This is a genomic window from Vibrio ziniensis (assembly GCF_011064285.1).
In the GTDB taxonomy this organism is placed as follows: Bacteria; Pseudomonadota; Gammaproteobacteria; order Enterobacterales; family Vibrionaceae; genus Vibrio; species Vibrio ziniensis.
In genome coordinates, this window is record NZ_CP049332.1 from 749,067 (window position 1) to 806,737 (window position 57,671).

The window sequence follows — 57,671 nt, forward strand, 5'->3', positions numbered from 1 at the left end:
TTCGGTGACAACTATCAGCACCCCAAAAGATATAAGGATAAAAATGATTTTTGGAAGGCTGTTATGTAAGCGCATCTAAAATTTCCGTTCTTTTTCTTATTCTATAAAGATAGACAGTTATCAAGATGTTGCTTGTATGAAGTACGGTTAATTTGAACTCGCGTTATTTAATCTTCGTCGAATAACTCATACTTATGCAAAAAATAGGTTAGCCAAGGTGTATAAATATGCCGTAGATTCCACTTTCATTTAGTAGCGCTACTGCATTACACAAAGCCTGTAGTTAACTAATAGTTAACCTAACACACATCTCATCTTTTTATTAGCGATGTCTAAATCGGCTGAAGTAGACGTACAAGCATCAAAGTTTCACTGGAGAGGGTAATGAAGTTAAAGCCTCAGTTTATGATAGTTACTGCTCTGGTGTTTATTGTCACTGCGGGGGCGGTATCTTGGTCCGTAAGAACACTGGCTGAAGGTATCATTGAACAATGGGCTCCGCGATTTATTACCAAACAGGCTCTCTACGATAAAAGCCGTACGCTTCAACCTATTCTTCGTGAACTTGCGCTTTCTCGTCAACTCGCCACTTCCAACGTTATTAAGCAGTGGGCACATCATCCTCATAATGAAGTACTGAAAGATGTTGCGCTCGATGAACTTGAGAGTTATCGCCAGAATTTCCAAAATAAGAGCTACTTTGTTGCGTTATTAAGCAATGGTCACTATTACCATAACAATGCCCAAGATGAATTTAAAGGCAAAGAGTTTCGTTATGTTTTGGACCCTAGTAAGCAAGAAGATAGTTGGTTTTACAGTATAATTGATCAGAACAGGAATATTCATATCAACGTCAATCCAGATGTTGAGTTAGGGTTAACTAAGCTTTGGATTGATGTACTTATTAAAGATGGAGACAAGACCCTTGGTATGGTCGGTACCGGTCTAGATTTGACGACTTTTTTAAAAACCGTTGTTGAAGAGGATGAACCAGGTATACACAGTTTGTTTGTGGATCACTCGGGAGCGATTCAACTTCATCGTGATAAAGCAATGATCGACTTCGGATCCGTGACAAAAGCAGAGGGTTCTCATAAGTCTATCGATTTGATTTTCGAAAAACGAAGCGAGTTAGAAGCCATTTATCAATTGATGCGAGAACTTGAAGCTGGAGAAAAACAAGTTGCAACGACATTCGTAGATATACGAGGCAGTCGACAACTGGTTGGTTTAGTTTATTTACCTGAAATTGATTGGTACGAAATCACTCTGATCGATTTGAATCTTTTTCTTCCAGTTTCACATTTCACCAAGATTGTCGTCGTGTTCATCGTCACTTTATTGATTGCGTTGATGATGATGAATTTAGTGTTAAACCGCCTGGTATTAAACCCAATCAGTGAATTAGATAAGGCTTTAGTTTTATTTGAAAAGGGAAAGAATCCTAGTTCTGAAATCACTACCCGAAGACGGGGAGAGTTGGGAAGAGTGATTAATCATTTTATTCAAATGGCTGAAACCGTATTGCAGTCAAAGCGCGAATTGGAACGTAAAGTTTTAGAAAGGACTGCGGAGTTAGAGCGGCTTACTCAAATAGATCCTTTAACCGAGCTTTATAACCGACGTGGTATGACTGAACGCATAGAAAGTAGTATCAATCTTGCTGATCGTAAAGGCATTCAACTCGGTTTGTTGTGGATTGATATTGACTGGTTCAAAGAGATTAATGATACCTATGGTCATGCCGCTGGTGATGAATCATTGAGAGCAATGGCAAAGATCATAAAAGAAACCATTCGTTCTTATGACATGGCAGCACGTTGGGGGGGAGATGAATTTCTTGTTCTATTAGTGAACGTCGACGAGCGCGATCTGGTCCAGATGGCACATCGCTTATGTGCTCAAATATCCAAACATAAGTTTTCTGAGTGCTTCTCAATTACTGTGAGTGTAGGCGGAGCTATGTATGTTCGAGGGCAATATATAGACACCTTATTGCAAAATGCTGACACTGCACTCTATAAAGCGAAAGAAAATGGAAGAAATGGATATTTTATATCAATAAAATAAAATCACTTAATGGCGAGAGTGATGAAGCTTAAATCGTTCCATTATTTAACTGTTCAGCTTCATTCTTAGTTTAAAATCAAGCCAATTAAGGCCACACTCGTTTCTTTCCAGCGCCATTGGCTTTAATCATATCCATGGTTTTTTTCGATTGTTCTTCAATCGACTTCAAACTTTTCGTCACGGAATTTTGAAATTCTGCTTTTAATGGGTCGATCTGTTCTGCTGGAGCAGGGGAAGGCGATTTCATTTGGTGTACAAGCTGTACGAGTAGTTTGTTTTGCCCTTCGAGAACTTTAACCTGAGCGGTGAGATCTTTCAGCAATCCACTTTGTTCACGGATCTTAGATTCGATGCTGTTAAAAGCCTGAAGAATCTGCCCAATATTTTGTTCTGCCATCAAGATATCCATATTCGATGTACTAATATAGCTAAAGTATAGGCAAAGCTTTTGGATTTATGAGCTAATTATCTGCGTATGTTAACAACTTTATTATTAACTTAATGAAGGTGAAGTTAAACTCTCTACCAACGAAAGATCAGTCGTTAAAGTGAACTATTAGTTACCCATACGCACCTAAGAAACTTATATATCTCTATATTCTACGTTAGTAATGCTCGGTTTTACTTTTCTGTAGGAGGTAATCTTCAAGTTCTTTTATTGTATCTGGGCGATTGATGTATTTGCCGATAAAGTAGGGCGGTATAAAGAAAAATAAAAGGTAGAAGGAGTCATGTATAAAGAGTCCTGCAATAATATCCTCATGATTAATATAGGCAAATAGCGCCAATATATCTAACAATATATATAGTCCAGCGAGCACTGCAGACATGATAAGTAATAGTCCTAAAACGTTCCTTAAGAATACTTTAGACGTTGTCATTTTTAATCCCTCAAAAATTTGAACAGATCAAACGTACTCCTATTTGCTATGACACTTTATTGATATAAATCAAGTTTGTATTTTTGTTCATGGAAATTAAGTTTTCCTATCTGGTTGTTAAACTTAAATAGCTAGATGTGTTGAACGAAACTCTCAGCAGCTACTCTAAGCTAACTAGCTATTTCTATGAAGCGTCATCGCCTTTCTTTTTCCACTGTTTTTAGTGATACTCATGCACATTATTGTTTAGTTGGAAAACCTCATGCCTCAAGCAAATTCTGTGGTAGTTCTCGACTTTGAAACTACAGGTCTTTCTCCTAACCTTGGTGATCGAGCAATTGAAATAGGTGCGGTTAAATTAGTTGATGGGGAAATTGTTGATAGTTTTCAGCAGCTAATGAATCCAGGCTTCAGAGTCAGTTCATTCATTGAAAACTATACTGGTATCACTAATAACATGTTACGTATGGCTCCGAGCTGTGACGAGGTAATGGCATCATTTAGTGACTTCATTTCTGATGAGAACTTGATAGCTCATAACGCTTCGTTTGATAAGCGATTTCTAGACGCAGAGCTTGAGAGAATCAACCGCAGCTATTCAGGAGAGTTCGCTTGTTCTTTGCTGGTGGCAAGAAGGCTGATTCAAGATGCGCCTTCACACAAACTTGGTGAGCTTGTACGCTACAAAAACATCGAAAACAACGGAGTTTTTCACCGGGCGTTAGCCGATGCACAAATGACCGCCAGACTTTGGCTACAAATGATCGCCGATATAGAGCACTTTGGAATCATCAAACCAAGTTTTGAGCTTATGCAGACCATAAGTAAGACGGCTAAAGGGCAAGTGAATCAGTTACTCGCGAAAAGTCGCGGTTAAACTTGAATGAAATGGCTTTGTGCAAAAGTGAGCCATTTACTAAATAAACAATTTAATGAATGATTTTAGGTATTGCCGGTTGCGATAGGCACAAAGCAATATCAATCAACTTGGATTGTACTCTACTAATAACCGCAGAAATGAAAAAGGCGCTAGCAGACTCGACTCTGCTAACGCCTTACATACAAGATCATCATTTTATATTTGATGAATGTGTTTAACTTAATGATTACGCTTAGTTTGACTATTCATCAATGTCGCAATCAGTACAACTTTGTAATGCGATTTCGTGTTCAAAGACGACTGTATCGTTACTTTCTGCTAGTAGATCTGCTATTTCATCTGCTACTTCTTGTTCATCTTCCGCCTCAACTTGATTCGCCAGCTCTTCTTCTGAGTAACCGTAGAAATTCAGCAACAAGTAATCACGGGCTTCATCCTTCGTACAGGTTACGTTCACCATAAGATCCGGTTCAACGTCGCCTTGTGCGATTATTGCAGCCACTTGAGTTAAAACATCATCTTTCATTGCAGCGGTTAACCAACCAAGATCTGTACTTACTTTGGTTTTTTTACAGTTAAAACAAGGGAGTTGATGGAAGTAGTATTGAAAATCAGCCATAGGTCATTTCTTCTTAGAGTGTTGTATAGCGAGATTATGCGCGATTTCTAGCAAAATACTATCTTAGAAGAGGTTGAAACGTGATTTGCGTTAATCATTCTAGGCAAGACACAGAAGAAGGAAAAGTGAATACTCAGTTAATATTATAAATATGGATGATAGGCTCCCCACTTCTTAACTCTTCAATGCTTAAATCAAGGTAAAGTTGAAGAGGTGTTTAGTCATGTATTACAATGAAAACATAAAAATTATCAATAATTATTCGGATTAATATCGCTTTGTTATGTACGTTAAATTGAAATATCTGTTGGTTTTTGAATGAACCTATGCATCATGCAATAAAAAATCCTAGAGGAACTTGTGGTTAACAAAAATATTCATAGCTTTGTAGCAGATAGACTATCTGAAGTGGTGCTAACTAAACATCATCGACAACAAACAATGATTTCTGCTTTAACCGTGTTTGGTATCGTCTTTTTAGGAATATTTTCTGCTTTTTGTTTTTATAAAGGTGAAACGCTTCTATCCATAACTTTAGCCTTATACACTGGTTTTAGTTGTTTAACGATTTGGCTACTGCCACGCTGGAAAGAGTTGGGTTTGATTTGCCTAACGATAATAATATATTCGTTAAGCCTATTCTTAGTGTTAACTGGTGGCTACGAAGGCACCGGAGCTTTGTGGGTATATCCTCTTGCTGCTATTGGTATTTTCATTAATCAGTTTAAACAAGGCTTGGTTCTTTCATTCTTATTCATTACAAGCATTGCAGTTGTATTGGCGTTAAATGTACCAGTTTATCAATACTCTACCATTACCAGTATCCGCTTTTTAATTACCATGATAGCGTTAAGTGGAATGTGCCACATTTTGATTTACTTCCAGATGCAAATGGATGAATACATAATGAAAATGCATGATGAGGGAATAAGTGAGCTTGCTTATATTGATTCTCTTACTACGTTGGCCAACCGCTCTAGTTTTAACTCCATTCTCTACCACTCGATGCAATTATCCCATCAACCTATGAAAGCACTAATCTATATTGATTTGGATAACTTTAAGTCTATCAACGATAACCATGGTCATACCTATGGTGACCTTGTTCTTTCAGAGTTTGGAATAAGTCTAAAACAATTAGTTGCTCAGGCATTTAAAGACACAATAGGACCTTATGACGTTGCTCGTGTTGGTGGGGATGAATTTGCTCTGCTTATTAAAGAATACAGTGATGAGTGCCAAGTGTTAAATGTTGCAGAGAAAGTGATAGAGCTATTTTCTGAAGTTAAACTCCCTTCGCTGCATGGGCTAAATGCGAACGTTAGCGCTAGTATTGGGGTCGTTTTTGTTGATACTCAAAAACTGAATTTAAATGACTGCCTTCACTTAGCAGATAAAGCTATGTATCAGGCAAAAATCGCAGGTAAGGGGAGATATAAAGTTATCACTCCTCAAGAGATTAGCGGCTAACATATCAATTCCAACGTTATTTTTAGTGGTATTTACTCAAGATGAATCACACGCGTTTCCCGTCCTATAAGCTATGTTAAATCAAAACTTAGAAAGTCGAAAGTGCCATTAAAAATAACAACTGTGCAAGAATTTGCCTAACTAAAAGGTGTCTATCATTTCAGTGGTTATGCAGTTCTTCTAATTAATTTTTCGCGATGGCACATTCTAATTGGCGTTCGCAGTATAGGCTTTAGACTTACGAATATTCCAATAAATTACATCTTTTTCAATGGTTTAATAACGCTATCTAATCCTTCAATTTTTAAAGCAAGGCAGAGCTGAAGGAGTGCTCCTAACTCACCGTTAGGCCAGCCGGATTTTTCAAACCACAGCAGGTACTCTTCAGGTAAATCAATCAGAACGCGGCCAGCGTATTTCCCAAAAGGCATTTGTATGCGAGCAAGTTTTATGAGGTTTTCTTTTTCTAACATGAGTGGATTGCCAATCTATTATTGTCATTTCAGAGTATTGTGCCACCTATCGATAGCGCAATACTCATGCTCTTATCTGTTATTAAAGCCGCAAAAAAGTTGCGGCTTTAAAGTGTTAAAGTTTAGCTAGGGCGGTTGGTTTGTCTTTACGACGTTTTATTTGTTGCTTCTGAATCTGTTCGATTAACGATTCTAGATCTTGTGTTTTCAACTCTTGAGGTGTCGATGAGTAAAGCGCCTGATTGATCTCGCTCAGCGCTTTATTGATAGCAACGGACTCTCCAGCTTCAAGTTCTACCGTATCGAGCCATGCTTTCACTGATGCTGTAATAGTAATACCATCAAGATTGCCAGATAAAGCACTCTTGGCTGCTTGGTACTCATTTGTTGTTACTTTGTCTACTGTTGCTTTGTTTGATACGGAAGACGACTTTAAACGCCACGCGAATACACTAGTGATAGCCCAAAGAATCGCGAACAATGCTGTTATGTATGGCCATAAACCCGCATCTTTAACCCTGATGGTTTCTACCTGTGCAGATGGTTGAATCGGTGTAGGTGCGGCAACGAGGGGGGTATCGTTTGGCTTCACATGTAAGGTGAGTCCTGAAACCACACTTGCTTGCTGCTGTTTAGTAGCACTGTTCCACCAATCTACAGATATTGCGGGTAACACAACATCACCACTTTGGCGTGGGATCAGTACTTGTTTTACTGTCATTACCACATCTCCGTTTTTTAGAGTTGTGAACTGGGGTTTTTCATCGTAAATACTTAACGAGTTAGGGTAGTTAACCTTAATGTTTGGTAATTGATCTTGCGTCAGTCCAGAAACTTGCAGGTTTACTTCTCGAGTAATGGATTCTCCAACTTGTGTGTTGTAACTGTTACCTGAAATAGTACTCCCCTGACTGTCGCTCCATTTTTGTGTCAGATTTAATTCGTTGGTGGGTAGCCAAATGCCGCGATAGTTAGCAGGCTGCGGATTGACGGTAATTAAGTATGTTTTTGCTTTGGTTTCTATAGGAACTAAACGTGTTCCTCCATTGTAGCTATTACCATAGACAAGTGTGCCTTTAAAGACTGGCTCACTAAGTTGGTAGTTTCCTGCTTCTTTTGCTGTGATACGAAAGTCTTGGTCAACGACGGTGACTTCGACACCATCGAGAATGGTTTGATATTGGTTCGTTTCACTTGCAGCGTTGAGTTCAAGCCCCTCAACGGCAGGTGGTGACACAGTTGGGTTTTGCAGACGACGCGGATCCGCTTTAATAATCAAGCGGGCTTTCAAAATGGCGCTTTCACTAGGATAGAGCTCCGATGTTGAAAGCTGAGTCTGTACTTCAACCAGATCTTTGACGTCAGGAGCCTGCTCATCTTGTGTTACCTGAATTGCAATGGGTTGAGTTTTTTGCCCTTTCAATTCAAAGCTTGGGATTGTGATAATACCCATACGAGTAGCCGCGATTGATATAGTCCACTCGCTTTTGTTGCTGCGAGAGCCGTTAACGATATTAATCGACGAGCCAAAACTTGGTCGACCTAATAAGAAATCAGGGTTTAATACGGTGAAATCAATATCGTCAGATGAGGCTTTTTCGTCACTAACCAAGCGTAGCTGGAATACTTCATTTTTGACGACTTTGTTTTTACTGACACTAGCGTAAAAGGATGCTGCTTCAACGGAAAAGCTATACAGACTACAAGCTGCAAGAACGAAGCAGAAAGCGGCTCGTCCAAACCGAGAAAGGTAAGTCATTCGAGGAATGTTAGCGAATGGAGAATGTAATGCGTTCATCGTTACCACTTTTTACCATTAGATTGTGGAGGCTGTTTGCCCTGAGCTTGAAGAAACAATTGGGAGCGCAATAACAGGCTTGGATCACGGGTGCTCTCAACTTGTTCAAGCTTTCTTAATTCTGGGTCTATGTCTTCGGTCGTTGTTGAAGTTACAGCGCTAGGCTCTTCACTAGGTTGTGAATTCTGATCTGTTTGCTCATTTTGTTTGCTCTGCGTTTGTGTTTGACTAGCAGTTTGTTGTTCCGATTCATTATGCTTGTTCTGTTGCTGAGAGCTTTCACTTTGTTGATCTTGTGAATTTTGGTTTTGCTGATTAGGCTCTTGGGATTGCTCCTCATCCTTTGGTTGCGAAGAGGGCGAGTCAGATTGTTGTGATGAATCGTTTTGTGATTGTTCAGAGTCCGATCGAGATTGAGACTTCTGTTGCTGTTGCTGTTGCTGTTGCTGTTGCTGTTGCTGTTGCTGTTGCTGAGCTTGTTCGATGACTTCAAGATTGTGTTTTGCATCTTGGTTGCTTGGATCTTGCTGCAAAACCTGCTGGTACATTTCTTTGGCTTTGTCTAAGTCACCATTTTGAGCATAAGCATTGGCAAGGTTGTATTGTGTTCTTGCAGACGGCTTGTCTACTTTGGAAAAGCTTTCAATTGCGCCTTTAAAATCGTTGTTCTTATAACGAGCTACGCCCTGCCACTCATAGTTGGTAAACTTCTCACTGGCGCTTTGATAGTCTTTGGCGAGAAAAGATTCCATTGCTTGTTGATTGCGGTTTTTCCATGGAGAACCTGTGTCGAATCGAGAAGCCGCACTCGCGTTGGGTGACATAAAACTAAACCCGGTGGTTAGGAGTAAGACAAAAATCATCCCTCTGCGAAACAGTAACAACGCTGGAACGATTAGAAGAGGTAGTAGCCAATAGCCATTATTAACATTCTCGGTCAGAGTTTCTTTAATGTCTTTCTTGCTGGCGTCATGCTGCAAACCTTGTTCGGATAAGATGCGTTCTACGTCTTGACCACTGGCCTGATAGGGAGTGAATACACCATTGACACTTCTCGCTAAAGATTGCATCGCTTCAAAGTTGGTTTTAGCAACAACAGTTTGACCATTATCTGTTTTTAGTAAAGAGCCATCGCTGAGTGTAATAGGAGCACCAGCCGCACTGCCAATACCCAATATTACCAACTTGAAATGACTTCCTGACAACTCGTTTTCGATGTCTGATTGCTCCCGCTCATCAAGATCATCGGCAAGTAAAATGAGATCTCCGTGCGCAAGACCTGCGTTCTTAAGCATCTCAATAGCCTGCTTGATACCCGATGCGGCATTGGCTCCCTGATAAGGCATGATATCGGGGGACAAATTAGGAAGTAGATTCGCAATAGTAGCACTATCACTCGTTAACGGACTGACAGTGTACGCATCACCCGCATAAGCGACTAAACCTGTGCTGCCTTCACTCCAACCTTTGAGTAAGTCGAGCGCTTTGTAGCGAGCTTGAGTTAAGCGATTAGGTTTAATATCCGTCGCGTAGAGTGACAACGACATATCCATAATAAGAATACGCGCGTTGCTATTGGTATAGCTTGGGCGCGTTTGTTTCTCAAAACTCGGCCCTGATAATGCAATCACCGCCACCAACCAGCTTAGTGCTATTAGTGAAATAACGGATTGAGTTCGATGTCGATTTTCGATACCCAGAGCTTTAGCTATGTGATTTGCAATAAGCCCTTGGTTTTGCTTACGTCTTGAGAGCCAAAACACTATTGCAGCTAATGGAATAAGTGCCAACAGCCAAAAAGGTGTAAGGAGTGTGAAATCAGACATGGTTTCTCCTTACGACAAACAAAGTTACAGACAGAAGTAAAGCAAGCGCTAATGGATAACCAAACCACTCACTTTGCGGACGCCATGTTTGAGTTGCTTGGCTAATTGGTTCCAGTACATTGATAGTGTCATAAATTGTTGAGAGTTCCTTCGCATCACGAGCGCGGAAATATTGACCACCAGTTATCTTAGCGATCTCCATTAAGCTCTTTTCATCTAAGTCTTGAGCGGTATTGACTTTACGAGTGATGAAAAACTCTTTAACCATCATTTCACCTGCACCTACGCCGACAGTGTAGATAGTGGAGTTGTATTTCTTTGCGATTTTGGCAGCTTCGATTGGGTCAAGAACACCAGATGTATTGCTACCATCACTGAGCAAGATCATGACACGCTGTGGTGCGTCGCTATCAATAAAAGTTTTGGTTGCCAGACCTATACCTTCACCGATGGCGGTTTTGGTACCAATCAGGCGGAGTACCGCTTGGTTGAGCTGTTGACTGATCGTTTGGCGATCCAAAGTAAGTGGTGTCTGTAAGTATGCGTGGTCAGCAAAGAAGATTAAACCCAAACGATCGCCTTCACGCTTGCTGATGAAATCACTGAGGACATTCTTAACCGCTGTTAGCCTGTCAATGTAATTGCCATTGTATTCCATATCCTCTTGGCTCATTGAGTAAGAGAGATCGACAACCAGCATCAGATCGCGATGCTTTGGAGACGTTGTTATAGGGTCACCATACCAGACGGGGCGACAAACAGCAGTGAGCAGACACAGCCAGGTTAGTAGCGCCAATAGCTTGCCCAACCATTGTTTTGGTTTTGCTATTGAGTTTTGTGGCGGTAAATAGGGCAACTGTATGGCTGCCCTTTCCTTTACAGGAGGTAAAAATCGATTAATAACGAATGGTAGAGGCAGTAATACAGCTAGCCACCACCATACAAATTCAATGTTTGCCAACGCTCAAATTTCTCCTTTTTTGCGGCGGCAACGCTGTGTTTACCCATTGATAGCAATCTGCGACCAATTCTTGTGCATTTTCAACTTTTTGTTTCTGATACAAAGCCTTTTGCCAAGTTTCCTCATTCTTCATGAAAAGAGGTGTATCCACTTGGGAATCTAAAAATGCGTACCAATCTGGACCAGTTAAATGAGCGACTTGCTCACGTGGGTAGTAACATAACGCTGCTTGACGAACTAACTCAATCGCTGATGATGGAGTCTGATGTCCTAGTGCTGGGTTTAGTAAACGTAAAGCGGTTTTTTTGGGCGCCATACGTTTCTTCTTAGCACGGACAATTAATGCGATGCTGACCAGTACTACGACTATGGCCAATAGACTTGCCCACCATCCCCAAGAAAGTGGTAGCCAAGAAGGTACTTCAGGTAAATGCAAATCGCTAAGATTGAGTAGATTTGATGATTCTTGCATATCTTTTAAATTATCCAGAAAGTTGTTGTAGCAAAGATATATCGCTAGAAAGAGATCGGTAGTCCATTTCCATAGATTGGCACAATGATTCTAATTCTAATTTCTGAGAATCAAAGGCATTTTTGATGCTTAGGCGATCAGATTTAGACGAAAAGTTAAGCCAGCACGCATTTTTGCCATTACTTACTCGTTCAATTCCTCTAAATTTAGTCTCACCTTGCTCTAATGGATCAAAAATATGGACTAATCTCACGCGGTTATGCTTACGTAACTGGTTGAATAATGGTTTAAAAGAATCCTCATAATTAACAAAATCACTGATCATTATTACCTCACTGCCTTTAGGACAGAGACGGTTTAATGTCATCAAAACGGTTTGCATTGAACTGGGTACCGATGCTTGAGTGAGAGCTTGATGCTGACACTCAACCAGTTGAGCAATGATATGCAGTGGACCCTTATTTCTGCGAGTTGGTTTTATCTCAACGAGGCTTGAACCTGTATCAATAACGGCACCAATACGGTCTTTTTCTGCAACTGATAACCAACTGAGTAAGCTCGCCATATGAGCGGCTTGCACGGACTTCAGTAGCAGTGAGGAGCCAAATTGCATAGTGGCACTTAGATCCACGTACAGAATTACGGGCTTTTCCCGTTCTTCTGAAAACAATTTGGTGTGTGGTTTTCCTGTGCGAGCGGTAACGCGCCAGTCAATTGCACGAATATCATCGCCCGGTTGATATTGCCGAACCTCCGCGAAATCCATACCGCGCCCCAGTTGTTTGCTCTGGTGCTGACCTAACAGTTGCGACCATAAACTTTTGGCAGGTGGTAGCCATTTCACCGTATGTTGTTTGTAAGGCAGTAGCTCTTCCAAGCACAGGTGAACGCCATCTGAATTTGCAGGTAACAACTGTTTTAATGACTGAGACATCATGCTGCCTTACGCACTGCCAACCAGAGCAAGTAAGTGGGTAATCACTTGGTTAGGGTGTACGCCTTCGGCTTGTGCTTGATAGGTGAGCAATAAGCGATGTCGAAGCACAGGAAACGCCATTGCTTGTAAGTCTTCTGGGCTTACATAGTCACGGCCTTGCAGCCAAGCTCGAGCACGAGCACATCTATCAAGCGCAATTGTGGCACGAGGGCTCACTCCCAGTTCTAGCCATTGTGCCAGTTTGGCGTCGTATTGCTCAGGTTTACGTGTTGCCATAACCAAACGTACCAAGTATTTCTCGATGGTTTCAGCCATATGAATATTCAGTACTTCTTGGCGCGCAGCAAATATCTGCTCTTGAGAAATTTTTGGCAGAGTCTGCGAGGCTTCACCTTTAGCTTCACCACGGTTAAGACGAAGGATTTCTAGCTCATGCTCGGCATCAGGGTAATCCACATTGAGATGCAGCAAAAATCGGTCAAGTTGAGCTTCTGGTAGCGGATACGTACCTTCTTGCTCAATCGGGTTTTGCGTTGCCATGACTAGAAATAGCTCTGGTAAACGATACGTTTTTCTACCAGCGGTAATTTGTTTTTCCGCCATTGCCTCAAGCATCGCGGCCTGAACTTTTGCTGGTGCGCGGTTGATTTCATCTGCAAGAACGAGGGAGTTAAAAATCGGTCCTGCTTGGAATGTAAACTCACCGGTCTCAGGACGGAAGATGTCAGTGCCCGTCAGGTCAGCTGGCAGTAAATCAGGAGTGAACTGAATACGGTGGAAATCCCCTTCAATACAGTCTGCCAACGATTTAACCGCACGAGTTTTTGCTAGCCCTGGAGGCCCTTCTACCAGAATGTGACCATCGGCCAAGAGGGCGACTAGAAGTTGTTCAACTAAAGCGGATTGACCAATGACCTGTTGGTTTAAATGCTGCTGTAGCGAATGAAAGGTTTCTGACTGCATGAAATCCTACTCTCCTTGATAATCTTGTTCTTAGTGAGCCTGTAACCGAAAAAGTTCCTTATTCGATGAGATATTTGTTCGTTTGATTGTTTATTGAGCAAATTAATCATAAAGAACTTTGTAATGGTCAACATATGGAGGCTCATTCAACTTTTCTAAACCATTTCAATGAAATAAATGCACAAGTTAACTCTGGACTCATTTGATTGATAAATGGAGTGAATTAATTGCTGTCTTACCATAAAGAATTGTGTTTTAAAGTCGATACAACGTTCGTTAAAACAAATCGCCAAAATAGGTAAAGAATAGATGCTCAAATTTAGCAATGTCAGCATTAAGACGAAGGTAGTGGCAGGGATTACCTTTGCAGTGCTGGCTTCGACGATCATTGTCGGGGTCATGGCACAACGTCAGGCAAGAGATGTATTAGAGCATCGATTAGTGGATATTGAACTCCCATCGATGCTGGAACAGATCAGCAGCTCAATCAATAGCGAAGTGACACATCTTCTATTGGCAGCACAGCAGATCACCAACAGTGAATTTATTAAAAAGGCCATTGCCACCAAGAATGTCGATTCTGGTGATGAAGCAATGTTGGTCAAGCAGCTAAACAACATTCGCGCCCAGTTCAAGTTGAACGATGCGTCAGTGGCGAACCGCAAAACCGCTTATTACTGGAACCAAAATGGATTCCTTCGTGAACTGAACAAACAGCAAGATGGCTGGTTTTATGCGTTTGTAAGTTCCGGTAACCCAACCATGGTAAGCATGTTCCAAGAAGCGACTGGTGAGGTGAAGATGTTCGCCAACTATCAGGACGTGAATGGTGACACTATGTCTGGCCTTTCTAAATCTATGGATGACATGGTGAAGCTGCTAAACGGTTATAAGATTGAGCAGACAGGCTATGTGTTCCTGACTAACGCGAAAGGCGAAGTTCAGATCCACCGTGAAAAGTCGAAGGCAAAATCAACGCTGACTCAACTGTTTGGCGCGGAAACCAACAAGTTGCTGAACAAGACTGGCTTTAACCTGATTACCGCTCAACATGAAGGCGCCGATGTGTTCGTGGCAAGCTTCTACGTTAAGTCTATGGATTGGTTTGTTGTGGGTACGGTGCCAGTTAACGAAGTGTTCGCTGACTTGAACGACGTAGCTCAACGCATGTTGATTACTACACTGATTGTCGCTGCAATCTTTATTGCGATGGGCTTGGTTTTGGCAAGCAGTATTGCTAACCCGATCCGTCAGATTGCCATTCGCTTTACGGATTTAGGTAAGGGTGATGGCGATTTGTCACAACGAATTGAAGTTTTGGGTAACGATGAAATTGCTCAACTTTCAACTGGATTCAACGGCTTTATTGAAAAGATCCATCAGTCAATGAAAGAAGTGGCTTCAACCAGTAATGCATTGCAAGTAGCCGCAGAAACAGTTTCAACCAAAGCGCATACTACACATGACAACAGTCAGCAGCAGCGCGACCAGACTATTCAGGTGGTGACAGCCATTAACCAAATGGGTGCAACCATCAGTGAGATAGCTTCTAACGCTGCGACTGCTGCGGAGACCGCAAACCAAGCGACGTCGAATACCGAAGTAGGGCGTAAAGTGGTGAATAAGGCAAAAGATGCGATCGCTCGTTTAGCCGATGACATTGAAAACATTGGTCAGGTGGTTGGCCAGCTTGCGTCGACCACTCAAGATATCGGTTCGATACTGGATGTTATTCGTGGTATTTCTGAACAAACGAACTTGTTAGCACTAAATGCGGCGATTGAAGCTGCTCGTGCCGGTGAACAAGGCCGTGGCTTTGCGGTAGTTGCAGATGAAGTTCGCAATCTGGCTAGTCGTACAGCAGCTTCAACTGAGCAAATTCAGAAGATGATTAACCAGCTACAAAGTGATGCAAAAGATGCCGTGTCTGCAATGGAAGCGGGCAAATCAGTAACGTTGGAAGGTGTTTCTTCCTCTGACGAAGCAGTTCAAGTGTTGATTGGTATCTCGGAACGCATCCACGATATTTCAGACCGAAATACACAAGTGGCAACAGCAACAGAAGAGCAGTCGACAGTGGTTCATACTATTAACATGAACATTGAAGAAATTAACGCTATCAACGAGATCACAACGGGTACGGCTGAAGAGCTGGCTGGCGCTAGCCAAGAGCTTCGTGAGCTTTCTGGTCGTTTGGATAAGATGGTTGGTAGCTTTAAACTCTAGTATCCTGCTGGGGAGTTGGGTAAACTTCTCCCCAGAATTTGATATTTTGAACTTTGAAGTTTAGGTAAGAGTAATGAGCGATTTTGAAAAAGAACTAGAGCAGATGACTCAAGAAGTAGGTAACGAACCTGAGGTTTCACTACCAAGTATTGAAGAACAGAAAGCGATAGTCGCTGAGCTGAAGCGTTTGGAAGCAGAAGGCAAGCTAACTCCAGAAGTTCTGGAACAGCACTTTGGCCAATTTAACGCGAAAAATGGTGCACCTATTCACTAACAAGTTTCTTCTCATCCGTTATTTATTGATGAGTGAAAGATTGCAAATAAAAAGGTCTAGCGAGTTGCTAGACCTTTTTTCTAAGCGTTTGAGTTACAGTTACTGAGTCAAGTTACAACTGCTGGTTAAACTGGCGGACGGCTTCAACGACTCGAATCGCGCCTTGTTCAACTTGTTCTATTACTTTACCCGCTTGTGTTGAGAGATCTAATGCTTCACCCGTTTGAGATTGGCATGCCGCGATAAGCTCAACAGCTTTGGCGGTCAGCTTCATGTTATCAGCAACAACAGTGACTATTTCTTCAGTGGTGCTGTTCGTTCTGGAAGCAAGCTGTCTCACTTCATCTGCAACAACTGCGAATCCTCTTCCTTGTTCGCCAGCGCGTGCAGCTTCGATTGCGGCATTGAGTGCTAGCAGGTTGGTTTGGTCTGCTATACCACTGATGTTGCCAACCAAATCACTGATACTTTTAGAGTGTGCATTGAGTGCTTCTATATCAGCACTGGCTTGTTTCATTTGGCGCACCAAATTTTCCATTTTCTTTATGATATCAGTAACGACTTTTTGTCCTTGAGTCGTTTGGCGTCCGGTTTCTTCTGATACGTTAAAAGCGATTTGCGCTGCCTCTTGAGCTGCAAGTTCTTGTTGCACTTGATCGGTAATAACCGTTGCAAACTTAACGACTTTGTACAGATCTCCTGTATCGTTATGAATAGGGTTGTAAGAAGCTTCTAGCCATACAACATGCCCATGTTTATCAATTCGCTTAAAGCGCTCCGATACGAATTGACCTCTCCCCAGTTTCTTCCAGAATTCAGTGTAAGCTGGTGAGTTAACTTCACTTGATTCACAGAAAATTCGGTGATGTTTGCCAGCAATTTGTTCGTTGCTGCTGTATCCCATTGTTTTTAGAAAGTTGTCGTTAGCACGAAGTATGGTTCCATCTAGAGAGAACTCAATCACTGCCATAGAACGGTTTATGGCTTTTAGCATATCTTCGTGTTCACGTGATGCCGAGATTGTTCTGGTCAACTCAGTGGCATAAACGGAGAAGCGCGTCAGTTTGTTTTGGATATCAAAAATAGGTTGCAGAATTATTCTCAGCCAAGCTTCCTGGCGGTTTACCTTAGAAATTTGCAAAGCGCCATTCCAGTGTTTTTTCTGCTCAAGCGCATTTCTCATTTGTTGGAAATGCTTAGACTGCCTTGCTTTCTCGGGTACTAACGCAGTTAGGTGAGCGCCTGCTATTGCATCGGACTTAAGTCCTAATTCTTTTTCAAAATTGGCGTTTGCGGAAATAATTTTTCCCTGAGGATCGAGTGTTAACCTGAGCATATCCGCGTTGAGACTTTCGCGAACCTGTTCCAGTGAATACAGTCTTTCTTTTAATTGCTGATTTTCTTTTTGGAGTGATTTATTAAAAAACATAGTAACCTTGCTGTTAATATTAGCCGGGCTTCATGGGGACCACCGCTACCCAGAAAAACACTCAATCATTAAGTGCGTGAATGATAATAGAGTGTGTTATTAGTACTAATTATTTTGCCTTAATCATAAGTCTGTCAAAGTTAATTTTGGATTTAGTGGTCTTATGTGTAATTCATTCCTTCGCATTACTTTGGAGGGGCAGTCGAAAAATTAACTAAAAGTATGGTACGGTTACGTTCAATCTAGAGGTAAAGAGGAAGTAATTTTGATTGTACGTTTGATGCAGGAAAGTGACTTACCTAAAGCTGCGTTAGTGCACCAGTCTGCGTTTGTAAGACAGCGCCATTCACTGGAATGGTTGCAGTGTAATTTTAATGCATTTCCTCGTTACTTGATTTATGTCGCTGAGATTGAAGAACAGGAAAAATCGACCATCGCGGGTTATATCATCTGGGTACAAAAAAGTGGTTTTAGACCAGAAGCGGTTTTAGAACTAGAACAACTTGCTGTGTTGCCCGAATATCAGGGCAAAGGGTTTGGTAAAGCGCTAATTGTTGAGTCTTTACCTATGGTCAAACAACAACTTGCTCAGCAAGATTCAGTGCTCAAGCATATACTGGTCACGACAAGAGCAGATAATTTCGCTCAGCAGTTGTATCGAGACACTTTGGGTGCGCAAGTGGAGAGCACGATCTCGAATCTGTATTCAGCCGATGAAGTGTTGATGATTGCCAGAAATGTGGGCGACAGAATCTAGACCTGCTATTTGTGCATCAGTGAAAAGTGGTAAATAAAAAGAGACAAAAACACAGTGCTTTTGTCTCTTTTTGATCCTGCTATCTTCCTAGAACTGGATGATACCGAGTTAGCTTCAACGCTTATCTCAAGCTGTGTTGGTGTTCACTAATCAGCAGAGCCATCTGTTCTTCAGCTCGTTCCTGAGCGCTTTTAAAGCTCTCATTGTGAGCAAAACTGCCTACCACTTCGTAATAGCATTTCAGTTTTGGTTCTGTGCCAGAAGGTCGAACAATCACGCGAGAACCACCTTCCAAGTGATAAATCAGTACATCACTGCTTGGTAGGTTGATGGTTTCTTTGTTGCCATGGTTATCCGTGCGAACAGAGAGTTTTAAGTCTTCAGTAACTAAGATGTTCTTACCCGCGATTTTAGTCGGTGGTTCAGCACGTAGCAGTTCTCCTACTGGCGGGTAATCTGGGTCAAGCGCGATACTACGTTGAGCATTAATGTACATGCCATGTTCACGGTAGATCTCTTCCAGTTGATCCCAAATGGTTTTACCTTGGCTGTACAGTTCTGCTGCAAGTTGAGCGAACGCGACCAAAGCAGACAGACCATCTTTGTCCCAAACCGTGTTACCTACTGTGTAACCAAGTGCTTCTTCATAAGCAAACAGGAACTTGTGTTCATCGCTTTGCTCTTGCATCGCAATGTTGGTTAGCCATTTAAAGCCTGTCAGCGTTTGGTAATACTTTGCGCCGTGCGCTTTTGCTACTTTGCTCAGTAGACTGGAAGAGACAATGGTATTACCCACTAACTGAGATTTCGCATCGGTTTTACTCAGTAAGTAGTTACCGAAAAGAGTACCCACTTGGTCGCCCGAGAGCATCTGGTAACTTCCATCGGGTTTACGCACAGCAACGGCAAAGCGGTCGGCATCTGGGTCATTGGCACAAGCCAGTTCCGCTTCGATAGAATCTGCAAGCTCAATGACCATGTCCATTGCGCCAGCTTCTTCTGGGTTAGGGAAGTTAACCGTTGGGAAAGTACCGTCTGGTTCGCGCTGTTCTTTTACGCTCATTACTTTCTTAAAGCCCGCATCATGGAGTAAGTCTTCTGCCATGTTTGCGCCAACGCCATGCATTGCTGTGTAAGCAATAGAGATGCTGCTTGGGTCGGTGTGATTTGAAAGTAGTGGGTTGCTGTTAATCGCGCTGCGATAGGTTTGATAGTAATCATCACGTAACCAAACCAGCAGACCTTGACGTTCGGCATCGGCATGCGGCATCAGTGGTATCATGCGATTGGTCGCGATATCAATTTCTTTTGCAATGCCAGAATCGTGCGGTGGAATGATTTGCGCGCCGTTTTCCCAGTAAACTTTGAATCCGTTGTACTCTGGCGGATTGTGACTTGCTGTTACGACTACAGCCGCAGCAGCATTGAAGTGTTTGACACCAAATGCGGCAATTGGGGTTGCGGCGACTTTATGAGTTAAATAAACCTTAATGCCTAAAGCCGTTAGCACCGCAGCGGTGTCGTAAGCAAATGATTTGGAATCGGTTCGACCATCATAGCCGATCACGACACCACGCTGTTTCGCATTGTCGACTTGTTTCACTAGGTATTCACCAAGACCTAATGCGGTTTGCTGAATCACTAAACGGTTCATGCGGTTTGGACCGCAACCAACTTTTCCGCGAAGACCGGCAGTACCAAACTCGAGTCGGCATTTAAAGCGGTCTTCTAATTCTTCATATTTCTTATGGTCAATCAGATATTGCAGTTCTTCCCGAGTTTTAGGATCAGGGTCTGCCGATAACCATTGCGTGACTTTTTCCATCATGATTGCCACCTTGTGTATGGATTTGAGTACGCAGCATAATTGATATGTATTCTCATTTATGAGTGCGCAATCGCTAAAACATGTATTAAGCGTCGTCTGTTACATTCAAATGTCTTCACTAGATTCAAAACTATTCTAGAACAGTTTTGTTATGAACCACTTTTATAAATCTGTTTTGATTATTCCTTGAACAAACCAAAAACCCTAACTAGCCTTTAGTTAATATTTTAAATAACAAAAATTTAACAATCATAATAATTGAGTCAAATTTGCTGTTTGTGTCGATTCACGTTCGTTGTATTGAAGTACAGAGAGGTGTTGAAGTACAGCGAAGCAGAGGAGAGAACTCTTGAGAAGATGTGTAACCAATCTGTGGCTGCCAGCAGTTGGGCTGTTAATCAGCTTGTCCCCACAGGTTTTTTCTGCAGAACGAGTATTAAACATGACACCGGGTGTTACCGAAATCAGTGGTAAGGTGTATCAGCTGCACATGCTTATTTTCTATATCTGTGTAGCGATAGCACTGGTGGTGTTTGGTGCCATGTTCTATGCCATTTTTAAGCATCGCAAGTCGAAGGGCGCGGTAGCGGCTCATTTTCACGAAAGCACCAAAGTTGAAATCATTTGGACAATTATTCCTATTGTCATCTTGGTCGCAATGGCCATACCCGCAACGAAAACCTTGGTTGCGATGGAAGATACTTCTCAATCAGACCTCACAATTAAGATCACTGGTTCACAATGGAAATGGCATTACAGCTATTTCGAGCAAGGCGTGGAATTTTACAGCCTCTTAGCCACCTCACAAAAGCAGATTGATGGTGAAGAGGTCAAGGGGGCTCATTACCTTCTTGAGGTTGACCAACCTTTGGTATTGCCAACTGACCGCAAAGTCCGATTTTTGCTGACTTCAGACGATGTGATTCACTCTTGGTGGGTGCCTGCGTTTGCCGTGAAAAAAGATACGATTCCCGGATATATCAATGAGGCTTGGACACGTATTGATGAGCCGGGAGTATATCGTGGCCAATGTGCTGAGTTGTGTGGTCGTGCTCATGGCTTTATGCCAATTGTTGTTCAAGCGATGGAACCCGAACAATACGACCAATGGCTCGCGGATAAAAAAGCAGAAATTGCGGTTGCTAAGCAAGAGGCAGAAAAAGCCCGCCTCAGTTCAATGTCTCTGGATGATCTGATGGTAATGGGGGAGAAAATTTACATGGAGCGCTGCGCGGTTTGCCATCAACCAACGGGGTTAGGTATTCCGGGTGCGTTTCCGGCCATTAAAGGTAGCCCTGTTGCAACAGGTGAAGTTAGCGCGCATTTGGCGGTCGTTGTTAATGGTCGCTCTGGTACGGCAATGCAGGCGTTTGGCAACCAACTGAGTGACCAAGAATTGGCGGCAGTGATTAGCTATCAACGTAATGCTTGGGGCAATAACACAGGAGATGCGGTTCAGGCATCGGATATCTTTGCATTCAAGGCAAGCAATGGAAAAAGCGGGGAGGGACAATGAAATCTTCCAACGTTCATAGCGTGAAATCGGCTCCGATGGTGGATGCAGATGTTTCAAATCCTGAATCCGGCAGTGTTGTTGATGATAGTTACAAAGATAAAGACAATGATCATGAGCATCATGTTCCTACAGGTATCGCAAGATGGATCTATTCCACTAACCACAAAGACATAGGAACTTTATATCTTTGGTTTAGCTTCACCATGTTTTTAATTGGTGGCGCAATGGCAATGGTGATTCGTGCGGAATTGTTCCAACCGGGATTACAGTTTGTTAAGCCAGAATTCTTTAATCAAATGACCACGGTTCACGGTTTGATTATGGTGTTTGGTGCGGTAATGCCCGCATTCACAGGGCTTGCCAACTGGATGGTGCCATTAATGATTGGTGCGCCAGATATGGCTCTGCCAAGGATGAATAACCTCAGTTTCTGGATTCTGCCTTTCGCTTTCCTCATTCTTCTTGCTTCTTTGTTTACTGAGGGTGGTGGTCCAAACTTTGGTTGGACATTCTACGCACCTCTATCAACCACTTATGGACCTGACAGCACAGCGCTGTTTGTTTTCTCGGTTCACATTATGGGTATTAGCTCCATCATGGGCGCAATCAACGTGATTGTGACCATAGTGAACATGCGCGCACCGGGCATGACGTGGTTTAAGCTCCCGCTTTTTGTCTGGACGTGGCTGATTACAGCATTCCTCTTGATTGCGGTGATGCCTGTTCTCGCTGGTGCGGTCACTATGGTGTTGACCGACAAGTATTTCGGTACGAGTTTCTTTGATGCCGCTGGTGGTGGTGACCCTGTAATGTTCCAGCATATTTTCTGGTTCTTCGGACACCCGGAAGTGTACATCATGATCCTGCCGTCTTTTGGCATCATCTCTGCCATTGTTCCTGCTTTCAGTGGCAAAAAACTGTTTGGCTATCATTCTATGGTGTACGCCACCAGTAGTATCGCGCTGCTCTCGTTCTTGGTTTGGGCGCACCACATGTTTACCACTGGCATGCCAGTGTTTGCCGAACTGTTCTTTATGTATTGCACCATGCTGATTGCCGTGCCTACAGGTGTAAAAGTGTTTAACTGGGTTGCGACCATGTGGCGCGGCTCACTTACCTTTGAAACACCAATGTTGTTTGCGATTGCCTTTATCGTGCTGTTTACCATAGGCGGTTTCTCGGGGTTGATGTTAGCAATCGTTCCTGCCGATTTTCAGTACCACGATACTTACTTTGTGGTGGCACACTTTCACTATGTTTTGGTTTCTGGTGCCGTGTTCTCGATTATGGCCGCAGCCTATTACTGGCTGCCTAAGTGGACTGGGCATATGTACGACGAAAAGCTCAGCTTGTGGCACTTCTGGTGTTCAGTCATCTCGGTCAACGTGCTGTTCTTTCCTATGCACTTTTTAGGGTTAGCGGGCATGCCAAGGCGTATTCCGGATTACGCGATACAGTTTGCGGACGTGAATCAAATTGTTTCCATAGGCGGTTTTGCATTTGGTTTGTCGCAACTGATTTTCCTATGGGTAGTGATTAAGTGCGTGCGAGGAGGAAAACCTGCGCCCGCTAAACCATGGGAGCGAGCCGAAGGTTTGGAATGGACAGTTCCAAGCCCAGCGCCGCACCACACATTCTCAACACCACCAAAAGTAGAAGATTAGGGTGGATTAGGAGCGTGAGATGGAAGATGAATCACTTAAAACCAAGAATCGCCAACTGATTGCCAAGCTCTTGATTGGTACGGTGTTGATGTTTGGTTTCGGCTTTGCGTTAGTGCCGTTATATGACGTGATGTGCAAAACATTAGGTATTAACGGTAAAACCAATGATGTGGCAGTCGTTCAGCCGACGAAGATGAAAATTGATCAATCACGTACCATTCGCGTGCAGTTTATGGCGCATGTCAGTAACGGTATGCCGTGGAAATTTGCTCCGAAAGTTTCGCACATGGACGTGCATCCTGGGCAGATTATTCAGACTGCTTTTTTAGCCAACAATTTTTCAAGTGATGCACTGGTTGGGCAGGCGGTGCCATCGGTTTCTCCGGGGCAGGGAGCCACTTACTTTAACAAGATTGAGTGCTTCTGTTTTCATCAGCAACCTTTATCTGCCCAAGCCGATGCTGAAATGCCATTGATATTCTACATTGAACCGGATATTCCGGACTCCATTCATACGCTGACGCTCTCTTACACCCTATATAACATCACGGATAAAGCTGAGCCCCAATTGGTGAAAACTAGCTCAAGTGCTCATGTGAAGGATGAGCCAACGCAAGGAGCAAACCTATGAGTACCAAACACGATTCTTACTATGTTCCTGCTCAAAGCCGTTGGCCAATTATCGGCGCGGTAGCTCTGTTTTTGGTGGCAGTTGGAGCAGGTTTAACAGTGCAACATGTTGGTACTGGCGGAGCAGGAAGTGTTTTTGGCAAAGCCATTTTGATTATTGGTTTTATCGTTTTGCTCAGTATGTTAGCGGGCTGGTTTAGTAACGTCATTGGTGAATCACTAGCAGGGCTGTACTCCAAACAGATAGCACGTTCATTTCGTCAGGGAATGAGTTGGTTTATCTTTTCAGAAGTCATGTTCTTCGGGGCATTTTTCGGCGCGCTGTTTTACGCACGCATGGTAGCTGTGCCTTGGTTGGGTGGTGCCAGCAATAACGCTATGACCAACGAACTGCTTTGGCCGGGATTTGAAGCTATTTGGCCTTTGCTAACGACTCCTGCTGGAGAAACGGTTCAAGCGATGCCTTGGCAAGGTATCCCACTTAAGAACACGGTTATTCTTTTGTTGTCTTCTATCACCTTGCACATGGCTCATCTTAGCCTAGAGAAAAACCAACGAATGGCGCTCATCGTCTGGTTGGAAATTACCATAGTGCTTGCTGGCTTCTTCTTGTATTTCCAAGGGGTTGAATACGCACACGCCTACCACGAAATGGGGTTAACGCTTCAATCTGGCGTGTACGGCAACACCTTCTTTATGTTGACGGGTTTCCATGGGCTGCATGTTTGCCTTGGAACTTTGTTCTTGACCGTATTACTGGCTCGAATCGCGAAAGATCATTTCACGCCCAAAGACCACTTCGCATTTCAAGCTGGCAGTTGGTATTGGCACTTTGTAGACGTGGTGTGGTTGTGCTTGTTTGTCTTTGTCTATGTCTTGTAGCGAAGGCTTTCCCACGTGCTTAGGTGTTTGAATCAGATGCAGAAAATACAAATAACGCTTTAATAAGGTGTGTGATTGGGGTGAAGCCAACCGCTAAGGAGAGCAAAAATGAGCAAGATAACCACACAAGAGGAAAACATCAGACGTCGCCCGAGGTAATAACTCATTGGGCGATCATCGCCATCATTAGGTTCTCGAACCATTTGGATTAAGGCGCGAGCTAGGTTGAATATGATGAACAGTAGAAACAGAACCAAAATGATTTTTACAACAAGTGGCAGCATGTCTGATCCTCTGAGTCGTTCCGTGTCTACGGATAGCCGTTCGGTGATGAAAAGGTTGTCGGTGAAAGCAATTTTAGGCGCTGTGTTAACTGTGGTTGTGTTTGCTGTTTTGGTCAAATTGGGATTGTGGCAAATGTCGCGTGGCGAACAAAAACAGGCACTTGAGCAAGAGTTGCAGCTTCGTCAGCAGATGGAACCTATTTCTTTAGGTATGGCTTTAGAACAATATTCGATGACCAATATAGCAGGCGTTAGAGTCAAAATTGCAGTGACGCCAAGCCGTAACATGACCTTCTTATTGGATAACCAAACTTATCAGGGGAAAGTGGGATATTTAGCCTACCAATTAGTCCGAGAAAGTAGCGGTCATGGGATGTTGCTTGAGATCGGTTTTGTTCCAGCCGCTAATGATAGAAATGTTTTGCCAGAGGTTAACTGGCTTGCTGAGCCACGTGAGCTAGAGGGGCGTTTATATCAAAAATCCCTAAACCCATTGAGCTCAGAACTAAGCATTGAAGATAAAACGCCTCATCGCATACAGAATTTAAACATCGAACAGCTTTCACTGTGGGTTGGTGAGCCAATACTCCCTGTTGCTTTCCAGCCACAAGAAACCGATTGGTCGTACGCTCAACCGTGGGTTCCGATTCCGCTCAGTGCAGACAAACATTTTGGCTATGCGGTGCAGTGGTTTGTTATGGCAACAGTGCTGTTTTTCATCACCCTCGCGTTATGTTTGAGGGTTTATCAATCAAGGAGAGCCGCATGAATGCTAAGACGAAAGGACGCGTAATCTTAGTCGCGATTATTGCTTTCTTTGCTCTGCCTGCCTTGCTTGCCAAGACGGTGTTAACCAATCATTGGTATCAAGCCGGTGTGACGAATAAAGGCGTATTGATTGAGCCAAGAATCACACTCAGTTCGCTTGGATTAGAGAGTGTAACGCAGCAAAAATTGTGGCGAGTGGGTTACGTGGTGCCTGAACAGTGTGACCAACAATGCCAGCAACACATCTATATGCTAATGCAGAGCCATACTGCCCTAGGTAAAGAGCAAGGCAGGGTTGAACCAATTTTATTGCTCGAGCCGCAAAGTGATATTCAAAGTGTTGAGCATTTAACTGTTGAAAAATTGTTTGTAAACCAATCATTTATGTCTGCTATTGAGAGATCAGAAATAGTGATTGTCGATCCTCTTGGTCAGTTGGTGATGCATTACCCCAAAGCTGACCCGTCACAATTGGTTGTTCAAAGTAAAAGTGTTCTCGCGGATCTGCGTAAGTTACTCAAACTTTCAAGAGTAGGGTGAGGTGAATGATGACCAACTCCAACATAGGGTTAACTCGGCTGGTTAAATTTGCACTGATATTAACGCTTACTGTAATTGCATTAGGCGCTTATACACGCTTGTCTGATGCGGGATTAGGTTGCCCAGATTGGCCTGGTTGTTATGGGCATTTCACTGTGCCTCAATCTTCGTCGGCATTAGAAAAAGCCGAGCTTTTATACCCACATTTAGATGTGGAACCTCATAAAGCTTGGCCTGAAATGATTCATCGCTATTTTGCAGGCACGCTCGGTCTGGTGGTGTTTCTCATTACGTTTCTCTGTTTCAAATCACGAGTTGTTTCGATGGCGTTGCCACTGGCGATTGCAGGGGTTGTTATCTTCCAAGCATTGCTCGGTATGTGGACAGTGACCATGAAATTGTTGCCATTAGTTGTGATGGGGCATTTGCTAGGGGGATTCACCTTGCTAGCCAGTTTGTGGTTGTTACTGTGGCAGCTGCAATCGCAAGCGATGTTTTTCCATAGCCAAGAAATTTTTTTCCAATCCCAAGATAATTCTTCCCACACCCAAGATAGTAATGTGACAATTTCTTCTAGCCTAAAACTAGCTGCTGTTGTCACTTTGCTGGTCGTAATTGGGCAGATTATGCTGGGGGGATGGACATCATCAAACTACGCCGCTTTGATGTGCAGTAGTCTGCCGATCTGCGAAGGTAATTGGACCAATTACCTAGATTTCAAAACCGCATTTACTTTGATTCATCATGGCCATGAGAGCTATGAATTTGGCGTGTTGGAATACGCGCCAAGGCTAACCATTCATGTATCACACCGTTTCGGTGCTATTTTTACCATCTTCTCCGTATCGCTGCTGGCGCTTTTGTTATGGAAAAAAGCGCTGTTTTCGTTAGCGAAAATGTTGCTCGGCGCGCTATCTGTTCAAATTCTTCTTGGCATCAGTAATGTGGTATTTAATCTGCCTTTGATGATTGCAGTGCTGCACAACTTGGGCGCAGCACTACTGATGATTGCAGTCTTGAAATGCAATTATGCTTTGTTCTCTTATGAACGAGTCGCTTCTGCGGCGACTACTTCACCAGTGAGTTTAGAACAGACTTCACTAGCCAAATCCTCTTCGTTTGAATACCAAAAAAGCGCTACAAAACTCAGTATAAGGAAGGTATCTCATGAGTAAGTCAGCCTCATTTACATCTGCCAACTCAGTTGCCGCTGCTCGATCAGATATCACCGTCGCTCCCGCCCGCTGGCGAATATATTGGACTCTGACTAAACCTAAGGTTGTTGCACTGATGTTACTGACCGCTTTAGTTGGAATGTGTTTGGCACAGCAAGCTGCGTTGCCATTACAAGAAGTCGTATTGGGATTATCAGGAATCGGTTTGATGGCTGGATCAGCAGCGGCATACAATCACCTGATTGACCGACGTATCGATGCCATTATGGCGCGAACCTATCGCCGACCATTGCCTTCTGGTGAAATCCAAGCTTATAAAGTATTCGCTTTTGCTACTGCTATCGGTATCGCTGGTTTTGCCACTCTTTATTTGGGTGTAAATGCATTAACCGCATGGCTAACGTTCGCTAGTTTATTGGGTTATGCATTGGTTTATACGGTTTATCTCAAACGAGCAACACCACAAAACATTGTTATCGCGGGTTTAGCCGGAGCTATGCCGCCATTGTTAGGTTGGACAGCCATAACTAATGAACTGCATGGACATGCGTGGCTGCTTGTCATGATCATCTTCATTTGGACCCCTCCTCATTTCTGGGCTTTGGCGATACATCGCAAAGACGATTATGCCAAGGCTGATATTCCGATGTTGCCCGTCACCCATGGGGTTGAGTACACCAAAACATCGATTTTGCTTTATACGTTTCTGCTGGCGATTGTGTGCTTATTACCGGTTTTGGTTGGAATGAGTGGGGTGCTGTATTTTGTCGCTTCAACCATTTTGAGCTTAGGCTTCATCTACTCGGCGTGGATTTTAAAGTATCGTTCGGACGAGCAGTCAGCCATTACCACCTTCAAATATTCAATCTACCATTTGATGATGTTGTTTATTGCGCTGCTGCTCGACCACTATTTCGTGTAACGTTTGAAATCTAAGAGGCGGAATTTAAAAAGTTTTGTACTGCAGGCTCTGCCTTGATTTCTACTTCAAGTTGTTCCCACCATTTCACAGACTGGAATGACTCATTAAGAGGCATACGTTGACCAATAACTGGTGTCACCAAGTCTATACCTAACGAGCGAGCAAGATTAGAGGCTTTCTCCAAAGGCTCATACCAACGGTGCATCGACAAATCGAAGGTACTGTTATGAATTGGCATCATTACATTACCTTTAAGATCGATGTGTGCCTGAATGCTTTCGCGTGGGAACATGTGAACTTCAGACCAAAGCTTGTTATAAGCACCTGTCTCGATCATGGTTAAATCGAAAGGTCCGTATTTGTCGCCAATCTCTTTAAACCCGCTGAAATAGCCAGAGTCACTACTAAAGAAAATCGACTTTTCGCTGCTACGAATAACCCAGCTACCCCAAAGAGTCTGATTGCGGTCGGTCAAACCGCGACCTGAAAAATGCTGGGTAGGTGTGAATGCAAACTCGATAGAACCTCGGCTAGCACTATCCCACCAGCGAAACTCTTGGATTTTACTAGCTGGGACGCCCCATTTTTCTAGTAAAGCACCAACTTTAAGTGGCACTAGGAAGTGTTCTACTTTTTTAGCTAGTTTTTTTACTGCGGCTTTATCTAAATGGTCATAGTGATCGTGGCTTATCAATACCACATCGATTGTTGGCAACTCTTCAATCGAAATTGGTGGCTGGTGAAAACGTTTTGGTCCTGCCCATTGCACAGGTGAAGCTCGGTCACTGAATACAGGGTCTGTTAACACCCATTGATTGTCCAATTTCATTAAAATAGAAGAGTGACCTAAGCGGTAAACTACGTCTTCTTTTTCTATTTCTAACTGTTCACTAGTGATACTTTGCACCGGAATCGGCTTTTTGGGCACTGTATCCTCATGTTTTTCAGTTAGATAAGCCCAAGAGATAGCTAAGAAATCACGAATGCTGTTTTTGTTATCCACTTCGTGGTTAGCAAATTTGCCATCAAGCACTGCTGTATCTGAGACTCGATTGTTTTCAACTTGATTCATTCTCTTTCTCCTGTATCCAAGTGAGAGGTTCCCTTACTTTTGAGTTCTATGATCGGATAGATTCATGAAGCGTTTGTGACGTTTCGTAGAACTTTTAAAGTAAACTATACGGTGTAGTTTACGTAATTTTAATGAAAAGTAAACTGATTAGTGTAATATTGGCGTCAGAATTGTTTTTCAAGACCAATGCAGAACACAGTGATGAAAAAAACTCGAAGTGAATTAAAACGTGAAGCGATATTGTTAGCTGCCAAAGAGGCTTTCCGAGAATTCGGGGCGCAGAACACCAGCATGGATAAGATTGCGGCATTAGCGCAGGTTTCTAAGCGTACGGTATATAACCACTTTTCATCCAAAGAAGTTCTAATCATGACTTTGCTGGCTGACTTGTGGAGTGCGACAGCGAATTTAGTCGATTCAGAGTTATTAGTTGCGTTGCCGATGGAAGAGCAGCTAGAACAATTGCTTTACAGTGAAATAGAAATTCTTTCCTCAAACGAATACATAGATCTCGCTCGTGTAGTTATTGGATACTACCTGTATCGCCCAGATGAGTTGCTTGAACAATCAGAGCAAATGGCGAAAAAAGAGAGTCAAATATTCAGTTGGCTTAAGCATCAGGTGAGCCTGAAAAATCTTGTTATTCAGGATGTTGAACTGGCTAATGGTCAGCTACACAGCTTGGTTAAAGGGGGATGTTTCTGGCCACAAGTGATGGGTATCCAAGCCAGTCTGTCAGAGCAAGAGAAGCGCTATTTGGCTAAGCAAAACACCCAGTTTTTTATCAGTCACTACGGGTGTAAAAAATAAATTACACATCATCTATTTTGTAAATATTTCCATCATATTGCATTTTATTGAAAATAATGGTTGCGCAACTCGGTCTGAGTAGATTAAGTTACGGACTGAGGAAACGAGACTGCCAAAGGATTTGCTATTAACCGTTCAATAGCCCCTGCAGCGAAGCAATATAGGAAGAAGTAAGCGATGTATCAAACCGATGATGTAAATATTAAACGTATTAAAGAACTATTACCCCCAGTTGCAGTACTAGAAAAATTTCCAGCGACTGATGTTGCTTCTTCAACAACTTTTCAAGCACGCCAAGCGATTCATAACATTTTAAATAATGAAGATGACAGACTACTTGTTATCGTTGGTCCTTGCTCTATTCATGATCCTGAAGCTGCGATCGAATATGGTAAACGCTTGAAGAAACTGCGCGATGAGCTCAGTGGTCAGCTTGAAGTTGTTATGCGTGTTTATTTTGAAAAACCACGTACAACAGTAGGTTGGAAAGGTCTTATCAACGACCCTTACCTAAACGACACGTACAAGATTAATGACGGTTTACGCATGGGTCGCAAGCTATTGCTTGATTTAACAGACATGGGTATGCCTACTGCGAGTGAGTTCTTAGACATGATCACTCCGCAATATGTTGCTGACTTAATTAGTTGGGGCGCTATCGGTGCTCGTACAACTGAATCACAAGTACACCGTGAATTGGCTTCTGGTATTTCATGCCCAGTGGGTTTCAAAAACGGTACAGATGGCAACATCAAGATTGCTTCTGATGCGATCCGCTCTGCTGAGTCTTCACATCACTTTTTGTCAGTAACTAAGTTTGGTCACTCAGCGATTGTAGAGACGGCAGGTAACCCTGATTGCCATATCATTCTTCGTGGTGGTAAAGAGCCAAACTACAGTGCAGAACATGTCAGTGACATTAAAAATCAGTTAGAAGCTTCGGGCTTGCGTCAAAAAGTGATGATTGATTTCAGTCACGCAAACAGCTCTAAACAATACCAACGTCAGATGGTTGTAAGCGAGGATGTAAGCGCACAAATCGCTGGTGGTGAACACGCAATTTTTGGCGTAATGATTGAGTCACACCTTGTTGAAGGTCGCCAAGACCTTGTTGACGGTAAAGCGCCAACTTACGGTCAATCAATCACTGATGCGTGTATTGGCTGGAACGATACAGAGACAGTATTACGCCAACTTGCCGATGCAGTAGAAAAGCGTCGTAAAGGCTAATCAACGCTAAGTAAAAAGGCTCTCAATTTGAGAGCCTTTTTTGATCTTATTTTTCAGCCATGATTGAAAAAATAACCTTATGACTGAATTGCTAGCTGATGTCGTTCAATTTCTTTCAATGTTCTCAGATACACCCACCAAGCCGTGCTACCCGCTAATAGATTTCCGATAAATGCTCCGATAAAAAGACCTTGTAAACCGCCCAGCTGAGATCCAATCCATAGGCACGGAAGGAAGAAAACAAACAATCTCAAAGCTGAAACAGTTAATGCAATATAGGATTTTCCTAACGCGTTCGATACGGACACCATCAACATGCAAACTCCAAGAGAACCTAGGCTCAGAGGGACAATCATCAAGTGCCAGTTCAAAATGGATTCAACGCTCTTTTCACTGGTCATGAGTGATGCCAATGGTGTCGACAGCGCGATAGCGACAAGCGCAATAGCGAGTTGGAAAATAAGAATAAAGCGAATGGCAATGTTTACTAGTTTTCGGATATCTGCAAGTTTGCCTGCTCCCAACATTCTGCCGATCATTGGTGGCATAGACATGGTTAATGCTAACACCGCGACAATGGCAAAGAACTCAAAGCGAGACCCTAATGCCCAAGCTGCGACTGCGGTTGCGCCAAAGCTTGCCAATAGTTTTGTTGCTAGCATAGAAGAAAGTGGTGGCAAAAGTTGGCTTAACATTGCTGGACCCATGATATGACCGATGGATTTTACGCTTGCGACAATATCCAAATCTTGCCATTCGTAACTAATCCAGTGTTTGCCAGAAACTTTTGGCATCACTACGGCTATGCCAATACCAAATGCAAGTATGGTTGCAATAGCCGCACCATTGATGCCGAGATCAAATACAAAGATAAACAGAGGATCCAAAATCAAGTTCAGTAAGCTGGTCACCATCATCATAGTTCCGGGCAACATGGTGTTGCCATTGGCTCGGCACACGCTGTAAAGGAAATACAGAACTGCGCCTGTCCAAGCACTAATCGCCCACCATACCCAGTAGACATCAATTATCGAATAGATGGTTTCTGGTGCGTCAAGCAAGGAAAGAATAGGGTAGCGCAACAAGTAGATGATCAAACCAAACAGAGCCACGCAGCTGCTGCCCATCGCTAAAACTAAGCCGCCAAGCTGTTTCGCGTAGCGTGTTTTTTCTTCACCCAAAGCTTTGGATATAACAGCGGTTGTTGCTATACCTAGTCCGACTTGTACACCAATGATCACCATTTGCAAAGGCATGGTGAAACCTTGTGTGGCGAGTGGAAGAATGCCAAGTTGACCGATAAATGCACTGTCGACTAACTGGAAACTCATCAGTGACAAGACGCCAAAAAGCATCGGCCAAGTCATTTGAAATAGCTGATTGGATAATGATGGAGGATTCATTCGCGAATTATTATCTTCATTGTTTTGAGAATGTTATTGGCGGTTATTATGGGCGAAGGAATTCACGATTGGTACCTTAAAAGCAAACAAATGCTCAGATCCGCTGTAGCATCAACCAAAAGCGCCTCATTTGAGACGCTTTCTTTAAGAGTTTCAGTTGCTATAAACGTCTAAACTGTTTGACTAAAGCACCCTGTGAATCAAGGTTTGTTACCAACGCTTTGCACTGTTTGTGTGTGTCATTGGCGAGTAGGAGAGTGGCTGTTGAGCCATCACTGATTGATTGTACACTGGCGTTCATACTTTCCGTAACACGAGCCATTTCATCAACCGCAGTTGCTATGTGTTCATTTCGCTGTGCAATATCAGCCATTTGTGCCAGCAAGGCTTTTAGTTTGTCACCCGAATGATTGGCACTATTCACACAGTTTTGTGACAGCACATTGCCATGACTTATAGTATCTACGGCTTCACGAGTGCTGTTTTGGATCGACTGAACTATGTTCTGAATCTCTTCGCTGGATTCTGAGCTACGTTGTGCGAGTTTACGTACTTCATCGGCTACAACGGCAAAACCTCGACCCTGTTCACCGGCTCGCGCTGCTTCTATAGCCGCGTTTAAGGCAAGTAGGTTGGTTTGCTCAGAAACACTTTGAATCACTTCGATAACCTGACCGATAGTCGCACTTTGTGCCGAAAGCTTCTCAATCACGCTTGTCGCTGAGTCTAGTTGTTTTGCTAGCTGCACAATTGAGTTGACCGTGTCAGCTACGGAATCCACACCTTCATTCGCTGCGGTTTGTGCGTTGTTAGCCACAGCTGATGCCGCTTGAGCGTTATTGGCAATTTCATTCGCTGTTGAATTCATCTCAGTAATGGCTGTAGCAACTTGCTCTGTTTCACGAGCCTGACCATCAAGGTTGTCAGCCGTATGATTGCAGTTCGTTGACGATGCTTTCGCGGCTTCTACAAGTTGAAGGTTCGAGTCTTGAATTCGTCCAACAACTGCGTTCAGCTCAGACTGGCGCATTTTTAGAGCAAGCTGTATTTCGGAGATATCATCAATACGCTTGTTATAAACAAGCTCCATTAGTGGGTTATCAAATACTTTACGTGCAGTCTCTGCCACTTTCTCTAAACGGCGCGTCAATACGTAACTGGTGATTACGCTCAAAAAGAACATTACCGGTACGCCAAAACCAGATAGGAAATAGTTAACAGCAGCAGAAATGATTGCAGCTCCAATAAAACCGACAGTCATGCGTTGCCATAAGCGAGTTCTCGGCATCTTTAGTTGCCAAGGCGTTTTATTTGCGCGGATCTGCGCATACACTTTTTCGGCGTTTTCAACATGTTCACGATTTGGAGATAAGCGAACAGATTGGTATTCAATGGTTTTGCCATTTTCTATAATTGGAGAAGCAAAAGCATCTACCCAATAGTGATCACCAGATTTGGTTCTGTTCTTTACGATCCCCATCCATGAATGTCCCTTTTTTAAATGAGACCACATATCTTGGAACGCAGCTTCTGGCATATCAGGATGGCGAACAAGGTTGTGAGGTTGGCCGACCATCTCTTCTAAACGGTATCCAGCAACTTTGCAAAATTCGTCACTCGCATAAGTAATATGGCTGCTAGGTTTAGTGATCGACAGTAGATTGTAATGAGGAGGGTAAAGGACTTCTTTTTGTGTAATTGGTTGATTAATACGCATTGTAATGAACACCCTAAAAAATCGAAAAACGGATACCGAGCCTTTGACGAGGTTTGAAGCTAAAAGACGTCACGTACTGTGATTGTTATAGGGCTTATGATTATTATTTAGAAAGTTTATACCCATCTGGTATTGGAATTGCAATCATCAAACGGGATGGCGTGTTAAAACGAGAACTGTCTCACCAAATCTGTAGTACTGGTCTGACATCAACTGAAAAGGAAGTCAGACAACAGGAGAAAGAACTACGGAGAGCGGAAGGTTGTTAATCGATATAAGTCCATGACACCGCACCATCAAAATGACGAATCTTGATGGTGGTGAGGATAGTTGGATTGAACATGCGGTAGTTGACAGCGACTCTTTCGCTGTTTGACTTGTTAGCGGACGAATAATGGGTAATACAGCCGCAGTTGGTGCAGTGATGGAAGATAATATCTTTGTCACCCCAGCTGTAATCACCTACATTATTTTCTTTGGTAATGATCTTAACTTCAGAATCTTTGAAATATCCCCAAATGGCAGCGTAACGTGAGCAAATCGAGCAATTACATTCGGTGGCTGTTTTTGAAAGATGAGGGATCTTCAAAGTGATATTCCCACAATGGCAATGACCAGTAAGTATGTCTTCGCTATTCAAATGGTCCATCTTTTCCCTTTATTCACGCATGTCCAATTCATTATGAATAAGCGTAATACATTGCGAAGCAAACAGCATCTTAGGCCCTAAACTCAACTTCTCGACACCAAGGCGTTTTAGGGAGTTGCCTGTTTTTTTCGGCATAGGAATATGATCGGTAAGTAAAAAGCAAGGATTTGGGCCAATCTCGATGGTACGAATGGATTCGCCTTTCTTGTCCATCATGTACATAGAATGGGAATCAGCAAGCTTCGTTACCAGAGCTTCAAAGCTAATCGTCTGTACAGTTAAACCTGCTTGCACTTCACGTATTTGTTCTTTAGTCATACCCAAAGACTTGTCTAATGCTTTGACTAGCAGAGCAATTAATGCGGATTCGTGGAAACCACCGATATCACTGATGGTGTTGGCATCGATAGTAATGGTACGAGAGAAATCTTGAGTACTTTCCAGCACCAAGTGAATGACTGCATCTTCACGGTGTGATTGAGCGGTAAAAATTGCGTTCATAATACCGTGTGCAAGAATTTCAGCATGAGCTTTACCGCCTACTTCTGCTTGCAGTTTTTGACTATCGGTTGGGGCTGAACGTGCTCTGAGAACGAAAGTACGCATTGGGTTCCTCTAATGTGTAACGAATTTAGGAGACAACAAAAACACAAAAGGCCGCATAAAGCGACCTTTTCACGTCAATCCGAAGATTGTAATCAAGCTTAGATAACAGTTACGTTAGCAGCTTGTGGGCCTTTTTGACCGTTTTCAACAGTGAAAGAAACCTTTTGGCCTTCTTTCAGAGTTTTGAAACCTTCTGCAGTGATTGCACGGAAGTGTACGAATACGTCTGCGCCGCCGTTATCTTGAGCGATGAAACCAAAACCTTTAGTTTCGTTAAACCATTTAACGGTACCAGTAGTGTTAGACATGATGTCTCCAAATCTTTAAAAAATTAATCTATTTAGCCAAAAGAAGGCGCTTATTACTTAGGTGACGTTTGAACAAAATGCTTCTACATATAACTGGCTAAACGCTAGTACCGGAAGGTTTCCTTCGCACAACCTATCGAGCGTGAATCGATTGGACGCGCGAATCATAACGCAAGTGCCCGTAATAAACTAGCGAATATTTCAAATAAAGTGAAAGCACGCACATTCAAACGAAAACACCATAAGTTTAGACCATATTTATTTAAATTTTGTTGCTCTGTAAACCTATGGGTTCACGTTTTTAGGGATAGGTTGACGTTGATTCAAAAACTTGTGTGGAAAATAGCGTCTGTTGTGTTCTATAGGAGGTATTGAGCACAACAGAACTATGATTTTCCATCACCTCAACGAGGTCTCGAGACTTCGTCTACTAAGTAGAGGATAGACTGATAAGTAATTCCACTGTGGTGCGATAAACCGATCTCACAGGTTCGGCTGTCACTAAAACCTCGAGTACAGCCTTCTGGTACTTGCTCTTTTAATGGATGAACAGCGGCAGCGTTAAGTTCCGGTGTGGTAAACCCTTTGTCTCCTGCCCATCCGCAACATTCAATATGTTCTGGGACAATAACAGTGTTCACACACGCTTTCGCAAGATTTGTCATCGCGTTGGTCAAACCCATGCGGCGGGAACTGCAGGTAACGTGTAGCATCACCGTTTCCTGTTTTGGTGTGATGGACAAATGCTCCAACAAATATTGGCTAACAAAACCTGTGGGTTCGTAAACTTTCAATGGTTTGCTAAACAGCTCAAGACTACGCTTAGCACAAGGGCTGGTATCCATGAGTACCGGATATTGACCATATTGAGTGGCTTTCCATAGCACTTCTTCAAGTTGGTGAGCTTTGTCTTTGGCAATATCGTTCATTCCTTTGCTGTCATAAGGCATACCGCAGCATTGCTGGTTAAGTTCGTCAGGGAGGACTACCTCATACCCAGCTTTATTCAGAATAGATAGAGTAACTTCAGTTAATGGTCGTTGATCTGCTGCATCCGATTGTTGTCCCATGCTGCGACTAGCGCAGGATGGCATATAAACCACTTTCTTTTCTCGTTGAGGAAGATCACCCGCAGCTTTGGCAAGGGGATATCCATTGCTTAGAGGCATTTCAGCTAGCCAAACTGGTGTTTTCCCGCGAGTCAGTTTTCGCGTTCCATCCACGATACTCTTTACTGATTTCTCACCTAGGATATTCGTCGCGACTTTATTCAATTTTAGCGCTGAACGGGTCATTGCTGTTGTGGCTGCAAAATGTTCCGAAGTCCAAAGTGCTATTGGTGTGAACTTTTCGTATTTGGCACTGCGCAATTTTTTCACTAGGTCGCCGGTATTGATACCAACAGGGCATCTGTCTGCACACAGACCTGTTGCTGCACAGGTATCGAGACCTTGATATTCGAATACTTTGTTTAACTCATCTGCCGAATCTAAAGCTCCTTGTTTGCGTCGATGCTGAAGTTCTCGATACAGAACGATGCGCTGTCTTGGCGAGAGAGTCAAAGTGCGTGATGGGCAAACAGGTTCACAAAAGCCGCATTCGATACAGCGATCAACAAGGTCATCGGCTGCAGGCATCAACTTCAAGTTGTTCAAATGTGCTTTGGGATCGTCATTAATAATTACGCCCGGGTTAAGTAACCCGTTTGGATCAAACAAGGCTTTGATTTTCTGCATGAGCGCATAGCCTTCTTTACCCCATTCGAGTTCGACGTAAGGCGCCATGTTTCTACCTGTTCCGTGCTCTGCTTTGAGAGAGCCTTGGTATTTCACCGCGACTAAATCAGCGACCTCATCCATAAAGGCACCGTATCGCTCGATTTCTTCCGGTTGTTCAAAACCTTGAGTGAAAACAAAATGCAGGTTGCCCTCAAGAGCGTGCCCGAAAATGATCGCTTCCTGATACTGATATTTATCGAACAATTGTTGAAGATCGCGAATGCCATTGGCTAGGTTCTCAATGGGGAAGGCGACATCTTCGATAATGACGGTGGTTCCTACTTCTCTTACCGCACCAACCGCAGGGAACATGCCTTTACGAATGCCCCAGAGTGTTGAGACAGTATTGGCATCAGAGGTAAAAGGAACCGATTCGATAATCTTGAAGTCTTTCAACATCTCCATCACTTGACCACATTGATGTTGAAGCGCTTTATGGTGGCTAGCGTGAGATTCAATCAGTAACGCGGCAGCTTCTAAATCAAGAGACTTGATGAAATCAGGCATACCGGCTTTGTCCGCAACTGAACGCATGGCTCGACCGTCCATCATCTCGACCGCAGCGACAGGAGATTGCTTTAGTCTAGTCACGGCTTGGCTGGCTTGTTCAATATCAGAAAATACCAACAAGGCAGAGGCTTTGTGAGTGTGTTCTATTACTGTGTTATAGGTAATCTCAGCGATAAAGCCGAGTGTGCCTTCAGAACCAATAAAGAGATGTTTTAGAATATCGATAGGGTCTTCGTAATCGACTAGTGCGTTAAGTGAATAGCCAGTCGTGTTTTTTAAACGATATTTGTATTTGATTCGCTCATGCAATGCTTGGTTTGCCAGTGTTTCGTTTCTTAGCGTTTGTAAGCCATTAACGATGTCGCTTCTATGCTGTTTAAAGGTTTCTACGCTTTTCTTATCACTGGTATCGAGAATATAACCATCGGCAAACACCACTTTCATGTTATCAACGGTTTGATAGGAGTTTTGCGCCGTACCGCAACACATACCGCTGGCATTGTTGGCTGCAATACCGCCAATTTTGCAGGTGTTGATTGAGGCCGGGTCTGGACCTATTTTTCGCTGGAAGGGTGCGAGATATTTGTTGGCATCAGCGCCGATTACTCCCGGTTGTAAGCGAATTTTTTCACCTTCATCTAGGATCTGATGCTTTCGCCAGTCATCAGTTAGGGTAATAAGCACAGAATCGGAGACTGCCTGACCAGATAAACTGGTTCCTGCAGCACGAAAAGTGAAGGGTAAACTGAGTTTCTCACAGCTTTTAATCGCGAAGACGACTTCCTCTAAGCTATTAAGGCGTAGAACGGCTTCTGGAATAAGGCGATAGAAGCTAGCATCTGTGCCGTAGGCAAGTCGCTTCGCTTCCTGAGTGATAATACGCTCTTCAGCAATCTGGCTTTTCAGTACTTCAATAAGCTGGTGATAGTGTGCTTTGTTTTTCATTTTAGTTATCTGCTTCCTAAACACTTAAGTCATCTATTACTTATCTTTCATCCATTATTTATCTACCAGAATGAGAACAATAAGTTCGCTGGGTCCGTGTGCGCCATAAGCTAATGTTTGTTGAATGTCTGCGGTTTTGGAAGGTCCCGATATTAAAAGTGCGTTGGTAGGCATATTCGAAGCCCAATTTTGCTCTTCCATTACTTCAAGGAAATGATTGTGCAGTGTAGATGCACTCATCACCGCAATATGAGACGGAGGGACTAATGACAATGTTCTTGGCTCATGCTCTGTTGGCCACAATACTAAAGCTCCCGTGTCAGCAATACCTGCGAGGACGTGTGTGATACCCACATCGACTTCATGAAACAAGGCGCTTTTCCAGTTCTCAATATCGCTTTGATATTCGATAACGTCTAGCGCTAACAAGCCTTGCTTAAAATCAGAATGCCATTCACCTTGAGTTCCAATGGCGGCGCGCTGCCACTCTTTCTCCAAGCTTAGTGCCTGAATCGTTGAAGCAATTTGTGAGCTTTCTATAGGCATGACTTGAGCGTGGCTTGCTGTCATTGCCTGACAAAATCGATCCATTTTCTCTTGTTCGCTTTTGCTTTTATCAAAGCCCCAAGGCTCAAATGCAATATCAGCTGCTTTGTGTGGTGTCGTGTTGGCTGTTTTGAGTCTTCTAAGAATGTTATCGCGAGCTGAATTCATCATTTGCCCTCACCATTGTTTGTTCTGGAAGAGATATGTTTTTTTGTAGAAGAGATGTTGTTTGTAGACGAAACGTCTTGGGTTGTTGAGTCTCGCTTTTCTTTCATCAGTTGATGCAAGGTTTTCGCTGCTGGTTTTGGCGCAGTTCGACACTGTGTCCAAGCACCGAGCTTATTCGGTATCAGAGCCTGCATCTTAGAAGTCAGTGCGGTCGCCGAATGGTAAAAAGTAGGATGAGTTGCAGCGAACGTAAAACCCGTCATTGCGACACTTTCGACATTGCTGTGCGCCGCGTTTTGTCCTTCCATTTTTCTGTTACCAGTTTTGGCTTCATGTTTTGCTTCTCTGCGTAGGCGTTGCAGCATTTCAGGAATAGGGATTCTCACTGGGCAAACTTCACCACAAGCACCACAAAGGCTTGATGCCGTGACCAAATCTTTTGTTGCCTCTAAACCGAGCAAATGAGGGGAAATGATTTTGCCGATTGGTCCCGGATAGACAGTGCCGTAAGCGTGGCCGCCAATCTTGGTGTAGACAGGACAATGATTCATACAGGCTCCGCATCGAATACATTGCAAGGTTTTACGCATTTCCTCATCTTGATAGGCTTGGCTACGTCCGTTATCGAGCAATATCAAATGCACTTCACGAGGCCCATCTTTTTCCCCTGGCTTACGTGGTGAGGTAATCATGTTGAAATAGGTTGAGATGGCTTGTCCCGTTGCTGAGCGGGTCAATGCGCTATATAGAGGCGGCACGTCGGCAAGAAATTCGACCACTTTTTCAATGCCAGTAATGGCAATGTGAATGTTAGGTATCGTGGTGGACATACGACCGTTGCCTTCGTTTTCCACTAAACACAAAGTTCCAGTTTCGGCGACGGCGAAGTTTACGCCCGACAGACCTATATCGGCATCGTGGAATTTTTGACGAAGGCGTGTGCGACCGGTTTGAATCAGTTCATCAACATCGAGAGTAGGTGTAAAACCATCTAAGTTCTTTTCGAAGGTATCACTGACTTCCTGCTTATTTTTATGTATCGCAGGCATGATGATATGCGAAGGCTTATCTCCATCAAGCTGGACTATGTATTCCCCCATATCGCTTTCTAAACACTCAATGCCGAGCTTGGCCATTTCATGGTTCATTTCGATTTCTTCACTGACCATCGACTTACCTTTGATGATCATTTTTGCCTGATGACGGTGAGCGATAGTTGCGATGATGCTGTTGGCTTGGTTTGGATTTTCAGCCCAGTGAACCGTAATGCCATTTTTAGTACATTGTTGTTCAAGCTGCTCAAGCAAGGATGGCAACTTGCTTAGACAACGTTGCCTGATGGACTCTGCCAAATCGCGAATGGCTTTTTCTTCTTTTGCATCTGCAAACGCCGTTTTGCGCTTATCTCTTAAGTAATCCATCGCACCGCGAAAGTTCGCTCGTAGCTGTGGATCTTCTAGCGCTGTTTTAGCCTGAATATGAAATTGCTGCGGAGTCTGACTCATCGTTTTTCTCCCTGCGTACGTTCTAGAAGAAAACTGGCTAAGTGGCGACCTTGAAGTTCCTTCCCTTGATATTGCAATGCGCCGTTGATGTTGAGTAAACAACCCCAATCGGCACTGACTAGTGTCTCAGCGTGGGTTTGAGTTATGTGATGGGTTTTGTCTTCAACCATGGCTTGAGAAATGTTGGGATGACGTACAGAAAATGTACCGCCAAATCCGCAGCATTCGCTTTCGTAATCTTGCATACGAAGCTCTACCCCTTGCAGCTGATTAAGCAACTCGGTTGCGGTGATATGCACGTTCATTTCTCGGCGAGCGGCACAAGAGGTATGCATGACGACGGAGGTTGGTTCACCTTTATCAATCAGCTTCACGCGGCAGACGTTGACTAAAAATTCGGTCAGTTCAAAGACACGGTCACAGAAAGCGTCGACCTGAGCTTGCAGTGCATCTTGCTTGAATAAGCGGCGGTAATGATGGTGCATCATTCCCCCACAAGAGCCTGAAAGCACGATGACAGGGTAGGGTTCAGGAAACAGAGCCATCTGGCTTAATGCCACCGTCTTGGCTTGGTCGTCGTAACCAGAGGTATAAGCTGGTTGACCGCAACAAGTTTGCTTTTCGACGAAGAGCACTTCGATGTCTTGCTGTTCTAAGAGCGTCATTGCATCCAGTCCGGCTTGCGGATCGAATAAATCCACCAAGCACGTGGCGTAGAAATATACTTTCTGAGGTTTTGCAGGGTAGATACGCATTGCTTCTCCTAAAGGGAGTTCTTGTAATTGTTGTGTTAATTAAATGTGAATCTAGCGCTTTCTTTTTTCTTGATATAGGGAAATAATGAAATTCATTATTTCCAAAAATGACATAATTTGATGCGTGCGGATGACTTAATACTCTTCTCTCAAGTTGTTGAATTTGGCAGCTTTAGCAAAGTGGCTGAACAAAATAACCTTACTAATTCAGTAGTTAGCAAAAGAATTGCTCGCTTGGAAGAGGAGCTGAGTGTTCAGCTATTATATCGAACAACGCGTAAATTGACCCTGACGGAAGCGGGTAAGGCATTGATGTCGAGTGCCAAAAATGTGAAGCAAGCCACTCAGGAAGCAATGGATGCCGTAGCCGGTTTTGGCGAGAACATCAGCGGACATATTAAGATGTCGGTTCCTTCAATCTCAGGTGATTTGATCTTGGCAGATGCTGTGGCGGAGTTTTGCAATATGCATCCGGGATTAACGGTAGATATGTCGTTAGATAATCGTTTTGTTGATTTGGTTGAAGGTGGTTTTGACTTAGTGATTCGAACTGGCTATTTGGATGATTCCAGTTTGATTGCCCGCCACATTCTTGATTCTCAATGGGTGGTCTGCGCTTCTCCTTCATACATTGCGCGAAATGGTAAACCCTTGAAACCTGAAGATTTGGTCAATCACAATTGCTTGCAATACGCTTACCAAACTACAGGGGCAAGTGATTGGGAATTCAAAGGAAGTAAAGGGAACTACATCGTAAAAGTGTCGGGTACTTTCTCAACGGATAATGCAACAGCACTGCGAAAAGCCGCATTGGGTGGGCATGGAATCGCTTATGTGCCCAGATGTCTGGTTTACCATGATTTTCGCAACGGTGAATTGATTGATATTTTCCCTGAGCTGGTGGGTAAGAAGCTCGGAATCTATGCTGTTTACCCTTTCACCCGTCAGCCACCAAATAAAGTCCGTTTGTTAATCGAGCATATCCGTACTCGATATCTCGCCATTTCACACTACTTTTAATCTATGATTTGCCCAAATCTAGTTCAGTGTTGGTGTTTCTAAACTTAAACCGTACGAGCGCTTTAGTTGGGTAAAATACTGATGAGCTTTTTCAATGTCTTGATATTCCAACTGCCAATTTGCATCTCTTTGAGCTAAGCAAAATGCACTGAGATGGAGTAACAGGTTGGTGCTGTGTTTGTCGAGAACAGAAGAGACGGTCGAGATTAGCTCATTTTGTTCAATCGACATGAATTGCAGTAGTCCATATGCTTGATTAAGTGCATCAAACGCCCGTTTTTGCTGCCCCATATTGTTCAATATTTCTGCCTGATGGATCGCGGCATCATGTAATCCTGAAATCAGACAGACAAGCTGACAAGGTTTTGCTTGTGGATCTTTCGCTGTGGTTTCTATGTGATTAGGGAGGTTGTGCAGTACGTCTTCAAACAGATAATGGGCTTGTGGCCAATGACCGGCTTTTAGAAGTTCTTCTGCTTTGGTGTAGTGTGCCCAGCACTGTTTCAAGTTCATCATTTGTTCTCATTGACCTAATTTGCATTTATTTAAATGCAATAAATTATCAATTGCAAATGATTATCAATAATAAATATTGTTAAAATTGTTTATTATTTGTTCGCTTGCATTGTAACTGGGGCTAAATCACTAAAAAGTCAAAGCTTTATGACTAGACTTGATATACAAAAGAAGAAGTATAAAACCAAAGGAGTGGAGCTATGGCTATTCAACTACTGAACGCAGAACAGCTTTACCACGTTGCAAAGCTAGAACAATTGCCTTGTAAGTCCACCAAAGAATTACCCCCAATTGATGAAATCGTTGGTCAAGAACGCGCGCAAAAAGCGGTTGAGTTCGCCATGTCGATTAAAGAAAAGGGCTATAACATCTATGCGATAGGTCGTAACGGGTTAGGTAAACGTACGATGATCATGCGTTATCTCACTCGTCATAAATATGAGTCTGATAACTTATATGACTGGTGTTATGTCGCTAATTTTGACGATATTCGTACACCGCGAGTACTAAAACTGCCACGTGGTGTGGGTAGCGCATTTCGTCAAGATATTGAAAAGCTTATGACTAAGCTGATGAACGGTATGCCATTAGCTTTCGATAATGAGCTTTATATCGGACGCGCTGAGAAAATGAAAAATCAGCTCGACCAAAAGCAACAAAGTGAGTTGGAAAACATCACTAAAGATGCCAAAGAAAAGGGCATCAGCCTCACTATCACTAACCAAGGCGAATATCAGTTTGTAGCTTTAAATGGTGAAGAGCTACATACCGAAGAAACCTTTGATGCTTTGACGAAAAAAGAGCAAGAACACTTCAGTCAGACGATTGATAAATTGGAAGTGTCGCTACGTAACATGGTTCGTCATTTGACGGAGTGGGAAGAGGCGTACACTGAAAAAATCAAAAAGCTTAATGATGATGTGACTCTTGATGTGGTGGCTCATTTCATTAAACAGCTTAAGCAAGATTATTCGCAGTATGCGGAAATCAAAAGCTATCTGACAGACCTACAAAAAGACATTCTGGAAAATGTTGATATCTTTTTGGAAGGTGCTGGCGAACAGGGCGATATTGCAACCGCTGCTTTAGATAAGAAACTGCCACGTCGTTACAAAGTAAACGTCCTTGTAAGTCGTTGCGATGATAATTTCCCGATTGTGGTGGAGGAAAACCCTAACTACCACTCACTGTTCGGTTACATAGAAACAGCAACCTATAAAGGTACCGTGTTCACCGACTTTTCATTGATCCGTGCTGGCAGCCTGCATAAAGCGAATGGCGGCGTATTGATGATGGACGCGGTAAAAGTGTTAGAACAGCCTTACGTATGGGATGGTTTGAAACGTGCATTGCGTTCTCGCCAAATCAGTTTCACTTCGCTAGAGAAAGAGGTGACGCTAACGGGTACTGTGTCGTTGGATCCAGAACCTATTCCACTGGATGTAAAAATCATTTTGTTTGGTGATTACCGTACTTACGAACTGCTTGCGCACTATGACCCCGAGTTCAGTGAACTCTTTAGAGTCACCGCGGATTTCGAAGATGAAATGAAGCGTACTGACGATACAGAACTTCACTATGCGCGTTTCATTTCCAGTATCGTTCACGACAGTAATCTATTGCACTGCGACCGCAAAGCGATAGCTCGAATCATCGAACATAGTTCAAGAATGGCGGGTGACCAATCTAAGCTTTCCCTGCATTCTGCGCATATTGCTAACCTGCTGCGTGAATCAAACTATGTCGCCAAGCAGGCGAATTCGAACATGATTCGTCAGAGTCACGTTGAAGAAGCGTTGAACAATCAGCAAATGCGCGTTAACCGTTTGCAAGAAAGCGTTATGGAGACCTTCTCAAACGGTACGACGCTGATTCAAACTGACGGTGCTGCTATCGGTCAGGTCAACGCGCTGTCTGTGCTGGCAACAAAAGATCATATGTTTGGTGCACCAAACCGTATTACGGCGACTACGTCTTATGGCGACGGTGAGATCATCGATATTGAACGCAGTGTTGACTTAGGCGGAAGCATTCACTCGAAAGGTGTAATGATTCTTTCTGCATATCTCAATTCGGTATTTGGACGTACGGCACGTGTGCCGCTGACCACCACGATTACGTTTGAGCAATCATATGGTGGTGTGGACGGAGACAGTGCAAGTATGGCCGAGTTCTGTGCGATTGTGTCGGCATTTTCTAAGCAGCCTAATCGTCAAGATATTGCGATTACCGGTTCTATGAACCAGTTTGGTGAATCTCAACCGATTGGCGGGGTGAACGAGAAAATCGAAGGCTTCTTTGATGTGTGCTGCATTAAAGGTCGTCATAGTTCTCAAGGTGTGATCATCCCACAAGCCAATAAACACAACCTGATGTTAAGACCTGATATCGTCAAAGCGGTAGAAAAAGGTGAGTTCAATATCTGGGCGATAAGCCATGTATCTGAAGCGATTGAAATTTTCACTGGTAAGAAAGTGGGTGTCGCAACAGAAGATGGCAGTTACCCAGTAGACAGCATTTACGGTTTAGCTCAAGCCAAATTGAATGCGCTAAGAAAATAATTGATGTGATTTTTCAAAAAGCTGAAATTAATTTGCTTTGATTCATTAGACGTGGGCAACAAAAAAAGGTCTGTGTCTAATGAATTTTCGGCTAGTCACTAGTATCTTCAAGTATGAGTGGTGTTGTTTATCATCAGTACTAGAAACAGGATATGACTTCTATGAAAAAACATATTGGTGCATTAGTAGCGATACTTGCGTTAGTGGGTTGTCAATCAACTTCTGAGAAGCAAACAGAAAATGCTTCGACGAATTCATCAAAAATTATGGAATTGATGAATCAAGCGAGTTTATTAAATACTTTGGTTGGTAATGTGAGCTCTCAGTTACCGGTGACTACTGAGCAGGCGGCAGGTGGTGTAACATCTTTGTTGTCTTATGCGCAAAACGCTCTTCCTTCTTCACAAAGTAGTGAGTTAACTTCAATGTTGGGTGGCGTTAATCTTTCATCTCTCGGGCAGACAGCCAGTTCATCAGATCAAGTGAGTAGCAGTTTTTCTGCGTTAGGCTTAGATTCGTCAATGATTGGGCAATTTTTACCAATTATTATTCAAGTTTTACAATCGCAAGGTGCCTCCAGCTCATTGTTGTCAGGGCTCGGTGGATTATTTAGTTAGTTCCGAAGCGTTTCTTAAGGCCCTCTCATCAAGTTTACATTGAAAAAGAGGGCTAACTTAATGTGTGGAAATAGCTTTGTGAGCAATGCTTCTGAGTGTATTTACTAAATTTTCTGTTGTCTGTGCTCCAGAAATTAGATGTTTTTGCTCAATGATGATGGCGGGAACTGCGTGAATACCCGCTTGTAGCCATTGTTGTTCTGTATTTGCGACCGCTTTTGCCCAGGATTCATCACTTAATACCTGTACACATTGTGCCTTATCTAGTCCTATATCAACCGCGATTTGTATTAAAACACTTTCATTATCTATCGGTTTTTCATGGCAGAAATACGCTTCAAATAATGCAAGTTCTAACTCATTTTGTTTGTGATGTTGATTTGCCCACATTAACATTTGATGCGCTTTTCTTGTGTTGTAAATCCTCATTTCTTCGAAGAAATTGAAGTCGAATCCTACTTCTGCGCCTAACTGAGTCAGTTTGTTTCTTGCTTCTATACTTGCTTCTCGGGTCGTCCCATATTTACGAGTGAGGTGATCTCGCAGGTTTTCTCCCCCTTGTGGCATGGTTGGATTGAGTTCAAATGGGTGCCAGTGTATTTGTGCTTGGATCTCATTTGACAACAGCTTTAACGCTGCTTGAAGGCTCTTATAACCAATGATGCACCAAGGGCAGACGACATCAGAGACGATATCTATTCTTAGGGAACGCATATGATCCTCCATAGTAAGTAAAATTCTGACTCGTTCAGAGGAAGCAAATCCGTGAGTCTCGTAAATGAAAACAAGTTTGCACTGTTACTTAATTATAGGCATCTATACTGACATGAGGTTAAAGGATAACCAAACCTAGGTGAAATATGTCAATCTACGCCTTCATTCTCCGCCGTTGCGAATAACTCTGAGGTGGATTTCAAAAAGATTGAATATTTTATACTCGGTTCAATACAAAGGGCTGTTAGCCCTAGCAAGCCGCGCATTCAGTTTCTTTTTCATTCGGTTTGTTGAGTAATAAGGAGTATCCAAATGAACCATCAGCCAAAAGACCATCAGCCAACTGACGTTATATTGCACGTATTTGACTGGCCCTATTCCCTCGTTGCTGAACGTGCTTCATCAATATTTGAAGCAGGATATAAGGCCGTACTGGTTTCCCCTCCAATGAAGTCCGCGAAAAGCGATCAAGGTACGGAATGGTGGCAACGCTACCAGCCTCAAGATTACAGAGTCATCGACAACCAACTTGGTGACACTCAATCCTTTATTGAAATGACCAATGCTTTAAAAGCATTAGGTGTTCATACCTATGCAGATGTAGTGTTTAACCACATGGCAAATGAATCGAAGAAACGTCTCGATCTTCAATACCCAAGTAGCACTGACATGAAGCGGTATCAAAAGTCTTCTCGCTACTATAAAAAGCAGATTTTATTTGGTGATTTATCTGAGCCTTTGTTTAAAGAAGAAGATTTTATCGAAGCATTTGGAATCAAAGATTGGAAAGACAAATGGCAAGTTCAAAATGGCCGAATTACGGGTGGGCCACACGATCAAGGCTTACCAACACTTAGAGACTGTCCACATGTAGTGGAAATGCAGCAAGCTTATCTCAAAGCACTTAAAACTTTAGGTGTTAAGGGATTCCGAATTGATGCGGCCAAGCACATGACAATAGAGCATCTGAAGAAAGTTTGGACCGAGGAGATCACAAGAGATGTACATATTTTTGGAGAGATCATTACTGATGGAGGGGCAACCAAAGAAGAATATCAGCTGTTTCTAGAGCCTTACTTAGCGGAAACCAGCTTAGGAGCATATGACTTTCCACTTTTCCAGACCGTATATAATGCGCTGAAAAAATCGGGCAGTTTGAAATGGCTCATCGATCCTTACTGCTTCGGTGAAGCGTTATCCAAAGAGCGGGCCATTACCTTCGCTATTACCCATGACATCCCAAATAATGACGTATTTGCTAAGTTAGTTATGGATGAGGAACTTGAGAGTTTAGCTTACAGCTATATTTTGGGGCGAGATGGTGGTGTGCCATTAATTTACACCGACTTGGATACCAGTAATATTACGAACAAATTGGGAGAGCCGCGTTGGTTTAATGCTTGGCAAGATCCTAAACTCACGGCACAAATTGAGTTTCATAATAAAATGCACGGACTTCCGATGGTGATGATAGAAGCCAGTGACGATTTATTGGTATTTAGCCGCGGTGAGAAGGGGATTGTGATTATAAACAAATCCGTAAGATCTCAGAAAGTTGAGCTTAACTGGAACCATGCTCTGACAGATTTACTTAGTGGACAAGTATTCGTTAGCGACGGTGTAAAAGTGCTCGTCGAAGCTGCCCCAATAAGTAGCTATATGCTTTGTAAGTGATAAGTATTGGTATTTGGCAAATAAAAAAGCCGCATTCACAGACTAGCTGTAGATGCGGCAAAACTATTTAAGTTAGCAGAAGTTCAATCAGGGGTGACTTACTTAAACATTTACTTGATATGAAAAAAGTACCTAGTGACTATGCGCCTACTTCGTTAAATGTATGCTTGGTTTTTGCTAGCGTTTTGTCAGGACTTATTCGGCTGTCTTTTCGATGACATTCATTATATTTAACTAATTTATTCTGAAATTTCTAAACTATAGTTAACAAGTATATTAGTGAAAGGTAATAAGAATGAAAGTCTTGCCAATATTGCTCTTAACAGCACCTGTATTATTACTATCGGGATGTGGAAGTGATGATTCCGGTTCTGCTCGAACCTCAAATGTCTCGTTTGCTGTGTCAGATGCTCCAGTAGATGAAGCTAGCTCGGTCACTATAGGCTTTACGCAAGTTGAACTTGTGAAAAGTGATGGTGAATCTATTCATTTGGACGTAGAACCAGCAATACCGAGTAATGACTATGAACAGATTGATTTACTGGATTATCAGGGGCAGGATTCTGCTCTAATTATTACGCAACAGCCCATTCCTGTAGGGACTTATCAGAATCTTATTCTTCACATCAGTGATGAATCGGATGTTAACTTTGTCGTTGATGCTGAAGGCACTCAAGACTTGAAGCAGCCAAGTAACAAATTGAAACTTGGTGGTTTTGAAGTAACTGAGGATGCAACTCAATCGTTTACAATCGAGTTCGACTTGCGTAAATCATTGGTTATGCGTGGTAATACCGATTCCAACAAGGGCTACATTCTCAAACCGCATGGCGTTACGATTCTAAACAACAGCGAAGCTGCTAACTTAACAGTTACGGTAAATTCAAGTTTGTATGCGAGCATTGAAGAGTGTCCTACGACCGCAGAAAGTACTTTTGTATACTTATATCAAGGTACAGAAGGTACTCCTATTGATTTGGTTGACCAAACAGATAGCGATTATGTAGAGGGTGCGACTCTTCCAACCGATGCTGTAGCACCTTATGCAACTGCTAGTGTTAGTGAAGTTGATGGCACATACCAATTTGGTTACTTGCCTACGGGGGAATATACCGTTGCTTTCGTATGTGATGGTAGTGCTGATGATTCTATTCAATACGATGAACTTACTATTCCACAGCCGTCAAATCTGATAACAACAATGTCTTTGTCTGCGGGAAGTAATACTTTGGATATGGGCTCAATAATTGAATAAGCCTCCGTTAAATAATGATGAGTAAATAAAAATCCCCAGTTGAGCATACTGGGGATTTTTTGTTTCGAGCCTTAATGGATCCAACATAACCTCAAAAGAGGTGAGACGTTGTCAGCATTAAATATTTTCTAGGGGGAAAATAAGGAGACATATTAAATCTAGATACTGAATACTTAAACCGCAAAGTTATGAATGATTTTCCTTAAGCATTTTTAGTGGTCTGTGATGTTAATTCCAACTAGATGTAGTAGATGAAACAGATGATTTTATTTATGACACGAATATCCTGCTCTACAGGGTATCTGCAATTTGATCAAGATTAACCAGATTTGACTAATCTCGTGCAGGGGGGGGAGGAAACTGATCAAAAACTGATTTACAGCAATTCATACTTTCTAATAAGACGTACTATGGAATGCAATAAGCTGCGTATCACTAAATGCTGAGATACGTATTGTAGCAAAGAGTTTTCTATTGCTGCGTGTTAAAATGAAAGCGGAACTCGTTATGGAAAATCTTATTCAACGTTTTTTACGTTACGTTACTTACGATACTCAATCAAAACCCAAGAATCATCATTGCCCAAGTTCTGCAGGACAAAAAGTGTTTGCCCAAGCCTTGTACGAAGAGCTGCTTGAGCTAGGACTTAGTGACGTCACTATTGATAGTCATAGCTATGTGATGGCGAAGCTTAAATCAAATGTTGATTACCCTGTTCCAGCAATAGGCTTTATTGCTCACATGGACACCTCGCCAGATGCTTCAGGCAAACATGTTGTTCCTCAAATTGTAGAAAACTACCAAGGTGGTGATATTGCTCTCGGTAAAGGCGATGAAGTCCTTTCACCTATTCAGTATCCAGAACTGCATCAATTGCACGGCAAAAATCTGATCACCACCGATGGTAATACACTTCTTGGAGCAGATAACAAAGCGGGCATAGCCGAAATTATCACTGCGATTGAAATGCTCATTGCAGATCCTTCTATTCCACATGGTGATATCTGCATCGGTTTTACTCCTGATGAGGAAATTGGCCGTGGAGCGAACCACTTCGATGTCGAGAAATTTGGTGCAGAATGGGCCTATACCATTGATGGTGGTCCTGTCGGTGAACTTGAATATGAGAACTTCCATGCAGCCACAGCAGAAGTTATCTGCCATGGTGTAAGTGTCCACCCTGGAACAGCCAAAGGGAAAATGGTGAATGCAATGCACATCGCTTCTCGTTTTGTGCTGATGATGCCTGAAGAAGAAACCCCGCAGAATACGGAAGGCTACGAAGGCTTTTTCCATCTTTCTTCTGCATGCATGGGTGTCGCGAAATCGCAGTTGGATTATATTTTGCGTGATTTCGAGAGAGAAGGTTTGGCCGCTCGTAAAGCATTCATGCAGCAGAAAGTTGACGAATTAAATAAGCAGCTTTCGAAAGGCAGCGTCGAACTGGTTATTAATGACAGCTACGCCAATATGAAAGAGATGGTCGAACCGCATCCACACATTATCGAGTTGGCCAAAGTGTCTATGGAACATTGTGGTGTTGAGCCGCTGATTAAGCCAATCCGTGGCGGTACGGATGGCGCTCGTTTATCATTTATGGGATTGCCTTGCCCCAATATTTTCACTGGTGGTTATAATTTCCATGGCATTCATGAATTTATTACTATTGAAGGAATGGAACAGGCTGTGAGCGTGATTGTTACCGTAGCTGAGAAAACTGCTTTGCACTATAAACAATAAACTGCTTTATCAACCATTTCGGTCGGTTATACTTGTTTAAGCGTTGGCGCTATGTTGGTGGCCAACGCTTTTTTATATCAATACCGACAGAACTTAGTTTTGGTTTGTGGCTCTTAAGTTGTGCGGTGGTTTGTTGCAGTAGGAAGAATTATGGAAAAGTTTAATGCGGTGATAGATTTTCTATTCGCGCACAAAATGTTGTTAACCTTGCTAATTTTGTTTGTTGTATGGCTGGTGCGCCGATTAGTTCTTTCACATATTCGTGGTGATGTCGCTTTTATCACAGAGAAGCAAAGAAAATGGATGTCTCGGACTAAGAATGGCGCGTTCACAGTTGCAGTGATTGGTCTTTTTATGCTTTGGCAGTCAGAAATCAGTCAGTTTGCTTTGTCTGTTACTGCAATTGCTGTTGCTATCGTAGTGGCTTCAAAAGAGATCATTTTGTGTTTTACAGGTTCGATTCAGCGTGCCAGCTCACGTTCATTCCGAATTGGTGACTGGATTGAAGTGGGTTCTATCAGTGGCGAAGTTATTGAACACAATATGATGGCAACGGTTATTCAAGAAATCGCCCTGCAGAAAGCTCATTATCACTACACTGGCAAGACAGCAACGTTGCCTAACAGTATGTTTTTCATTCATCCGGTTAAAAACCTGAATTTTATGAAGCGCTATGTGTTTCATGATATTACGATCGTAGTTCCCGATTTCGTTAACTTGTTTCCACTGGTTCCTCAAATTCACGAGCGAATTGAAGTGCATTTTGCGCATTTCATGGATGTGGCGCGTCGCTATAACAGTGTTATCGAGAAGCATGCAGGAGTAGATTTGCCGGGTGCAGACCCACATGTTGAAATCACCAGTACTGCAGCTGGCGAGCAAGTTGTGCACATCAAAATATTTTGTCCAACAGATAAGGCGACTCATCTGGAACAACTAATAAGAAAAGATTTCATGGAGTTATATGAAGATAAATTCCCGAAAGCGGTTTCGGAAACTCAAGTGTAATTGCCGGAAAGTGTATTTGAAAGAAAGGTCTGTAGTTACAGACCTTTTCAATAATATGGAATAATCATTCAGAGCTATTCAGGCAGGTTTTGTAGTACTTCAAACGCAACTTCATGACTTCCCATATCACCTTCAACAAACAGTGATTGTCCGGTGATCATCACAGATAGATCTGCAGTTCGAGACGGGGATGCGGACAGAGTATCAATCGCTTCAGGATTGAAACGTACGATTTCAACTGGCAGGTAGCTAAACTTGCCTTTGTTCTGGTTCCACCAAATATCGGAACGTGTTTGGTAGGTATAAACCTTTACTACATCAGCGATACGTGTAGCTTTTTTGACACGATCAACATCAGGCTCGCCAAGCTCAATCCAAACTTCTGAGCGACCTTGCAGATTTTGTTGCCAAATATCAGGTTCTGTTGCCGTTGAAATACCTTTAGTAAATTGCAAATCCGGGTGGGCGTTTAAGCAAAATGACATGATTCGAGCCATCATGCGTTCATTGGTTTCCGAAGGATGCAAAGCAACCGTCAAATTTAGCGAATCATAATAGTCACGATTCAAATCCGTTAAGGCAATTCGAAATTTATAAATAGTGGGTTTAAGAGCCATATTTTTATTGTCTATCCATTAAATCAGGGTAAGCACGGCTGAAATGTTCGTGTGCATTGTGTTACTTGCGAACAGTATAAAGTAAGTGGTTGAGTTAGCGAGTACTTTTCTTGCAGTGTATGGTGCGTTTCATTCTTCCAACTCAAGTGTGGATGTGACTTAGTTCAAAATATTGGTGTTAAATATCGCTCAAGTTTGACGTCAAACAATAGTTAACCAAACCTTATGGTTCGTTAATGTTTTTTGCTCAACGTCATAAAGAAGGGAATTAGAATGAAATATACAGCCATACTTACAACAGCGGCTCTACTTACTTTATCCGGTTGTCAATCGACTAAATCACCAGAAGAAGAGGCTATGTTATCTAACCTCTGCATGACGGGTGATTCTGCAGACCAAATGATATCAATGGAAACATTTAACGAAGCCGTGATGCAATGCGGTGGCTATGAAATTTTTACTGAGGATATGTTGTCAGACAAGAAATTTAGCTTTTCGTTTTCTGATAGTGGTGCACGTGAACTAACCTTCAGCTCTGATGGAAGTGTCAAATACTATAAAGCTAAGAAAGGCACGACAGAAGCGCTGAAATGGGTAATTACGGATAAAGGCAATCTAGTCTTGACATGGGATGACGGCTATAAATGGGAATGGGTTTTAATGTCTGAGAAGAGCAACGTTATGGCTATCAAAACATTTGCCTGGGCTGCTGATGGCTCTGATAAAGAAATCATAACGTTGGTAGCCGTGTCTTCAGCTATTTAATTAGCTAGATACTGCTTTAAGAAAGGGGGGATGCTTTTTATTCCTCGAAACAAAAGAGCCAGCAAAAGCTGGCTCTTAAAGCATGATTAGCGAATAAAATTAGATAACTTTAATGCTTTCAGCTTGTGGGCCTTTTTGGCCTTGAGTTACAACGAACTCAACTTTTTGGCCTTCAGCTAGAGTGCGGAAACCTTCGCTTTGAATTGCGCTGAAGTGTGCGAAAACGTCAGGACCGTTTTCTTGCTTAATGAAACCAAAACCTTTTGTTTCGTTGAACCATTTAACGGTACCAGTAACAGGTGTAGACATATTGAGTATCCTAAAACATATTTCTTTAAAGCCGATTAGGGCGCTTATAGCGTGGAAAAATAAATTGCTATTGCGTACGACACGACGGGGGAGTTACGAGTAATCCAACGAAACAATGTGTAAACAAAGAACTTCTTTCTAGCTAAGCTTGAGTCTAGGCAATTGAATTAACTTGTCAATCGGATCTTGATGTCAGTCGAAGCAGTGAAACAAGTTTCAATCATTTTTTTGCACTAAGCACCATTTATTTGTCATCCGAACTCACATGAATGATTAATGGAATGTTATCGACTAGATGATGTGATTGACACTTTTTATATTCGGCGCAGAATACGCGTAATTTTTATAGGAGAGCGTGATGAAAAAATCATTATCAACATCTCTTTCAAACGAAGTTATTGAGACTGAATTTGGACGGGGTGTAATTAAAGACAACGCATTGAAAGCTGTTGTAACAAGTCGATTATTTAGACAACAAGTTGAGAAAGCGAAAAAAGGAAAAGGAAGTTTCAGTCGTAAAATGAAACATAAGGGACAAGAGCCCTATTCAAAAGCCGCTTAATTGCTGATTTTGAATAGGGCTCTTTCTTTACCTAACTGTTGTATAACTACCTATTTTATCTCTCTATTTTCGGCGAGTAGATGGAATATGCCGTAATTTGCCCAGCCACAATGGCTGAAAACATAAATAGGGCAGATAAGCCAATACTTGGAATGGGTAATATAGATTGCTCAAACACCGATTGGCTCGCACTGATCAAGACTCGGCTTCCTGGAACCAGAATGATGATGCCTTGTACAATGTAAATGGAGCCAGTTAGTTCCATCTTCTTTGCCAGCCAAGTACCGTACAAGGTAATAAGGACAGTTGTTATCCACGTCCCAACAACCCAACCCGCATCAAAACCAAGATAAAATGGTCCCCACATCCCCAATACAGCGACAGGCAGACCTAATAGGATGTCTTTTGGTCTCGCGTTGAAAATGACTCCGATAGAGACAGATAGAAGGAATAAGCCAAAGATATGCAGTAGCAGTGGTACCTCATTTTTATAGGTTGTAGCCACCGCTTGCCCCCAAATCGCCTCTCCTATGTTTAGTCCTATGACTATACCAACAAAGAGTTTAATAAGCGTTAATGCACTCTGACCGAGCAAACTAGTACCAGAAACTAAATCATTAAAAGCCAAGCACTCAAGGGAGTTTGCAATGGATAACCCGGGCACAAATAAAATTACTGCGGCGACACATAGCGCCCATACCGGAATCGGTAATCCTGTACTGGCTAAAAATGCTACAAATATACCTGTTAGCATTGAAGCAAGAAATTCGGCTGCTATTGCTCTTCTTGAATGGCAAATCAATTGGCTTAACCAAACGATGAGCCCTAAAACTACCGATATTGCTACAGCTTCAAGAGTGCTTCCTACTAGCATTAAATAAGCTGGAGGGATTCCCATGTTGGCTAAAGCAATCACCCAATTTGCATATCCAACGGGCTCTGGCAGTGGCTCACTACTTGGACGATTAATTCTGATAATAGTGTTGGCTAGCAGGCTAAGGTTAATCGACGCTGGCTTATGGCGTTTCATTACCACCGCGTTATTGTCATCAGGAAATTGATAATTGATGGCCGTAGGCGTTGCTTGGATCATAACATCGACACCGTGTTTTTTTGCGTAATACTGGGTGTATTTTTCGACTTTATACGGTGCACATCCACTACGGTGAAGTGTGTCGCCAATTTCTACAATTTTGTTAATTCTGTGTTGAGACAACATGGTTTTTGAAGGCTGGGATGAAAGTGGCGTAAAGGTAGCAGAGCGGCGCTAAATTGGCGAGTGGATAGTGAGTTTTGGTTGTGAAAATATACATAAAGTTTCTATTTAAGAGTATTTAATTGGCGTGAGTTATAAGTATCCAGGCTTTTACTCTGATGACGAATAGTGAAATATTAAATTAAGCGTAATTGTTACATTTTGAAATACTTTATTTGAAAATATTTTTGGTTAATTATATGTTAATTATTGAGCGATTGTTCATCCTATTTCTCGCAATTTCTTGTCCTTATCCTCGCTATATAGAATGTGCATTTAACGACTAATTAACAATTCAACCAATTGTTTAATAAGTATAAGTTTTGTTGATTTTCTGACCTTGAAATAAATATATGTTGAGCGAAAATAATTAAAAATAAATTACCAAAATTGAAAGGATTCATTGCTGTCACTTAATGAGGTAGGCATGTTATGAAACTATTGTTGATACTAATGACGTCACTTTCTGCTGGCGTTGCTTCTGCAGCTCATATTCATTCATTTCTATTAGGCATGTCTGTTGCTTCACTTGCTGTAGGCAGTTGCTATTGGTTTGCATTTAGAAGTACTCGAGTACCTGAACTGGCAGTTTTCTTGCTGGTATGTGGTTTGCTTTCTAAGCTGGCTGTTACCGTAATTGGTGTTATGTGGGGCTTATCTGCTGAGTTGATCACTTCACCACTTGTTTTCGCACTCTCTTACTTGTTTTTCTCGATTACTGTTACCTATTTGTGGTTCAGCTACAGAGAGAGTATTACAGAGTTGCCGAAGATCGTACGTAACCGTATGGCTCATTTGTAACACACAAACA

General features: G+C 42.7%; 53 protein-coding genes and 1 pseudogene (1 of these 54 only partly in view). 26 read left to right on the plus strand and 28 right to left on the minus strand.

Annotated elements, in window-relative coordinates:
- On the minus strand, window positions 1–75 hold the 5' portion of the coding sequence (locus tag G5S32_RS18335; protein ID WP_165313605.1) for a diguanylate cyclase. It extends 1,857 nt beyond the left edge of the window; 75 of the gene's 1,932 nt are visible here — the first part of the coding sequence; it begins with the start codon at window positions 73–75; the stop codon falls past the left edge of the window.
- Window positions 76–384: 309 nt separating this feature from the next.
- Between G5S32_RS18335 and G5S32_RS18340 the strand changes: the two genes are divergently transcribed.
- Window positions 385–2,070, plus strand: a complete 1,686-nt coding sequence (locus G5S32_RS18340; RefSeq protein WP_165313606.1) for a GGDEF domain-containing protein — start codon at window positions 385–387, stop codon at window positions 2,068–2,070.
- 85 nt (window positions 2,071–2,155) lie between these two features.
- On the opposite strand, the gene G5S32_RS18345 is transcribed toward G5S32_RS18340, so the two are convergent.
- Window positions 2,156–2,467: a hypothetical protein gene (locus G5S32_RS18345; protein ID WP_165313607.1), complete on the minus strand. Its 312-nt coding sequence runs from the start codon at window positions 2,465–2,467 to the stop codon at window positions 2,156–2,158.
- Between the two features lie 746 nt (window positions 2,468–3,213).
- On the opposite strand from G5S32_RS18345, the gene G5S32_RS18355 reads away from it, so the two are divergent.
- Window positions 3,214–3,828 (plus strand): 3'-5' exonuclease, encoded by a 615-nt coding sequence (locus G5S32_RS18355; RefSeq protein WP_165313609.1) that lies wholly within the window; start codon window positions 3,214–3,216, stop codon window positions 3,826–3,828.
- A gap of 244 nt (window positions 3,829–4,072) precedes the next feature.
- Here the strand turns inward: G5S32_RS18355 and G5S32_RS18360 are convergent, their stop codons facing one another.
- Window positions 4,073–4,450 carry a hypothetical protein gene (locus tag G5S32_RS18360; RefSeq protein WP_165313610.1) on the minus strand — a complete coding sequence of 126 codons (378 nt, stop codon included), beginning with the start codon at window positions 4,448–4,450 and terminating at the stop codon, window positions 4,073–4,075.
- A 360-nt stretch (window positions 4,451–4,810) separates the two neighbouring features.
- On the opposite strand from G5S32_RS18360, the gene G5S32_RS18365 reads away from it, so the two are divergent.
- Window positions 4,811–5,920 carry a GGDEF domain-containing protein gene (locus tag G5S32_RS18365; RefSeq protein WP_246201114.1) on the plus strand — a complete coding sequence of 370 codons (1,110 nt, stop codon included), beginning with the start codon at window positions 4,811–4,813 and terminating at the stop codon, window positions 5,918–5,920.
- Between the two features lie 257 nt (window positions 5,921–6,177).
- Here G5S32_RS18365 and G5S32_RS18370 read toward each other — a convergent pair whose 3' ends face one another.
- From G5S32_RS18370 to G5S32_RS18400, 7 genes are all read right to left on the minus strand, one after another.
- A complete protein-coding gene (locus G5S32_RS18370; RefSeq protein ID WP_165313611.1) occupies window positions 6,178–6,393 on the minus strand; it encodes a DUF3820 family protein in 216 nt (71 codons plus the stop codon).
- A gap of 115 nt (window positions 6,394–6,508) precedes the next feature.
- Complete coding sequence (locus G5S32_RS18375; protein ID WP_246201116.1) at window positions 6,509–8,191, minus strand: BatD family protein; 1,683 nt, start codon at window positions 8,189–8,191, stop codon at window positions 6,509–6,511.
- A gap of 2 nt (window positions 8,192–8,193) precedes the next feature.
- Window positions 8,194–10,017 carry a VWA domain-containing protein gene (locus G5S32_RS18380; RefSeq protein WP_165313612.1) on the minus strand — a complete coding sequence of 608 codons (1,824 nt, stop codon included), beginning with the start codon at window positions 10,015–10,017 and terminating at the stop codon, window positions 8,194–8,196.
- Entirely contained in the window at window positions 10,010–10,978 is a 969-nt protein-coding gene (locus G5S32_RS18385) for a vWA domain-containing protein (RefSeq protein ID WP_165313613.1), read from the minus strand. The genes G5S32_RS18380 and G5S32_RS18385 overlap by 8 nt, the downstream gene beginning before the upstream one ends.
- Entirely contained in the window at window positions 10,965–11,450 is a 486-nt protein-coding gene (locus G5S32_RS18390; protein WP_165313614.1) for a DUF4381 domain-containing protein, read from the minus strand. Before G5S32_RS18390 ends, G5S32_RS18385 begins: the two co-directional genes overlap by 14 nt.
- Before the next feature lie 10 nt (window positions 11,451–11,460).
- A complete protein-coding gene (locus tag G5S32_RS18395; RefSeq protein ID WP_165313615.1) occupies window positions 11,461–12,384 on the minus strand; it encodes a DUF58 domain-containing protein in 924 nt (307 codons plus the stop codon).
- 9 nt (window positions 12,385–12,393) lie between these two features.
- Window positions 12,394–13,350 carry an AAA family ATPase gene (locus G5S32_RS18400; protein WP_165313616.1) on the minus strand — a complete coding sequence of 319 codons (957 nt, stop codon included), beginning with the start codon at window positions 13,348–13,350 and terminating at the stop codon, window positions 12,394–12,396.
- A 309-nt stretch (window positions 13,351–13,659) separates the two neighbouring features.
- Here G5S32_RS18400 and G5S32_RS18405 point away from each other — a divergent pair, with 309 nt between their 5' ends.
- Window positions 13,660–15,576, plus strand: a complete 1,917-nt coding sequence (locus G5S32_RS18405) for a methyl-accepting chemotaxis protein (protein WP_165313617.1) — start codon at window positions 13,660–13,662, stop codon at window positions 15,574–15,576.
- A gap of 73 nt (window positions 15,577–15,649) precedes the next feature.
- The gene (locus tag G5S32_RS18410) at window positions 15,650–15,850 is read left to right on the plus strand and encodes a restriction endonuclease subunit S domain-containing protein (protein ID WP_165313618.1); all 201 of its coding nucleotides are present in this window, start codon (window positions 15,650–15,652) and stop codon (window positions 15,848–15,850) included.
- A gap of 112 nt (window positions 15,851–15,962) precedes the next feature.
- Here the strand turns inward: G5S32_RS18410 and G5S32_RS21650 are convergent, their stop codons facing one another.
- Window positions 15,963–17,279 (minus strand): methyl-accepting chemotaxis protein, encoded by a 1,317-nt coding sequence (locus tag G5S32_RS21650; RefSeq protein ID WP_165313619.1) that lies wholly within the window; start codon window positions 17,277–17,279, stop codon window positions 15,963–15,965.
- Window positions 17,280–17,559: 280 nt separating this feature from the next.
- Between G5S32_RS21650 and G5S32_RS18420 the strand changes: the two genes are divergently transcribed.
- Window positions 17,560–18,036, plus strand: coding sequence for a GNAT family N-acetyltransferase (locus G5S32_RS18420; protein WP_165314197.1), 477 nt, complete (start codon window positions 17,560–17,562; stop codon window positions 18,034–18,036).
- Between the two features lie 121 nt (window positions 18,037–18,157).
- On the opposite strand, the gene G5S32_RS18425 is transcribed toward G5S32_RS18420, so the two are convergent.
- Complete coding sequence (locus tag G5S32_RS18425) at window positions 18,158–19,864, minus strand: phospho-sugar mutase (protein ID WP_165313620.1); 1,707 nt, start codon at window positions 19,862–19,864, stop codon at window positions 18,158–18,160.
- Between the two features lie 349 nt (window positions 19,865–20,213).
- Here G5S32_RS18425 and coxB point away from each other — a divergent pair, with 349 nt between their 5' ends.
- From coxB to G5S32_RS18445, 4 genes are read left to right on the plus strand one after another with little or no spacing between them, the layout of a single operon-like run.
- Window positions 20,214–21,380 (plus strand): cytochrome c oxidase subunit II, encoded by a 1,167-nt coding sequence (coxB, locus tag G5S32_RS18430; RefSeq protein WP_165313621.1) that lies wholly within the window; start codon window positions 20,214–20,216, stop codon window positions 21,378–21,380.
- Complete coding sequence (gene ctaD / locus G5S32_RS18435; protein ID WP_165313622.1) at window positions 21,377–23,044, plus strand: cytochrome c oxidase subunit I; 1,668 nt, start codon at window positions 21,377–21,379, stop codon at window positions 23,042–23,044. The genes coxB and ctaD overlap by 4 nt, the downstream gene beginning before the upstream one ends.
- A gap of 19 nt (window positions 23,045–23,063) precedes the next feature.
- A complete protein-coding gene (locus tag G5S32_RS18440; protein ID WP_165313623.1) occupies window positions 23,064–23,675 on the plus strand; it encodes a cytochrome c oxidase assembly protein in 612 nt (203 codons plus the stop codon).
- Complete coding sequence (locus G5S32_RS18445) at window positions 23,672–24,556, plus strand: cytochrome c oxidase subunit 3 (protein ID WP_165313624.1); 885 nt, start codon at window positions 23,672–23,674, stop codon at window positions 24,554–24,556. The genes G5S32_RS18440 and G5S32_RS18445 overlap by 4 nt, the downstream gene beginning before the upstream one ends.
- A gap of 59 nt (window positions 24,557–24,615) precedes the next feature.
- On the opposite strand, the gene G5S32_RS18450 is transcribed toward G5S32_RS18445, so the two are convergent.
- Window positions 24,616–24,840 (minus strand): DUF2909 domain-containing protein, encoded by a 225-nt coding sequence (locus G5S32_RS18450; protein ID WP_165313625.1) that lies wholly within the window; start codon window positions 24,838–24,840, stop codon window positions 24,616–24,618.
- On the opposite strand from G5S32_RS18450, the gene G5S32_RS18455 reads away from it, so the two are divergent.
- Genes G5S32_RS18455 through cyoE form a run of 4 tightly spaced genes read left to right on the plus strand, consistent with a single transcriptional unit; the run spans window position 24,839 to window position 28,245 of the window.
- Window positions 24,839–25,609 (plus strand): SURF1 family protein, encoded by a 771-nt coding sequence (locus G5S32_RS18455; RefSeq protein WP_246201117.1) that lies wholly within the window; start codon window positions 24,839–24,841, stop codon window positions 25,607–25,609. The two genes, G5S32_RS18450 and G5S32_RS18455, sit on opposite strands and share 2 nt — an antisense overlap.
- The gene (locus G5S32_RS18460) at window positions 25,606–26,148 is read left to right on the plus strand and encodes a hypothetical protein (RefSeq protein WP_165313627.1); all 543 of its coding nucleotides are present in this window, start codon (window positions 25,606–25,608) and stop codon (window positions 26,146–26,148) included. Before G5S32_RS18455 ends, G5S32_RS18460 begins: the two co-directional genes overlap by 4 nt.
- A 5-nt stretch (window positions 26,149–26,153) precedes the next feature.
- On the plus strand, window positions 26,154–27,323 hold the full coding sequence (locus tag G5S32_RS18465; protein WP_165313628.1) for a COX15/CtaA family protein: 1,170 nt from the start codon (window positions 26,154–26,156) through the stop codon (window positions 27,321–27,323).
- Window positions 27,316–28,245 carry a heme o synthase gene (gene cyoE, locus G5S32_RS18470; RefSeq protein WP_165313629.1) on the plus strand — a complete coding sequence of 310 codons (930 nt, stop codon included), beginning with the start codon at window positions 27,316–27,318 and terminating at the stop codon, window positions 28,243–28,245. The genes G5S32_RS18465 and cyoE overlap by 8 nt, the downstream gene beginning before the upstream one ends.
- Window positions 28,246–28,255: 10 nt before the next feature.
- On the opposite strand, the gene G5S32_RS18475 is transcribed toward cyoE, so the two are convergent.
- Window positions 28,256–29,317, minus strand: a complete 1,062-nt coding sequence (locus G5S32_RS18475) for an MBL fold metallo-hydrolase (protein ID WP_165313630.1) — start codon at window positions 29,315–29,317, stop codon at window positions 28,256–28,258.
- 201 nt (window positions 29,318–29,518) lie between these two features.
- Between G5S32_RS18475 and G5S32_RS18480 the strand changes: the two genes are divergently transcribed.
- Window positions 29,519–30,127: a TetR/AcrR family transcriptional regulator gene (locus G5S32_RS18480; protein ID WP_165313631.1), complete on the plus strand. Its 609-nt coding sequence runs from the start codon at window positions 29,519–29,521 to the stop codon at window positions 30,125–30,127.
- A gap of 177 nt (window positions 30,128–30,304) precedes the next feature.
- Entirely contained in the window at window positions 30,305–31,357 is a 1,053-nt protein-coding gene (gene aroG, locus G5S32_RS18485; protein ID WP_165313632.1) for a 3-deoxy-7-phosphoheptulonate synthase AroG, read from the plus strand.
- A gap of 77 nt (window positions 31,358–31,434) precedes the next feature.
- On the opposite strand, the gene G5S32_RS18490 is transcribed toward aroG, so the two are convergent.
- The 9 genes and pseudogenes from G5S32_RS18490 to G5S32_RS18530 all read right to left on the minus strand — a co-directional run bounded on the left by G5S32_RS18490 (window position 31,435) and on the right by G5S32_RS18530 (window position 42,247).
- On the minus strand, window positions 31,435–32,760 hold the full coding sequence (locus G5S32_RS18490) for an MATE family efflux transporter (protein WP_165313633.1): 1,326 nt from the start codon (window positions 32,758–32,760) through the stop codon (window positions 31,435–31,437).
- Window positions 32,761–32,920: 160 nt separating this feature from the next.
- The gene (locus tag G5S32_RS18495) at window positions 32,921–34,477 is read right to left on the minus strand and encodes a methyl-accepting chemotaxis protein (RefSeq protein WP_165313634.1); all 1,557 of its coding nucleotides are present in this window, start codon (window positions 34,475–34,477) and stop codon (window positions 32,921–32,923) included.
- Window positions 34,478–34,742: 265 nt separating this feature from the next.
- Window positions 34,743–35,126 carry a GFA family protein gene (locus tag G5S32_RS18500; protein ID WP_246201118.1) on the minus strand — a complete coding sequence of 128 codons (384 nt, stop codon included), beginning with the start codon at window positions 35,124–35,126 and terminating at the stop codon, window positions 34,743–34,745.
- Between the two features lie 9 nt (window positions 35,127–35,135).
- Window positions 35,136–35,732 (minus strand): tRNA (pseudouridine(54)-N(1))-methyltransferase TrmY, encoded by a 597-nt coding sequence (gene trmY, locus G5S32_RS18505; protein WP_165313635.1) that lies wholly within the window; start codon window positions 35,730–35,732, stop codon window positions 35,136–35,138.
- Between the two features lie 98 nt (window positions 35,733–35,830).
- Window positions 35,831–36,040, minus strand: coding sequence for a transcription antiterminator/RNA stability regulator CspE (gene cspE / locus G5S32_RS18510; protein ID WP_042481174.1), 210 nt, complete (start codon window positions 36,038–36,040; stop codon window positions 35,831–35,833).
- Window positions 36,041–36,444: 404 nt separating this feature from the next.
- A complete protein-coding gene (locus tag G5S32_RS18515; RefSeq protein ID WP_165313636.1) occupies window positions 36,445–39,273 on the minus strand; it encodes an FAD-binding and (Fe-S)-binding domain-containing protein in 2,829 nt (942 codons plus the stop codon).
- Between the two features lie 54 nt (window positions 39,274–39,327).
- Complete coding sequence (locus tag G5S32_RS18520) at window positions 39,328–39,990, minus strand: LutC/YkgG family protein (protein ID WP_246201119.1); 663 nt, start codon at window positions 39,988–39,990, stop codon at window positions 39,328–39,330.
- 89 nt (window positions 39,991–40,079) lie between these two features.
- Window positions 40,080–41,492, minus strand: a pseudogene (locus G5S32_RS18525) (LutB/LldF family L-lactate oxidation iron-sulfur protein); the annotation flags it as partial.
- Window positions 41,489–42,247 carry a (Fe-S)-binding protein gene (locus tag G5S32_RS18530; protein ID WP_165313638.1) on the minus strand — a complete coding sequence of 253 codons (759 nt, stop codon included), beginning with the start codon at window positions 42,245–42,247 and terminating at the stop codon, window positions 41,489–41,491. The gene G5S32_RS18530 and the pseudogene G5S32_RS18525, both read right to left, overlap by 4 nt.
- A gap of 120 nt (window positions 42,248–42,367) precedes the next feature.
- Here G5S32_RS18530 and G5S32_RS18535 point away from each other — a divergent pair, with 120 nt between their 5' ends.
- On the plus strand, window positions 42,368–43,267 hold the full coding sequence (locus G5S32_RS18535; protein WP_165313639.1) for a LysR family transcriptional regulator: 900 nt from the start codon (window positions 42,368–42,370) through the stop codon (window positions 43,265–43,267).
- 18 nt (window positions 43,268–43,285) lie between these two features.
- Here G5S32_RS18535 and G5S32_RS18540 read toward each other — a convergent pair whose 3' ends face one another.
- Window positions 43,286–43,780: a hypothetical protein gene (locus tag G5S32_RS18540; protein ID WP_165314200.1), complete on the minus strand. Its 495-nt coding sequence runs from the start codon at window positions 43,778–43,780 to the stop codon at window positions 43,286–43,288.
- 203 nt (window positions 43,781–43,983) lie between these two features.
- Here G5S32_RS18540 and G5S32_RS18545 point away from each other — a divergent pair, with 203 nt between their 5' ends.
- Together G5S32_RS18545 and G5S32_RS18550 are read left to right on the plus strand one after the other, a co-directional pair.
- On the plus strand, window positions 43,984–46,344 hold the full coding sequence (locus G5S32_RS18545) for a Lon protease family protein (protein ID WP_165313640.1): 2,361 nt from the start codon (window positions 43,984–43,986) through the stop codon (window positions 46,342–46,344).
- 161 nt (window positions 46,345–46,505) lie between these two features.
- Window positions 46,506–46,961, plus strand: a complete 456-nt coding sequence (locus G5S32_RS18550; protein WP_165313641.1) for a DUF2780 domain-containing protein — start codon at window positions 46,506–46,508, stop codon at window positions 46,959–46,961.
- Between the two features lie 57 nt (window positions 46,962–47,018).
- Here G5S32_RS18550 and G5S32_RS18555 read toward each other — a convergent pair whose 3' ends face one another.
- Window positions 47,019–47,675 carry a DsbA family oxidoreductase gene (locus G5S32_RS18555; RefSeq protein WP_165313642.1) on the minus strand — a complete coding sequence of 219 codons (657 nt, stop codon included), beginning with the start codon at window positions 47,673–47,675 and terminating at the stop codon, window positions 47,019–47,021.
- Window positions 47,676–47,987: 312 nt separating this feature from the next.
- On the opposite strand from G5S32_RS18555, the gene G5S32_RS18560 reads away from it, so the two are divergent.
- The 4 genes from G5S32_RS18560 (at window position 47,988) to G5S32_RS18575 (ending at window position 53,352) form a co-directional block, all read left to right on the plus strand.
- The gene (locus tag G5S32_RS18560) at window positions 47,988–49,349 is read left to right on the plus strand and encodes an alpha-amylase family protein (protein WP_165313643.1); all 1,362 of its coding nucleotides are present in this window, start codon (window positions 47,988–47,990) and stop codon (window positions 49,347–49,349) included.
- Between the two features lie 295 nt (window positions 49,350–49,644).
- Window positions 49,645–50,604, plus strand: a complete 960-nt coding sequence (locus G5S32_RS18565) for a DUF4382 domain-containing protein (protein ID WP_165313644.1) — start codon at window positions 49,645–49,647, stop codon at window positions 50,602–50,604.
- A gap of 507 nt (window positions 50,605–51,111) precedes the next feature.
- Window positions 51,112–52,344 carry a peptidase T gene (gene pepT / locus G5S32_RS18570; RefSeq protein WP_165313645.1) on the plus strand — a complete coding sequence of 411 codons (1,233 nt, stop codon included), beginning with the start codon at window positions 51,112–51,114 and terminating at the stop codon, window positions 52,342–52,344.
- Between the two features lie 150 nt (window positions 52,345–52,494).
- The gene (locus G5S32_RS18575; RefSeq protein WP_165313646.1) at window positions 52,495–53,352 is read left to right on the plus strand and encodes a mechanosensitive ion channel family protein; all 858 of its coding nucleotides are present in this window, start codon (window positions 52,495–52,497) and stop codon (window positions 53,350–53,352) included.
- A gap of 74 nt (window positions 53,353–53,426) precedes the next feature.
- On the opposite strand, the gene G5S32_RS18580 is transcribed toward G5S32_RS18575, so the two are convergent.
- On the minus strand, window positions 53,427–53,969 hold the full coding sequence (locus G5S32_RS18580; protein ID WP_165313647.1) for a YaeQ family protein: 543 nt from the start codon (window positions 53,967–53,969) through the stop codon (window positions 53,427–53,429).
- A gap of 273 nt (window positions 53,970–54,242) precedes the next feature.
- Between G5S32_RS18580 and G5S32_RS18585 the strand changes: the two genes are divergently transcribed.
- Window positions 54,243–54,734, plus strand: coding sequence for a hypothetical protein (locus tag G5S32_RS18585; protein ID WP_165313648.1), 492 nt, complete (start codon window positions 54,243–54,245; stop codon window positions 54,732–54,734).
- 99 nt (window positions 54,735–54,833) lie between these two features.
- Here G5S32_RS18585 and G5S32_RS18590 read toward each other — a convergent pair whose 3' ends face one another.
- Window positions 54,834–55,043, minus strand: a complete 210-nt coding sequence (locus G5S32_RS18590) for a cold-shock protein (protein ID WP_042481129.1) — start codon at window positions 55,041–55,043, stop codon at window positions 54,834–54,836.
- Window positions 55,044–55,401: 358 nt separating this feature from the next.
- On the opposite strand from G5S32_RS18590, the gene G5S32_RS18595 reads away from it, so the two are divergent.
- Window positions 55,402–55,605: an alternative ribosome-rescue factor A gene (locus tag G5S32_RS18595; RefSeq protein WP_165313649.1), complete on the plus strand. Its 204-nt coding sequence runs from the start codon at window positions 55,402–55,404 to the stop codon at window positions 55,603–55,605.
- A gap of 55 nt (window positions 55,606–55,660) precedes the next feature.
- Here G5S32_RS18595 and G5S32_RS18600 read toward each other — a convergent pair whose 3' ends face one another.
- On the minus strand, window positions 55,661–56,824 hold the full coding sequence (locus G5S32_RS18600) for a threonine/serine exporter family protein (protein WP_165313650.1): 1,164 nt from the start codon (window positions 56,822–56,824) through the stop codon (window positions 55,661–55,663).
- Between the two features lie 468 nt (window positions 56,825–57,292).
- Here G5S32_RS18600 and G5S32_RS18605 point away from each other — a divergent pair, with 468 nt between their 5' ends.
- A complete protein-coding gene (locus G5S32_RS18605) occupies window positions 57,293–57,661 on the plus strand; it encodes an NADH:ubiquinone oxidoreductase (protein ID WP_165313651.1) in 369 nt (122 codons plus the stop codon).
- Window positions 57,662–57,671: the final 10 nt, after the last annotated feature.

Bases quoted from the DNA above. Each gene is read 5' to 3' on its own strand.
- G5S32_RS18540 (WP_165314200.1), bottom strand. From the start codon at position 43,780: ATGAACTTGAAACAGTGCTGGGCACACTACACCAAAGCAGAAGAACTT.
- G5S32_RS18530 (WP_165313638.1), bottom strand. From the start codon at position 42,247: ATGCGTATCTACCCTGCAAAACCTCAGAAAGTATATTTCTACGCCACG.
- G5S32_RS18495 (WP_165313634.1), bottom strand. From the start codon at position 34,477: ATGCGTATTAATCAACCAATTACACAAAAAGAAGTCCTTTACCCTCCT.
- G5S32_RS18520 (WP_246201119.1), bottom strand. From the start codon at position 39,990: ATGATGAATTCAGCTCGCGATAACATTCTTAGAAGACTCAAAACAGCC.
- pepT (WP_165313645.1), top strand. From the start codon at position 51,112: ATGGAAAATCTTATTCAACGTTTTTTACGTTACGTTACTTACGATACT.
- trmY (WP_165313635.1), bottom strand. From the start codon at position 35,732: ATGCGTACTTTCGTTCTCAGAGCACGTTCAGCCCCAACCGATAGTCAA.
- G5S32_RS18340 (WP_165313606.1), top strand. From the start codon at position 385: ATGAAGTTAAAGCCTCAGTTTATGATAGTTACTGCTCTGGTGTTTATT.
- G5S32_RS18560 (WP_165313643.1), top strand. From the start codon at position 47,988: ATGAACCATCAGCCAAAAGACCATCAGCCAACTGACGTTATATTGCAC.
- G5S32_RS18420 (WP_165314197.1), top strand. From the start codon at position 17,560: ATGCAGGAAAGTGACTTACCTAAAGCTGCGTTAGTGCACCAGTCTGCG.
- G5S32_RS18405 (WP_165313617.1), top strand. From the start codon at position 13,660: ATGCTCAAATTTAGCAATGTCAGCATTAAGACGAAGGTAGTGGCAGGG.
- G5S32_RS18585 (WP_165313648.1), top strand. From the start codon at position 54,243: ATGAAATATACAGCCATACTTACAACAGCGGCTCTACTTACTTTATCC.
- aroG (WP_165313632.1), top strand. From the start codon at position 30,305: ATGTATCAAACCGATGATGTAAATATTAAACGTATTAAAGAACTATTA.
- G5S32_RS18390 (WP_165313614.1), bottom strand. From the start codon at position 11,450: ATGCAAGAATCATCAAATCTACTCAATCTTAGCGATTTGCATTTACCT.
- G5S32_RS18500 (WP_246201118.1), bottom strand. From the start codon at position 35,126: ATGGACCATTTGAATAGCGAAGACATACTTACTGGTCATTGCCATTGT.
- cspE (WP_042481174.1), bottom strand. From the start codon at position 36,040: ATGTCTAACACTACTGGTACCGTTAAATGGTTTAACGAAACTAAAGGT.
- G5S32_RS18600 (WP_165313650.1), bottom strand. From the start codon at position 56,824: ATGTTGTCTCAACACAGAATTAACAAAATTGTAGAAATTGGCGACACA.
- G5S32_RS18400 (WP_165313616.1), bottom strand. From the start codon at position 13,350: ATGCAGTCAGAAACCTTTCATTCGCTACAGCAGCATTTAAACCAACAG.
- G5S32_RS18535 (WP_165313639.1), top strand. From the start codon at position 42,368: ATGCGTGCGGATGACTTAATACTCTTCTCTCAAGTTGTTGAATTTGGC.
- G5S32_RS18395 (WP_165313615.1), bottom strand. From the start codon at position 12,384: ATGTCTCAGTCATTAAAACAGTTGTTACCTGCAAATTCAGATGGCGTT.
- ctaD (WP_165313622.1), top strand. From the start codon at position 21,377: ATGAAATCTTCCAACGTTCATAGCGTGAAATCGGCTCCGATGGTGGAT.
- G5S32_RS18490 (WP_165313633.1), bottom strand. From the start codon at position 32,760: ATGAATCCTCCATCATTATCCAATCAGCTATTTCAAATGACTTGGCCG.
- G5S32_RS18370 (WP_165313611.1), bottom strand. From the start codon at position 6,393: ATGTTAGAAAAAGAAAACCTCATAAAACTTGCTCGCATACAAATGCCT.
- G5S32_RS18580 (WP_165313647.1), bottom strand. From the start codon at position 53,969: ATGGCTCTTAAACCCACTATTTATAAATTTCGAATTGCCTTAACGGAT.
- G5S32_RS18455 (WP_246201117.1), top strand. From the start codon at position 24,839: ATGTCTGATCCTCTGAGTCGTTCCGTGTCTACGGATAGCCGTTCGGTG.
- G5S32_RS18550 (WP_165313641.1), top strand. From the start codon at position 46,506: ATGAAAAAACATATTGGTGCATTAGTAGCGATACTTGCGTTAGTGGGT.
- G5S32_RS18460 (WP_165313627.1), top strand. From the start codon at position 25,606: ATGAATGCTAAGACGAAAGGACGCGTAATCTTAGTCGCGATTATTGCT.
- G5S32_RS18380 (WP_165313612.1), bottom strand. From the start codon at position 10,017: ATGTCTGATTTCACACTCCTTACACCTTTTTGGCTGTTGGCACTTATT.
- G5S32_RS18450 (WP_165313625.1), bottom strand. From the start codon at position 24,840: ATGCTGCCACTTGTTGTAAAAATCATTTTGGTTCTGTTTCTACTGTTC.
- G5S32_RS18410 (WP_165313618.1), top strand. From the start codon at position 15,650: ATGAGCGATTTTGAAAAAGAACTAGAGCAGATGACTCAAGAAGTAGGT.
- G5S32_RS21650 (WP_165313619.1), bottom strand. From the start codon at position 17,279: ATGTTTTTTAATAAATCACTCCAAAAAGAAAATCAGCAATTAAAAGAA.
- G5S32_RS18475 (WP_165313630.1), bottom strand. From the start codon at position 29,317: ATGAATCAAGTTGAAAACAATCGAGTCTCAGATACAGCAGTGCTTGAT.
- G5S32_RS18545 (WP_165313640.1), top strand. From the start codon at position 43,984: ATGGCTATTCAACTACTGAACGCAGAACAGCTTTACCACGTTGCAAAG.
- G5S32_RS18345 (WP_165313607.1), bottom strand. From the start codon at position 2,467: ATGGCAGAACAAAATATTGGGCAGATTCTTCAGGCTTTTAACAGCATC.
- G5S32_RS18605 (WP_165313651.1), top strand. From the start codon at position 57,293: ATGAAACTATTGTTGATACTAATGACGTCACTTTCTGCTGGCGTTGCT.
- G5S32_RS18355 (WP_165313609.1), top strand. From the start codon at position 3,214: ATGCCTCAAGCAAATTCTGTGGTAGTTCTCGACTTTGAAACTACAGGT.
- G5S32_RS18465 (WP_165313628.1), top strand. From the start codon at position 26,154: ATGATGACCAACTCCAACATAGGGTTAACTCGGCTGGTTAAATTTGCA.
- G5S32_RS18445 (WP_165313624.1), top strand. From the start codon at position 23,672: ATGAGTACCAAACACGATTCTTACTATGTTCCTGCTCAAAGCCGTTGG.
- G5S32_RS18425 (WP_165313620.1), bottom strand. From the start codon at position 19,864: ATGATGGAAAAAGTCACGCAATGGTTATCGGCAGACCCTGATCCTAAA.
- G5S32_RS18360 (WP_165313610.1), bottom strand. From the start codon at position 4,450: ATGGCTGATTTTCAATACTACTTCCATCAACTCCCTTGTTTTAACTGT.
- G5S32_RS18555 (WP_165313642.1), bottom strand. From the start codon at position 47,675: ATGCGTTCCCTAAGAATAGATATCGTCTCTGATGTCGTCTGCCCTTGG.
- G5S32_RS18480 (WP_165313631.1), top strand. From the start codon at position 29,519: ATGAAAAAAACTCGAAGTGAATTAAAACGTGAAGCGATATTGTTAGCT.
- G5S32_RS18575 (WP_165313646.1), top strand. From the start codon at position 52,495: ATGGAAAAGTTTAATGCGGTGATAGATTTTCTATTCGCGCACAAAATG.
- G5S32_RS18590 (WP_042481129.1), bottom strand. From the start codon at position 55,043: ATGTCTACACCTGTTACTGGTACCGTTAAATGGTTCAACGAAACAAAA.
- G5S32_RS18440 (WP_165313623.1), top strand. From the start codon at position 23,064: ATGGAAGATGAATCACTTAAAACCAAGAATCGCCAACTGATTGCCAAG.
- G5S32_RS18565 (WP_165313644.1), top strand. From the start codon at position 49,645: ATGAAAGTCTTGCCAATATTGCTCTTAACAGCACCTGTATTATTACTA.
- G5S32_RS18375 (WP_246201116.1), bottom strand. From the start codon at position 8,191: ATGAACGCATTACATTCTCCATTCGCTAACATTCCTCGAATGACTTAC.
- G5S32_RS18595 (WP_165313649.1), top strand. From the start codon at position 55,402: ATGAAAAAATCATTATCAACATCTCTTTCAAACGAAGTTATTGAGACT.
- G5S32_RS18515 (WP_165313636.1), bottom strand. From the start codon at position 39,273: ATGAAAAACAAAGCACACTATCACCAGCTTATTGAAGTACTGAAAAGC.
- cyoE (WP_165313629.1), top strand. From the start codon at position 27,316: ATGAGTAAGTCAGCCTCATTTACATCTGCCAACTCAGTTGCCGCTGCT.